A 57671-nucleotide genomic window follows, 5' to 3' on the forward strand; every position below is an offset into this window, starting at 1 on the left:
TTCCATGACCGGGGAGGGGGCGGGCAGGGGCTGGAAAGACCACCGGGAGGCACCGGTCGGCCTTGCCACATCGCCAGCGATGGTATCACCGAGGTCTTGATTTTTAAGCCAAATGTCAGAAACAAAACGTTAGCCGAACGTTAGCTGCTTAGTCGCTGGGCGTGACCACGCCGGCGCCGGTCCCCGCCTCGTTCCGCGCCGCCGGAAGGGACGCCCCGCGGCAGAGCGCCGAACCGTATATGCCGCGACGGTTCGCCCGACAGTCGGCGGGCGCCGCAAAGAAAAACGCCGCGGTCCCGAAGAACCGCGGCGTTGGCCTGCCATCCGAGCACGGCGGCCTGGCCGCCGGCGCGCGTCCGCCAGGATCAATCAGCCCAGGTCGACCAACTGCGTATGCTCCACCACCGGCGGGGCGACGAAATACGGGCTGACCAGCTCGCGCCATTTGGCGAAGTCTTCCGAGCCGCGGAAATCCACCGTGTGGTTCTCCAGCGTGGCCCATTCGACGAACAGCCGATAGCGGTTGGGAAACTCCACCGAGCGCTGCAGCGCCACGCCGTGGCAGCCCTTGGCGCGCAGGAATAGCGGCTTGGCCTTGGATACGCCGGCTTCGAAGTCGGCGTTCGTGCCGTCCTTGATGTCGATCTGCGCTATTTCGAGATACATCGTGGCTCCTTGCCGATACGGCCGGCGTATCAGCGTTTGATATGTTCCAGCGCCACCGGATTGGTCGCGCCGGTTTCCGTCAGCGTGCGCGTGGCGTGGACCGACGCGTAGATCCAGAGGATCTTCATGGGCTGCGTGTCCGACATATTACGGAAGCGGTGCGACACATTGGGCGGAATCCATGTCGTGTCCATGGGTTGCAGCCGGTGTTCTTCGCCATTGATGTCGAGGATGGCGTCGCCTTCCAGCAGCATGACGCTTTCTTCGCAGTTGTGGCTGTGGAAGGGGATCTTGGTGCCGGGCGCGAATTCCGTAATGCCGTTGATGAAGGCGGTGGCGCCATCGCCGGCCGTCACCAGCGGGATGGTGCGCGCGCCGCCGCCGCGTTCATAGGCGGTCAGTTCCGACGGGCGGAAGATTCCCGGCTTCGGGGTGCCGTTCTGCGTGGTATTGCTGGTGGTCATGTTTGGACTCCTCTAACAACCTGGCGGGCGCGGTGTTCAGCGCGCCGGACCGGTCCAGACCGATTTGATATTGGTGAATTCCTTCAGGCCGTAGCTGCTCAGTTCGCGGCCATAGCCTGATTGCTTGATGCCGCCGAAGGGCAGGCGCGGGTCCGACGCGACGGTGCCGTTGATGAACACGGCGGCGGCTTCGATTTCGCGGGCCAGGATATCGGCGCGGGCCAGATCGCCCGTCCACAGCGCCGCGCCCAGGCCGAAGACCGTGTCGTTGGCGATGCGGATCGCATCGTCGACATCCTTGCAGCGAATGATAGCCGCGGCGGGGCCGAAGGTCTCGTCACGGCCGGCAACCATGTCGGGCGTAACGCGGTCCAGGACCGTGGGCTCGAAGAAGTAGCCCTTGCCTGCGCGCGGCGCACCGCCGACGAGCAGGCGCGCGCCCGCGGCCACCGTTGCCTGCACCTGCTGGTGCAGGTCCACGCGCAGATTGTCGCGCGCCATCGGCCCGACCTCCACGCCGGTATCGCGCGGATCGCCGACCTTGAGCGCACGGGTGTGCGTGACGAAGGCCTCGACGAAGGCGTCCGCCACCTGGTTCTCGACGATGAAACGCTTGGCCGAAATGCAGCTCTGGCCGGTATTGTGGAAACGCGCCTTGACGGCCGTACGCGCGGCCAGATCGATGTCGGCATCGGCCAGCACGATGAAGGGATCGGACCCGCCCAGTTCCAGCACCTGTTTTTTCAGCGCGGCCCCGGCCTGCGATGCGATGGTGCGGCCGACGGGCGTCGAGCCGGTGAAGGTGACGGCGGCGATGCGGTCGTCGGCGATCAGGTCCCCCACGCGCGATGAATTCACCAGCAGCGTGGAAAACACGCCCCTGGGCGCATCGGCCAGGTCGAATACCTTGGCCAGCGCCAGCGCGCACTGCGGCACATTGTTGGCGTGCTTGAGCACCGCCGTGTTGCCCGCCAGCAGGGCCGGCGCGGCAAAACGCATGACCTGCCAGAACGGGTAATTCCACGGCATGACCGCCAGCACCGTGCCCAGCGGATCGAAGACGACCTTGCTGTGCGTGGCATTGCTGGCCACGATTTCGGGTGCCAGCAGGCGCTCGGCTTCGTTGGCGTAGTACTCGCAGTTGATCGCGCACTTTTCGACTTCGGCGACCGCCTCGTTGATGGGCTTGCCCATTTCCGCGGTGATCAGCGCCGCGTATTCGGCCTTGCCGGCGCGCAGCACGGCCGCCAGGCGGCGCAGCAGGTCCTGGCGCTGGGCCAGGCTGGTGCGGCGCCAGTCGCGCTGGGCGGACCGGGCACGCGTCAGCGTGGCTTCGATGGTCGCGGCGTCATGCTCGCCGAACGTGGCGAGCGTGGACTCGTCGAAGGGATTGATGGAATGAATCATGTATCTCTTCTTGGCACCGGCGTGCCCTTACTCCGCCTGGATGTTGTTGTCCCGAATCAGCTTGCCGTACACGGCGTAGCCTTCCGCGGTGCGCTTGCCCAGTTCTTCCGGCGACGACCCCACCGGATTAGCGCCCTGCGAAGCCAGCCTGGCCCGAACCTCGGGCTTGGCCAGCACTTGCTTGATCGTGGCGTTCAGTTTCTCGATCACCGCGGGCGGCGTCTTGGCGGGCGCGACGATGACGAACCACGACGAAAAAACGAAGCCGGGCGAACCCGATTCGGAAATCGTGGGCGCGTTGGGATATTCAGCCAGGCGCTTTTCGGAGGAAATCCCCAGCAGATCCACGCGCTTGCTGTCGATCAGGCTCTTGGACGTCGCCAGCGCCTGGAAGGCGACCTTGGCTTCGCCGCCCGCCACGCCCAGCGCCGCCGGCGTCGCGCCACGGTAAGGGACGTGCACCATATTCAACTTGTTCTCGGAGGCGAACAGCGCCATGGCGATGTGCTGCGGGCTGCCGATGCCGCCGGAAGCGTATTCGATGCGCCCGGGCGCCGCCTTGGCCGCGGCGATGAGGTCGCCGGCATTCTTGTAGAGGCCCGGCGTGCCGATCAGGCTCCATTCGAAGGTGGTCACCAGGGACACCGGCGCGAAGTCCTTCAACGGATTCCACGGCGTTTTCGACAGGTTGGGCACCATGGTGAGGATGCTGTCGTTGAAGGCGCCGATGGTATAGCCGTCCGGATTGGCGGTGGCCACGCGGTTCGCGCCGATCGCGCCCGCCGCGCCCGGCAGATTCTCCACGACGATGGACTGGTTCAGGATCTTGCCCATTTCCTGGGCCACCAGCCGCGCCACGTTGTCCACCGCGCTGGCGGTCGCCAGCGGGATGATCATGGTGATGGGGCGTTCCGGGTATTCCGCGCGGGCCTGCTGGGCCACGCCGCCCGCCAGACAGAGCACGGCGGCCACTTGCGCGGCCAGCCGACATTTATTCCATGCCTTCACAGTGTTCTCCTCGATGCTGGTTATGCCTTGTAACCTTGCCCGCGACACTCTAGGCAGGCGGCTCGCCCATGTCCAATGGCGATTTTCTATTTATTGCATCGAAAGCCGCCATAATTCGTTACGCTTACGCCTGCCCGCCGCAACCCGGCGCGGGGCGGGCCGCCTAGGGGCCGGTTGCCGATATGACGAATAAATCCGGAATCAAGCTACGCCAGCTGGAGTATTTCCTGGCCATCGCGGACACGCTGCATTTTTCGAAAGCGGCGGAAAAGCTGTTCGTGACGCAGTCGACCTTGTCCCATCAGCTGGCCGAACTGGAGGCCCATCTGGGCAAGGCGCTGTTCGACCGGTCCGGCAAACACATCCGGCTGACCCAGGAAGGCCAGGTTTTTCATGCCTATGCCCGGCGCACGCTGGACGAGCTGGCGGCGGGCTGCGCGGCCGTGGAAGAACTGGACGCCCTGCGGCGCGGCCATTTGAGAATCGGCGCCAGCCAGTCCTTCATGCGCAAGCTGCTGCCGCCGGTCGTCGCCGAGTTCATGCGTACCTACCCGGACGTCCGCCTGACCGTCACCGAGATGATGGCGCCCATGATCGAAGCCCAATTGGCCGCCGGCGATCTGCATCTGGGCATCGCCTTCATCCCGGCGCGCCTGGAAGAAACCGATGTCGAATCGCTGTTCACCGAGCGCCTGATGCTGGTGGTGGGCATGGGGCATCGCCTGGCGGCGCGCAAGCGGGTGCGGCTGTCCGACCTGGCGCGGGAGCCGCTGGTGCTGATGACCCGTGACTACTACACGCGCTCGCTGGTCGACCAGTATTTCGACCAGCGCGGGCTGGCGCCGAATATCGTCTGCGAGACCAATGCGCTAAGCCTGATGATGGACCTGGCCGCGGATTCCCAGGCGGCCACGCTGCTGCCGGAAAGCTCCATCGACCCGTCGGGTCGTGTGGCGGTGATTCCGGTCTATGAACCGGTGCCCATACGCGTGACGGCGCTGCTCTGGTCCAAGCGCCATCATCGGACGACGGCGGCCGCGACCTTCGCGCAGTTGCTGCGCCAGCGACTGCATGCCGCCGATCCGGCATTGCGGCGGGCCATGGCGGCCGTTACGCAATGAAGCACCCTGGGAGCGTCCGCCCTGGCGGCCTATCTACAATACAGGCTTCGGCCATGGAGGCGCAGTCCTCGGCCCGTCCCAGGAGATACCCCGATGCCGCTTCTTTCCTTGACCCGTTGCACCGTATTGGCGATCGCCGCAGCCGGCCTGGCGGGATGCTCGACGACGACGGGACAGGCGCAAGCGCAGGGGCCTGGCGCGGCGCAGGCCGCGACGACATCGGATTCGCTGGCGCAGACGCATTGGCGGCTGGTTCGCTGGCAATCGCCGGACGGATCGGACTACCCGCTGCAGTTGAACCAGATCTACCCGCCCTTGAGCATAGGTTTCATGGCCAGGAACCGCGACTACCGGGTTTCCGGCTTTTCCGGCTGCAATGAGTTCGCCGGCACCTATCAGTTGCAGGGCGGCAAGCTGAGGATTACGCTGCCGTCCACCCGTACACTGCGCTGCAGCACGCCGGAACTGGGCGAGGCCGAGCGTGCCTATCTGTCGGCGCTGGCGCACATCAGCTCGTTCACCTTGGATAGCGGCGGCGCCCCGCACCAGATGACCTTTACCGTACGCAACGGCGATGTCCTGACGTTCCTGCGCGGCCAGGATATACCGGCGCGTTGACCCAGGAGTTTTTCCCATGTTTTTTCCCCGCATGCGCCGCATCGCCTGCTTTTTTTCGTCGGCGGCCGCGCTGGCCGCATTGGCCGCGCTCACGGCCTGCGCCCGTCCCTTGCAGCCGGACCTGGCGCAGGCGCGCTACCAGCCTGCCTATGCTTCCGATTTCCTGGCCCAGACCAATTGGGTGCTGGCGCGCTGGACCCGCGCCGGCGGTACGCTGCGCACCATTCCGCACAACGATGGCCGCGAGCGGCCCATCACCATGGGTTTCGTCCATGAAGGTCCCCAGCTGCGCGTGGCGGGGTTCGCCGGCTGCAACAACTACAGCAGCGACTACACGGTGGCCAACGGCAATCTGATCATCAGGACGGCGCCGGTGGCGACCCGCATGGCGTGCGCGCGTCCGGAGCTGAACCAGGTCGAACAGGATTTCCTGGCGTCGCTCACGCGCATCCGGGCCACGTCGGTCGACAACATGGGCGATCCACGCCGGCTGTCGCTGTCCTTGGATAACGGCGAGGTCCTGGATTTCGCGCGTGCCGATGCGGGGCGTTGAGCGATTCATGTCCAAGATCGTCAATATCGCGGCCTACAAGTTCGTTACGCTGGACGACGCCCCGGCGCTGCGGGAACGGATACGGGAATGCGCCGCGGCGCAGGAGCTGAAAGGCACGGTGCTGCTGGCGCAGGAAGGCATCAACCTGTTCCTGTCGGGCGGCGAAGCCGCCATCGCTGCTTTCCTGGGATGGCTGCGGGCGGACGCCCGCTTCGCGGATCTGGAAGCCAAATACAGTTATTCCGACGATGTGCCTTTCCGCCGCCTGCTGGTCAAGGTCAAGCGGGAAATTATCCGCATGGACCACCCCGCCATCCGTCCCGAAGCCGGGCGCGCGCCCGGTGTGGACGCCCGCACGCTCGCGCGCTGGCTGGCGCAGGGTAGCGACGATGCGGGGCGGCCCATCGTCATGCTGGATACACGCAATGCTTTCGAAGTCGATGCCGGCACCTTCGACGGCGCGGTGGATTGGCGCATCGAGCGCTTCACCCAGTTTCCGGCCGCGCTGCGCGCGCATCGCGCCGAACTGGAAGGCAAGACCGTGGTCAGCTTCTGCACCGGCGGCATACGCTGCGAAAAAGCCGCGCTGTACATGGCGGAGGAAGGCGTGCGCGATGTTTACCAGCTGGAAGGCGGCATCCTGAAGTATTTCGAGGAAACCGGCGGACCGGGTTTCAAGGGCAGCTGTTTCGTGTTCGATGAACGCGAGCTGCTCGGGCCCGACCTGGCCCCGGCGGCCTCCACCGCTTCTTGCTGAGGGCGATCATGTCGTCAGCGCCTTTGGGCATCATGGCCGCCTTGCATGACGAGATCGCCGGCTTGCTCGCGCATATGGGGCCGGGCGCGGCTTGCCGGCGCATAGGCATGCGCGATTACTACGTCGGCGAGCTCTACGGCCAGCCTTGCGTCGTGGTGCTCGCGCGTATCGGCAAGGTCGCCGCCGCGGCGACGGCCGTCGCCCTGATCCGCGAATTCGACGTGCGCGCGGTGCTGTTCACGGGCCTGGCCGGCGGCGTCGCGCCGGGTGTGAACGTCGGCGACGTGGTGATTGCCGACGCCTTGCTGCACCACGATCTGGATGCGCGCCCCTTGTTCCCGCGGTACGAGGTGCCGCTGCTGGGCGTCAGCCGGCTGCCCACCGACCCACGCATGAATGGCGTGCTGGCGCAGTGCGCCGCCGATTACCTGGCCCTGGCGCTGGGACGCGATGTGGACGCCGCCACGCGCGACCTGTTCGCCATAGGCGCGCCCATGCTGCATCGCGGGCTGATCGCCAGCGGCGACCGGTTCATCAGCGATGCCGACACCACCGCCGACGTGTTGAATGCGTTGCCGGACACGCTATGCGTGGAAATGGAAGGCGCGGCCGTGGCCCAGGTGTGCCACGAGTACGAGATCCCCTGCGCGGTGCTGCGCACGATCTCGGACCGCGCCGACGCCGCCGCGCCGGTCGATTTCGCGGGCTTTCTGACGCATATCGCCAGCCATTATTCGAGCGGCATCGTCAGCCGGTTTATCGAGGCTTATACGGACTGACGTGCCGGCGTCATTCAGCTGACGCGCATTCCGGGCTGCGCGCCCGAGCCCGGCTCCAGGACATAGATCCCGGGATGGGTCGATTCGTCGGCATGGCTGGCGGCCAGCACCATGCCTTCCGATATGCCGAACTTCATCTTGCGCGGCGCCAGATTGGCCACCATGACGGTCAGCTTGCCGATCAGGTCCTGCGGCTTGTAGGCGGACTTGATGCCGGAAAACACATTGCGGTGACGGCCTTCGCCGACATCCAGCGTCAGGCGCAGCAACTTGCTGGAGCCTTCCACCTCCTCGCAGTTCACGATGCGGGCCACGCGCAGGTCGATCTTGGCGAAGTCATCGATGGCGATCGTGCCGGCGATCGGCTCGCCGCCGGGCGCCGGACCGTCGCTTGCCTTCTCGCCCGCCTGTCCCGCGCCGGATTCGGCCGGCGCATCCACCAGGGCGTCCAGCATGCCGGGATCGACGCGCTGCATCAGATGCTTGAACGGCGCGATGCTTAGCGGCAGCATGGCCGCGTCCTGCCAGACGAATGCGGCGGGCTGGCCGAACAGCTCGCGCGCCACACGGTCGGCCAGTGCCGGCAGCACCGGCGCCAGCATCACCGACAGCGCCTTGAAGCCGGCCAGCGCGCGCGAGCAGATGTCCTGCAGCGTCGCTTTCTGTTCCTCGCTTGCCGTGGCGATGCCCTTGGCCATGACCCAGGGCTGCGCCGCGTCGAAAGCCTGGTTGATGCGATCCGCATACGCCATGATGTCGCGGATGGCGCGCCCGTATTCACGGGCTTCCAGCGCGGCCTGTACCGTGGCGGCCTGTTCCGCCAGCTCAGCGGACAGGGCCTGCGTATCGCCCTGATAGGCCAGCGCGCCGCCGAAGTGGCGGGTGATGAAGTTCGCCGCGCGGCTGGCGATATTCACGTATTTGCCGATGAGATCGCTGTTCACGCGCGCGATGAAATCTTCCGCGGTGAAATCGACGTCCTCGACCTTGGCGTTCAGCTTGGCGGCGATGTAATAGCGCAGCCATTCCGGGTCCATGCCCACGTCCAGATAGCGCAGCGGGGAAATGCCGGTGCCGCGGCTCTTGGACATCTTCTCGCCGCTGACCGTAATGAATCCATGCACGTTCAGCGCGTCGGGCGTCTTGCGTCCGGCGAACTTGAGCATCGCCGGCCAGAACAAGGCGTGGAAGTAGATGATGTCCTTGCCGATGAAGTGGACCTGTTCGGTCGGCCCCGCCGGATCCAGCAGCGCGTCAAAGTCCAGCCCCTGCTTGTCGCAATAAGCCTTGAGCGAGGCCAGATAGCCCACGGGGGCGTCCAGCCATACATAAAAGTACTTGCCCGGCGCGTCCGGGATTTCGATGCCGAAGTACGGGGCTTCGCGCGAAATATCCCAATCGCCCAGCTTGGCCTCGGCGTCGTCGGCGCCCAGCCATTCGCGGGTTTTCGCCAGCACTTCGGGCTGCAGCCGCCGCGCGCCGACGGCGTTGGTGCCGGCCGTCCAGTCGCGCAGGAAGGCCACGCAGCGCGGGTCCGACAGCTTGAAAAAGAAATGTTCCGAGCTCTTCAGTACCGGCGTGGCCTTGGTCAGGGTCGAATAGGGGTTGATCAGCTCGGTGGGCGCGTAGACCGCGCCGCACACCTCGCAGGAATCGCCATACTGGTCCTTGGAATGACAGACCGGGCATTCGCCCTTGATATAGCGATCGGCCAGGAACATGCCCTTGACCGGGTCGTAGAACTGCTCGATGGTGCGGGTTTCGATCAGGCCCTGGGCCTTGAGCGCCCGGTAGATCTCCTGCGACAGCGCGACGTTTTCCGGCGTATCGGTGGAATGCCAGTGATCGAAGCGGATATGGAAGCCGTTCAGGTAGCGCGGCCGCTCGGCGGCGTAGCGCGCCACCAGGTCGCGCGGCGTAATGCCTTCGCTTTCGGCCTTCAGCATGATGGGCGCGCCGTGGGCATCGTCGGCCCCGACGAAATGCACCGTGTGCCCGGCCATGCGCATGGCCCTGACCCAGATATCGGCCTGGATGTATTCCATGATGTGGCCAATGTGAAAAGAACCATTGGCGTAGGGCAGGGCGGTGGTGACGAACAGGGTGCGTGACATAACCGAAGGGCGAAGTAAGAAACCGGACCCGGCATTTTAGAGCCAGTTCCGATGGCCGCCCCCGGAATGCGGTCAGCCGCACGCGGAACGCATCCACGCGGCAGCGTCGATGCGTCGAGCGGGTATGGGAAAGGACGGCCGCCAGGCAGCGCGGCCGTGGACGCCAGCGCCGTGGCGGCGCTTAGCGGACTTCGCGCACTTCGACGTCGATGACGTCCGGGCGTACGCCCTGGAAGGGGCTGGCGGCGGGGCCACGGGAGGCGTTGCGCTGATGCCAGTAGGCTTTTACGCCGAACGGGCGGCCACGAACCCTGGCGACCACGTACAGGATGCCGACCGCGATGGCGGTGGAAACCATGAAGACCAGGGCCATGACACCGCCGATAAGGGCAAGCACCGTGAAGGCAAGGGCGCGAACGAAGCGTGTAAGAGCGTTGTCCATGCTAGAAATGACGCATAAGGCGGCGAAAAGTTCCTGCGGATTCCGCTATCCTTGCAACAATGCAGGAGCGATATAGGCCGCACGGTGCTGAAAAAACAGGCTGATACCGGGGCAGGCTCGCCAAAACCCGGCAATGCCTGTGGGAATATAGTGACATGAGTTTGACGATCCAACAAATAAAGGCGGTCCTGGAAGGTGTAACGGACCCGCTGACCGGCGCCAGCATCGGAAAATATGTAAAAGAGCGCGACATCCACGTGGATACCCATCCGCCGTCGGTTGCCGTAGAGCTGGGCTATCCGGCCCGCACCCAGCAACAGGCCTTGCGGCAGGCGGTCATCGACGCCCTGGCCGCGGCTGGGGCGCCCGGCGCACAGGTATCGGTTACCTGGAAAATCGCCGCGCATGCGGTGCAACGGGGCCTCAAGCCGCTGCCGAACGTCGCCAACATCATCGCGGTGGCTTCGGGCAAGGGCGGCGTCGGCAAAAGCACCACCGCCGTCAACCTGGCGCTGGCCCTGGCGGCCGAAGGCGCGCAGGTGGGCGTGCTGGACGCGGATATCTATGGTCCCAGCGTGCCCACCATGCTGGGCATTTCCGGGCGGCCGGTCAGCCATGACAACAAATCCATGGAGCCCTTGCAGGGCCATGGGCTGCAGGCCAATTCCATCGGCTTCCTGATCGACGCCGATTCGCCCGCCATCTGGCGCGGTCCCATGGTCACGCAGGCGCTGGAACAACTGCTGCGCCAGACCAACTGGCGCGCGCTCGATTATCTGATCATCGATATGCCTCCGGGCACCGGCGATATCGCCCTGACCCTGGCGCAGAAGGTGCCCGTGGTGGGCGCCGTCATCGTCACCACGCCGCAGGACATCGCGCTGCTGGACGCCCGCAAGGGATTGCGCATGTTCGAGAAGGTGGAAGTGCCCATCCTGGGCGTAGTGGAAAACATGTCCATGCACATCTGCAGCAATTGCGGCCATGCCGAAGCCATCTTTGGCGAAGGCGGCGGCAAGCGCATGGCGGAGCAATACGGCGTGGCCTGGCTGGGCGGTCTGCCGCTGACCATCGACATTCGCGAACAGACGGACGCGGGCAATCCCACGGTGGTGGCCGATCCTGGCAGCGAAGCGGCCGGCTTGTACCGCGACATCGCCCGCCGCGTCGCGGCGGCGGTGGCCGGGCTGCCGCGCGATATGGCGGGCAAGTTCCCGAACGTCGTCGTCCAGCAACCCTGACGCATGCGGTGGCTTGCGGGCATTCTGCTTGGCGTCCTCATGGCGCTGTCCGGAACCGCCCTTGCCAAGCCCGAAGTGGTCATCGACCCCGGCACGGTGGACCCGTCATCGATCAAGGCGGTTCGTGACGCGGTCGAGGTGATCGCCAGGCTGGCGTCGGACCAGGACGGCGGCGAGGCCGACCGCCTGCGTCGCCGGGCGCGCGACGCGGCCTTGGCGGCGCTGGCGACCCAGGGCTATTTCCAGGCCAAGGTTACGTTGAAGACCGGTAGCGAGGTCAATGGCGGTACCTGGCATATCGCCATCGACGCCGGCGTGCGGGCCAAGGTCGTGGCGGTCGATCTTTCCTTCACCGGCCGCATCACCCAGCCGCGCTATGCGGGCCGCATCGCGGTGCTGCGCAAGAACTGGTCGCTGCCGGCGGGACGCCCCTTCGTCAACGAAGACTGGAACAAGGCCAAGTCTTCCCTGCTGAATGACGTCAGCAACCACGATTTCCTGCTGGCGCGGATCGCCGCGTCATCGGCGGACGTGCAGCCGGAGCAGGGCGAGGTGCGCCTGAAGGTGGTCATCGACAGCGGTCCGGCGGTACGCATGGGCATGCTGGAAATCCAGGGCCTGGAGCGCGTGCCGGCCTCGCTGGTGCGGCGCTATGTGCGCTACAAGCAAGGCGAGGCCTACGACCAGGACAAGCTGAACAACTGGCAGCAGGCCTTGCAGGGCACCTCGTTTTTCCGCGGCGCCTTCGTGTCCATGGTCCGGCCGGACGGGACGCGTGAAACGCCGCCCGAGCAGAATCCCGCCACATCCACGCCGCAAGGCGACCCCAGCGTGGCGGCTGGCAGCCAGCCGGCCAAGGCAGGGGACAGCGAGGGTGAGCTCACGTTGCCGGTGCAGGTGCGCCTGGTGGAGGCGCCACCCAAGCGCTTTTCCGCGTCGCTGGGCGTGGACAGCGATGTCGGGGTGGGCGTGGAGGCCTTGTATCGCCAGCAGGTGGTATTCGGCCAGCCGCTGACCATGGAGTCCGGCTTCGGCGTGAACCGCCTGCGTCAGCGCGTCTATACGGACTTCTATCTGCCTCCCGACGGCCGCGGCAACAAGGACAGCATAGGCGTGCTGGCCGAGCATTCCGACATCCAGGGGCAGGAAGTGACGCGCTTCGCGCTGGGCGCCACGCGGTTGCAGGAGCGCCACGGTTCCGGCAACGTGGACTATGAAACCCGTTGGGGTTTGCTGGCGGCGCACGACAGCGTGCGCATCGAGGGCGCCAGCGACTACGACCTGCCCAGCCTGACCGGCACCGTCGAATGGTTGCGGCGTGACGTCGACGATAAATACAACCCGCGCGACGGCAACCTGGTTTCGCTGGGCGGCGGCCTGGGCGTCACGCTGGACACCGGCAGGCCTTACAGCCGCGCCAGGGCGCGCGCGCAGCGCTGGTGGCCGGTGGGCGAGCGCGATGTGTTCACGGTGCGGGGCGAGATCGGCAAGGTATGGTCGGACAGTACGCGCGTTCCGCCGGACTTCGGCTTTCGCACCGGCGGCGCGCGCAGCATACGGGGCTATCCCTATCTGAGCATAGGCGCGGATCGCGGGGACGCCGTGGTGGATGCGCCGACCTTGCTGGTGGGCAGCGTCGAGTACGACCATTACTTCGACGAACGCTGGGGCGTGGGGTTTTTCGTTGACGCAGGCGACGCGGCGCAGTCGTTCGGCCAGATGCGCATGGCGGTCGGTTATGGCGTCGGCGCGCGGGTGCGCACGCCCGCCGGGCCGTTGTTCCTGGATGTCGCGTATGGCCAGCGCGACCATTCGCTGCGGCTGGCGTTTTCGCTGGGGATCGCGTTTTGAAGATCCTGGCCAGGCTGCTGCGCAATGTGCTGGTGTGGTGGATACCCACGCTGTTGCTCTTTTTATGCGCGGCGGTCGCGGCGGTGGTGTGGCTGGCGGGCAGCCAGGCGGGCGCGCAATGGCTGGCGCGTACCGCGCTGCCGTATGCGGGCGGCCAGGCGGAGGATGTCAGCGGCTCGGTGTGGCGGGGCTTGCGTATCGGTCATCTTGTCATCGACACCGCGGGCGTGTCGGTCGATGCGCGTGACGTGTCGCTGCGGGTGGCATGGCCGGAATTGCTGCGGCGGCGCCTGCATGTTCACGAATTGGCCGCCGCCAGCTTGAATGTGGATATAGGTCCGGCTTCGGGCGCTGAGCCGGCGGCGGCCGGACCGTCGGACCAGCCGGTCTCGATCCCGCTGGATGTCGTAGTGGAGCGCCTGGCTCTGGGTGAATTCACGTTGCGGCAGGACGGCGTGCCCTTGCCTGTCGCCCTGGGCGGCCTGCAGGCGGCATTGCACGCGGGGGCAGGCGGCGCGCAATTGCGGATCGATAGCCTGCATGTCGGCCATGCCGTGGCTGACATGGATGTCCAGGGCCAGGCCGACCTGAAACAGTTGGCCGCGCCCTGGCCCCTGGCCGCGCAGCTGCATGTGGCCGCCCATGGGCGCGGGCCGGATTCGCCTGTGTGCGTGGGACGGTTGGTCGCGGACATGACGCCCGCGCCCGCCAAGCCCGCGGCCGCAAAGCTGCCGCCTGCCGAGCCTTCGTCCAAACCGGCGGCTTCGAATGCGGCGAATTCGAAGCCGGCGGCAGCGCTCCCCGACCCTTGCCTGATCGACGCGGATATCGGCGCCGACGGCTCGCTTGACGGCATGTCGGTCACCGTCGCGGCGCAGGGCGCGGGCGCGGTGCTGTCCGCGCGGGCGCAACTGGCGCCGCGCGATGTCCTGCCCGTACGGTCGGCCGACGCGTCGCTGCGACTGCCCGACGGTACTTCCGCGGCCGTCACCCTGACGGCGGGGCCGGGCGGCGATGCCGCGCAGGGGCTGCGCCTGCAGGGCACCATCACCGCCGACCGGCTGGACCTGGCTCGCCTGTCCGGCAATGCCGTGCCGCCGGCGGTGCTCACTACCCACGGCGGTTTCAATGTCCTGCTGACGGAAGGCTACGTGCTGCGCGACGGCCAGCTGGATCTGGCCATAGACCAGGGCAGCCGCTGGAACCGGCAGCCCTTGCAGGGCACCGCGCGCGGCCGCGTGACGACGGCGGCCAATGACAGTCCGTCGGCGGACTGGACCACGGCCCTGGCGGACGTGCGCGTGCAAGGCCTGGCGGTGGATCTGCGGCTGGGTCCCAACCGGCTGCAGGCCCGTGGCGACATCAGTCCAAGCGCCGGCGCCATCACGATCGATGCCGGCGCGCCCGCGCTGGCCGCCTTCTGGCCCGGCCTGGAAGGTGCCGCCAACCTGCAGGCCAGGCTGACCGGCACGCCGGCCCGGCACCGGCTGGAACTGCGCGGCGGTTACACGCCCGCCCGCTCGCGGCCCGGCATATTGGGCAGTGCGCCCATGCAGGCGGCCCTGGATGTCAGCGGCGGCTACGGTACCGGCCAGGGCACCGACGCCGCCGCGCGCGAGCCGGGATGGCGCGGCACGGTTTCCCGGCTCATCTTCACCCATGCGGGCTTCGAAGTGTCGGCGCCCGGACCGGTGACCGTGGCCTGGCTGCCGCGCGCCAACGCGCCCTTGTGGCAATGGCAGGCCGGTGCGGCGCGCATCGAACTGAAATTGCCGGGCGGCGACCATTTCGTGCTGGACCACGCCGGCTCGCGCGGCGGCCCCGGCCGCTGGGAAACGGCGGGCCGCGTGGATGACCTGGTCCTGACACCGGCCATGGCGCGCCGCATCCAGCGGGCGCTGGGCCGGGACGAGCCGGGGCAGCAGGCGCCGGATCGGCCCCAGCGCGTCAATGCGCGCGTCCCCGCCAGCCAGCGGCGCATCGCCGTGGATGTGTCCTGGGACCTGCGCTATGCGGGCGCCCTGACCGGCAAGGCCCGCGTGGCGCGCCGGTCCGGCGATCTGCTGATTCCCGGCGATCCGCCTATCCCGTTGGGCTTGCGCGATCTGGTCCTGGATCTGAACGCCACCTCGGCGGGCGGACGCAACAGCCGCGTCGATGCCACGTTGCGGGTGGATACGGCAAGCATGGGTTCGCTGCGCGGTACCGGCACTGTCATGCTGGCGGCGACGCCCGACGGCGGCATAGGCCTGGCGCCGCGCCAGCCGATGCGGGCATCGCTGGACGCGGACATCTCCGACCTGAAATGGGTGGAGCTGTTCACCGGCGACAGTACCGATATCGGCGGCGCGCTGAAGGCCAGCATCCAGGCGCAGGGCATGCCGGACGGCGCCTGGACGGCCAGCGGCACGGTGCGCGGCACGGGGCTGCGCTATGTGCGCATCGACGACGGCGTGCGGATGGTCGACGGCACGCTCTCCGCGCGCTTGCAGGAAGACCGGCTGATCGTCGAATCGCTGCGCTTTCCCGCGGTCCTGCGGGTACTGCCTACCGAGGCGCGCACGCGCGACTGGGTGACACGCGATCCGGACGCCAAAAATGGCTACATCGATGCGAGCGGAAGCTGGCGGCTGGCCGACGCGGCCGGGCAGGTGCACGTCGTCCTGCGCCGGTTCCCCGTCATACAGCGCGCGGACCGTTTCGCCATGATGTCCGGCGCCATCGACATCGACGCCGCCCTGCCGCGCCTTTCTATCCGGGGCAACGTCAAGGCGGACGCCGGCTGGGCCAGCCTGGAAGTCCTTAGCGAAGTGCCGTCGCTGGACGGCGATGTCGTCGTCCACCGGCCGGGCGCCGACAATCCCGCGCCTTCCACGCCGCTGCAGACCGATATGGATCTGAACGTGGACCTGGGTTCGCGGTTTTACCTGACGGGCATGGGCCTGGACGCCGCGCTGGGCGGCTCCATCCGCATCCGCTATGTCGACCATCGCCTGTCGGGCACGGGCGCGCTGCGCACGCGGGCGGGCCGTATCGACGCCTATGGCCAGCGGCTGCAGCTGCGGCGCGGGACGGTGACCTTCCAGGGCGCCCTGGACAACCCCCTGCTGGATATCGAGGCGCTGCGCACGGGCGAGCAGGTGGAAGCCGGCGTGCGCGTCAGCGGCACGGCGCAGCGGCCGCGCATCGACCTGATTTCCTACCCGGATGTCAGCGACGAGGAAAAACTCTCCTGGCTGGTGCTGGGCCGCGCGCCAGACGCCAGCGGCAACGATACGGCGCTGCTGGTATCGCTGGGAACGGCGCTGCTGGGCAACGGCGAACCCTTCTATAAGAAATTCGGCCTGGACGATGTGACGGTGCGCAATGGGACGCTGGGCGGATCCAACAGCCTGCTGCCCGACCAGACCGTGGCGGGCAATGTGAACCAGGACGCCAGCCAGACCCTGGCGACGCAATTCGTCGTGGCAAGCAAGAACTTCGCGGACGGCGTAACGCTCAGCGTCGAGCAGGCGCTGGCCGGTTCGGAAACGGTGGGACGACTGAGCTACCGCCTGTCGCGGCGCTGGTCGGTGGATCTGAAGGGCGGGTCGGTCAACGGCCTGGAACTGGTATATCGGACATTTCTGGGCGATTGACCAGCCGGGCCGGAAGGGCCATGGGGGCTAAAATACCGCCCACTTCAAATCGAGGCTTTCTTTCCATGAGCATCAAAAGCGACCTGTGGATCCGGCGCGCCGCGGCCAACGGCATGATCGAACCTTTCGAGCCCGGCCAGGTGCGCGAGTCGAACGGCGGCCGTATCGTCAGCTACGGCACCAGCAGCTACGGCTACGACGTACGCTGCGCCAACGAATTCAAGATATTCACGAATATCAATTCCACCATCGTGGATCCGAAGAATTTCGATGAAAAGTCCTTCGTCGATTTCACGGGCGATGTCTGCATCATTCCGCCGAATTCGTTCGCCCTGGCGCGCACCGTGGAGTATTTCCGGATTCCGCGCAGTGTCCTGACGATCTGCCTGGGCAAGAGCACCTACGCGCGCTGCGGCATCATCGTCAATGTCACGCCGCTCGAACCCGAATGGGAAGGCCACGTCACGCTGGAGTTCTCGAACACCACGCCGCTGCCGGCCAAGATCTATGCGGGCGAAGGCTGCGCCCAGATGCTGTTCCTGGAAAGCGACGAAGTCTGCGAAACCTCGTATCGCGATCGCGGCGGCAAATACCAGGGGCAGCTGGGCGTCACGCTGCCCAAGACCTGACACGCGACCGGCCGGTTTCCCGGCGGGCCGTGCTGCGTGGTCCCGCCGCCCGGCCTCCCCGGCGAGTTTTACTTCCCGAGCCTTACTTCGCTTGATACTTATCCAGGATGGCCTTGCCGTCCGCACCCGTGCTGGCCTGCCAATCGGCCACCGCACCGGATGCCGCCGCGCGCAGCGCCTGCTGGACCGGCGCAGGTACGCTGGATTCGATCGTCACGCCGTTCTTGCGCATGTTGGCGCGGTTTTCCTCCAGCCGGCCCTCCATGCGCTTCCACTGCTCCGCTTCGGTGGCGGCCGCCGCCCGGTCCACGGCCTGGCGGCCGTCGGCGTCCAGCGCCCGATAGGCATCCAGGTTCATCGTCGCGATCGACAGGGGCATCGCGTAGTTCACTTCGGTGAAGTAAGTAAGGTACTGCCAGAGTTTGCGACCGGCGCCGCCGTCACCCGATGAGAGTACGGCGTTCACTTCGCCGGACGCCAGACGCGGCATGGCGTCGGCGAAGGATATGTTTACCGCCTTCGCGCCCGCCCGTGTCATGGTGGCCTGGGAGACGTCGTCGTACGTGCGGATGGAAAGCGCCTGCAGGTCCGCCACTGTTTTGATGGGCGCCTTGGACCAGATGCCGGACGGCGGCCACGGCGTGGTGTAAAGCAGTTTCTGGCCGTGCGCGGCCAGGAATCGCTCATACACGGGCCGCGCCGCGTCGCGCAGCGCGCGGGCCTTGTCCAGGGAATCGGCCAGGAAGGGCAGCGAGGACACGCCGAAGATCGGATATTTATTGGCCAGGCCGCCCGCGAAGGCATCCGCGGCGTCGACCTTGCGCGCCTGGACGGCGTCCACCATGTCGGCGGATTTGAACCCCTTGGAGGCATCGAAACTCGTTTCGACGACGATGTTTCCGTGGGACTTTTCTTTGACCTGCGCGGCGAAGGTCGACACGCCCAGTCCGGGCATGGAGGTGGCCGGATACTCCGTGGTCATTTGCAGGGTCGTGGCGGCTTGCGCCGACACCGTGGTCAGCATGGCCGCGGCGAGCAGGGCGGCGAGGTGGGCAAGGCGGGCGGCGGAAGGCCGGGAAAGTGCGGGCATGGAGGTTCCTGGAAGTTGCGATGGAAGCCGCGCGCGCCATCCTGTGCGCACCGCGGCGCAGCCGTAGCCTGCCACGACGCCGAGGTAAACGGACTTCGGCCTTACCCTAGGATGCCGCGCGCACCCGGCTGCCGATGCCGCCTGGCGCGCTGCCCGCGACCTGCAATCCGCGGTCGACAGCGTGCAAGCGGCCCGGTGTCAGCCGTCCGACCCGCGCGGCGCCCTTTCGTAGTAGATGTCCCAGGCGTCCTGGCTGGTCTCCACGAAACCATGCCGCCGATAGAAGCGGTTCGATGCGCTATCGCGCAAGGCGCCGACCCGCACGGGCAGTCCGAGCGCATCGGCCCGCTCGAACACCCGCCGCAGCACCGCGGCGCCCACGCCCGCGCCCTGATGGCCCGGTGCGATGTACAGGTGATCCAGCTTGAGCGCGCCGTCATCCCGCCGGAGTGTGTAAAAACCGATCCGCTGCCCGTCCCGCAGGATCGCCAGCGTGTCCCGCGGCGCGTACGTCGCGCGCAGCCGCTGCCGCGCCCGCTCGGGATCGAAGCGCCCGATCTGTTCAAGGCTGTCACGCATGGCGGCGACGCGCAGGTCCGCCAGGGCATCGAAGTCCCCTTCGTCGACAGCGGCATATGCCAGGCCGCGCGTCTCCAGGGCCAGCGTCATCAGGTGCTCGTCGTAATACGCGCCATCGACCCACAGGGCCTCGATTTCACGGCCATAAATTGCGAAGCCCAGGCGCCGATACAGGGCCAGCGCGGCCTGATTGCCGACAGTGACGGATAAATTGATGCGCCGAACGCCGTCCATGCCACGCGCCAGCTCGATCGCGGCCCGGATCAGGCGGGAGGCCACGCCGGCGCCACGATGGCCCGGCGCGACGTAGACCGACACCAGCGACGCCTTGTGGGCTTCCTTGCGCCCGGCGGCGCGTCGCACGCAGGCCATGCCGACCAGGTTTTCCCCGTCGAAGGCGCCGATGCCGCCTCCGCCCGCCGGATCCGCCGGTGCGATCCAGCCCGCGATGATGTCCAGCGTATAGCGACGCTCGTCTTCCAGATGGGCGCCGAAGGCGGTCGGCGATTCCTGCAAGGCATGCAGCCGCAAAGACTGGAAGGCGGCCGCATCCTGGGCGGCGAGACGGCGGACAAGGAGGGCGGGTGGCGCTATCGGCATGGTGCTCAACTGTAACGCACGGCCGGGTACGCAGGATGCTTCCCCGGCCGGGTCCGCCGGCCCATGCGGCGGCGCAACGCTCGTGTCGCGTGTCCGCAGTACACTCGCGTCGGCTTTTGGCCCTACCCCGCAGGAGTCCCCCCGCATGAAATTCCGCTTTCCCATTGTCATCATCGACGAAGACTACCGTTCCGAGAACGCCTCGGGGCTGGGCATACGCGCGCTCGCGGCGGCGATCGAGGCTGAAGGCGTGGAGGTGCTTGGCGTCACCAGCTATGGCGACCTGAGCTCGTTCGCCCAGCAGCAAAGCCGGGCCAGCGCCTTCATCCTGTCGATCGACGACGAGGAGTTCGACGTCGATTCGCCGGAGGACGTGGCCAGCGCCATCAAGAACCTGCGGACCTTCATCGGCGAACTGCGGTTTCGCAATGCGGACATCCCGATCTACCTGTACGGCGAAACCCGCACCTCGCAGCACATTCCCAACGACATCCTGCGCGAGCTGCACGGTTTCATCCACATGTTCGAGGACACGCCGGAGTTCGTGGCCCGCCACATCATCCGCGAAGCGCGCGCCTATGTGGACAGCCTGCCGCCGCCGTTCTTCCGCGAGCTGGTCAAGTACGCGCAGGATGGTTCATATTCCTGGCATTGCCCTGGCCATTCCGGCGGCGTGGCCTTCCTGAAAAGCCCGGTGGGCCAGATGTTCCACCAGTTCTTCGGCGAAAACATGCTGCGCGCCGACGTCTGCAACGCGGTGGACGAACTGGGCCAGCTGCTGGATCACACCGGCCCCGTCGCGGAATCGGAGCTCAACGCCGCGCGTATTTTCCACGCCGACCATTGCTACTTCGTCACCAACGGCACGTCGACTTCCAACAAGGTGGTGTGGCACGCCAACGTGGCGGCCGGCGACGTGGTGGTGGTCGACCGCAATTGCCACAAGTCCATCCTGCACGCCATCACGATGACGGGCGCGATCCCGGTGTTCCTGCGGCCCACGCGCAACCACCTGGGCATCATCGGGCCGATTCCCATCGAGGAATTCGAACCCGAAAGCATCATGAAGAAGATCGAGGCCAATCCGTTCGCGCGCGAAGCGAAGGACAAGCGGCCCCGCATCCTGACGCTGACCCAAAGCACCTACGACGGCGTCATCTACAACGTCGAGATGATCAAGGAAAAGCTGGGCGACTACGTCGACACGCTGCATTTCGACGAAGCCTGGCTGCCGCACGCGGCCTTCCACGAGTTCTACCAGGATATGCATGCGATCGGGCAAGGGCGCCCGCGCAGCGAATCGGCGATGGTCTTCGCCACGCACTCCACGCACAAACTGCTGGCCGGCATTTCGCAGGCCTCGCAGATCATCGTGCAGGAGTCCAAGACCCGCAAGCTGGATCGCAATATCTTCAACGAAGCCTACCTGATGCATACGTCGACCTCGCCGCAGTACGCGATCATCGCGTCCTGCGACGTGGCGGCCGCGATGATGGAGCCCCCGGGCGGCACCGCCCTGGTCGAGGAAAGCATCCGCGAAGCCATGGATTTCCGCCGTGCGATGCGCAAGGTGGAATCCGAGTTCGGCCGCAACGACTGGTGGTTCAAGGTCTGGGGGCCGAACCGGCTGGTGCCCGACGGGATCGGCAACCGCGACGACTGGCTGCTGGAATCGGGCGACCATTGGCATGGCTTCGGCGATATCGCCGACGGCTTCAACATGCTGGATCCGATCAAGGCCACCATCATCACCCCGGGCCTGGATATTTCGGGCAGCTTCGGCGAAACCGGCATTCCGGCGGCGCTGGTCTCCAAATACCTGACCGAGCACGGCGTGGTGGTGGAAAAAACCGGCCTGTATTCGTTCTTCATCCTGTTCACCATCGGCATCACCAAGGGCCGCTGGAATACGCTGCTGACCGCCCTGCAGCAGTTCAAGGACGACTACGACCGCAACCAGCCGATGTGGCGCATCCTGCCCGAATTCTGCCGCGACCATCGGCAGTACGAGCGCATCGGCCTGCGCGATCTGTGCCAGCAGATCCACGAGGCTTATCGCGAAAGCGACGTGGCGCGCCTGACGACCGAGATGTACCTGAGCGATATGGTGCCGGCGCTCAAGCCTTCCGACGCCTTCGCGCGCATGGCGCACCGCCAGGTGGAACGCGTGGCGATCGAAGAGCTCGAGGGACGGGTTACCGGCGTGCTGCTGACGCCTTACCCCCCCGGCATCCCGCTGCTGATTCCGGGCGAACGCTTCAACCGCACCATCGTGCAATACCTGCAGTTCGCGCGCAAATTCAACGAACGCTTTCCCGGCTTTGAAACCGACATCCACGGCCTGGCGGAGGACGTCGATGCCGACGGCCAGGTGCGTTACTACGTCGACTGCCTGAAGGAAGACCAGGACCAGTAAGGCGCGCGCATGTTCGACGTCGCCATCATCGGCGCCGGCGCGGCGGGCATGATGTGCGCCGCCGTCGCCGGCCAGCGCGGCCTGCGGGTCGTGCTGATCGACCACGCCGACCGGCTGGCGGAGAAAATCCGCATATCCGGCGGCGGCTGCTGCAATTTCACCAATACGGGCACGGGGCCGGCGAATTTCCTGTCGGAGAACCCGCATTTCTGCCGCTCCGCGCTGGCCGGCTATGGTCCGCGCGATTTCCTGGACCTGTTGCGCCGCCATCGGGTGGCCTGGCACGAGAAGCACCGCGGGCAGTTGTTCTGCGACGATTCCAGCGAGTCCATCATCGACGTCCTGCGCGCGGAGTGCGACGCCGGCCAGGTGCAGTGGCGCATGCCCTGCACGGTGGCGGAAATCGCCCGCGTCGCCGATGCGGGCTTTGAACTGCGCACCACCGGCCATGGCGTGCTGCGCGCCGCCAAACTGGTGCTGGCCACCGGCGGCATGGCGATACCGCAATTGGGCGCCACCGATTACGCCTTGAAAGTGGCCCGGCAGTTCGGCCTGAAAGTGGTGGAGCCACGGCCGGCCCTGGTGCCGCTGACCTTCGATGCCGCCCAGTGGGCGCCCTTCGCCTCTTTGTCGGGCGTGGCGTTGGAGGCCGGCGTGCGCAGCGGGCAGGGCGAATTCCTGGAAGACATCCTGTTCACTCACCGGGGCCTGTCGGGGCCCGGCATCCTGCAGATCTCCAGTTACTGGAATCCCGGAGCACCCATTACGCTGGACCTGGCCAGCGGGCGCGATCTGGCGCGCGAGCTGATCGAGGCCAAATCCGGCGGGCGCCAGCAGTTGGGGACGGCGCTCGCGGCGCTCTGGCCGCGCCGACTGGCCGAACAGTGGCTGCATGGCGTCGTGGACGGGCGCGGCCAGCCGCTGGCGGGCGCGCGCCTGGCCGATATTCCGGACAGGATCCTGCGCGAACTGGCGCGGAATATCCACGGCTGGACCCTGACCCCCGGCGGCACCGCCGGCTACAAGAAGGCGGAAGTCATGCGCGGCGGCGTCGACACCCGCGGCCTGGACCAGAAGAGCATGCAGGCGCGCGGCGTGCCCGGCCTGCACTTCATCGGGGAGGCCGTCGACGTGACGGGCTGGCTGGGCGGCTACAACTTCCAGTGGGCCTGGGCCTCCGGCGTCGCTTGCGGCCGGGCGCTCTGACCGGGGCTGGACGTCCAGGCCTGGCGTGCCGAGGCCCGCGCCGCGCGACTCGCGCTGTCCGAATCCCTTCCGCATGAGCGGATTCTTCTGGATCCGGCCAATCTGGTGCCGTTTCGTACCGCTCGCCCTTGTTCCCTCGGCACGCGTAGTGGAAACTGAACGCCAGCTGTCCGGCGCGGCGCGTTTTTTGCTCTCTGGGCGACCACGCGGGTCGCCACCCAGACCACCACGCGTGCCATGCGAGCAAAGAAGATGCGCACGCCACGCGCATCACGGGAAAAGGGACGCAACATGAACACGCACATACGTTCGCTGGCCGGCGCCGGCGCCGGCAAGGCCTTGATGGTCGTCGTGCCGCTGCTGGCCGCGATCGGTGCCTGGGCGATATGGCTGTCCCTGGAAGACAGCCATCCGCAGATCGCCAACGCCTGGCTGGGCGGGCTGATCGCGGCGGGGGCGACGGCGGCCGGTACCTTGCCGGTCATGTTTTCCCAGCGCCTGTCCGAGCGGGTGCAGGACACCATGTTCGGTTTCGGCGCCGGCGTGATGCTGGCGGCCAGCGCGTTTTCGCTGGTGGCCCCGGGGATCCAGGCCGCGCGCGACCTCGGCGCCGGCCCATGGGGCGCCGGCATGACGGTGGGCGCGGCTATCCTGCTGGGCGGCGCGGCCTTGCTGTGGCTGGAGCGCTGCGTACCGCACGAGCATTTCATCAAGGGCCGGGAAGGACATGACGCCCGCATGCTCAAGCGCACCTGGCTGTTCATTTTCGCGGTCATGCTGCACAACCTGCCGGAGGGCCTGGCCATCGGCGTGGGCTTCGGCGGCACCGATCCCATGCGCGCCGGCGCGCTGGCCACCGGCATCGCGATCCAGGACGTGCCGGAAGGCCTGGTCGTCGCGGTCGCCCTGCTGGCGGCGGGCTATGGCCGGGCATTCGCCGTGACCCTGGGCATGGTGTCCGGGCTGATCGAGCCGATCGGCGCGCTGGCCGGCGCCGCGGTGATGGCCTGGTCAACGGTACTGTTGCCCTGGGGCCTGGGTTTCGCCGCCGGCGCCATGCTGTTCGTCATCAGCCACGAGATCATCCCGGAATCGCATCGCAAGGGGCACGAGGTCTATGCCACGGGCGGCCTGATGCTGGGCTTCGTGCTGATGATGCTGCTGGACACCGCCCTGGCCTGAGTTGTATTCTTCGCCACGCTGTCACGCATCGTGCGGGAGAGAGCGGCACGCCCCCCGGCGCGCCGCCGCCGAAGGCGCAATTCGCCCGGAATCGCTCAGGCAACCCATACCGCAGCATGCCTTGCCCGGACCGCGCCGCATTCGGCGCCCGGACGAACACAGCGCTCTGGAGAGAGCCGGCCGTCCGTTACACGCGATGCGCCCGGACGCCGAAGGTGCAAACCCGCCATCCACATGCGCGGGGCAACTCTCAGGCAAAAGGACAGAGGGGCGGAAACACGGCCGGTCTTGGGCGCTTTCCGCATCCAGGCCGGTATCCGCCGCCCTAACGGTACCCTGATGGCCCACTATCGGCCCCCTACCGCCGCTGTCCGGAGCTTTTTGCCATGTCGCACCCCCTGAAGAACACCCCCCTGGCGCAAGCCCATATCGATGCCGGCGCGCGCATGGTCGACTTCGGCGGCTGGAACATGCCGCTGGCGTATGGCTCGCAGCTGGAAGAGCACCACGCCGTCCGGCAGGATGCCGGCATGTTCGACGTGTCGCACATGCTCAACGTCGACGTCACGGGCGCCGACGCCATGGCCTTCCTGCGCCGCCTGATCGCCAATGACGTCTCCAAGCTGACGGCCACGCCCGGCAAGGCGCTGTACAGCTGCATGCTGAATCCCGAGGGCGGCGTGATCGACGACCTGATCGTCTATTTCTTCGCCGCCGACCGCTGGCGCGTGGTGGTCAACGCCGCCACCGCCGACAAGGACGTCGCCTGGATGCAGCGCATCGCCATTGCCGCCCGGCTATCCGTCTCCATCGCGCCGCGCCGGGATCTGTCCATGGTGGCCGTACAGGGGCCGAATGCGCGTGCCAAGGTCTGGGCCGCGCGTCCGGCCTGGAAGGCTGATACGGAAAGCCTGACGCCGTTCACCGCCGCGCGCTTCGAACCCGACACCCTGGTGGCGCGCACCGGCTACACCGGCGAGGACGGCTTCGAGATCGTGCTGCCCTCCACGGAAGTGGTCGCCTTGTGGAACGACCTGGCCGCGCAGGGCGTGCGTCCCTGCGGCCTGGGCGCGCGCGACACGCTGCGCCTGGAAGCCGGCATGAATCTGTACGGCCAGGACATGGACGAAGTCACCCAGCCCGCGCAGGCCGGGCTGACCTGGACCGTCTCATTGAAGGATCCGGCGCGCGCCTTCATCGGCCGCGCGGCCATCGAGGAGTTCGCCACGCCGGCCGCTTTCCTGGGCCTGAAGCTGAACGAACGCGGCGTGATGCGTGCCCATATGGCGGTGCGCACGTCGCATGGCGATGGCGAAATCACCAGCGGCACGATGTCGCCGACGCTGGGCGTGTCGATCGCCTTCGCGCGCATGCCGGTGGGCGTCAATCCCGGCGATACCGTCGAAGTGGACATCCGCGGCAAGTGGGTGCCGGCGACCGTGTGCAAATTGCCCTTCGTCCGCAACGGCAAAGCCATCGAACAACCGTAAACTGGCGATGCCCATGCCGGCGCGTACCGCATGGGCGGGGCGCGCATTACCTCTCTATTCATCCTTGCCACGATTTTTGAATTCTTAGGAGCTCCTTCCATGAGCCTGCCCACCGATCGCAAGTACACCGAATCGCATGAATGGGTGAAAGCCGAAGGCGACGTCTTCGTCGTCGGCATCACCGACCAGGCCCAGGAACAACTGGGTGATCTCGTTTTCGTCGGCGACGTCAAGGTTGGCGCCAAGCTGGCCGCCGGCGATACGGCCGGCGTGGTGGAGTCGGTCAAGGCCGCATCGGACATCTATGCGCCGGTGGCGGGCGAGGTCGTCGCCTTCAACGACGCGCTGGAAGCCGATCCCGCGCAGATCAACAGCGGCGCCTACACCGCCTGGATTTTCAAGATCAAGCCGGACAACTCCGCCGATCTGGACAAGCTGCTGGACGCCGCCGGCTACGAAGCCCTGTAAGGCCACTTTCAAGAGATACCATGTCGCGCCCCCTCGACACGCACACCGATTTCATTCCCCGCCATATTGGTCCTTCCGATGCCGACCAGGCCGCCATGCTGCGCGCGCTGGGCGCGGACAGCCTGGAAGACCTGATCAGCCAGGTCGTGCCGCCCGCCATACGCACCCAGGCGCCGCTGGCGCTGCCGCCGGCGCGCAGCGAGCCGGACGTGCTGGCCGAACTGCGCGACATCGCGCGCGGCAACCAGGTCTACCGCAGCTATATCGGCCAGGGCTATTACGGCACGCATACGCCCAACGTCATCCTGCGCAATATCCTGGAGAATCCCGCCTGGTACACGGCGTATACGCCTTACCAGCCGGAAATCTCGCAGGGCCGCCTGGAAGCGCTGCTGAACTACCAGACCATGGTGGCGGACCTGACCGGTCTGGACATTGCCAATGCGTCGCTGCTGGATGAAGGCACGGCCGCCGCGGAAGCCATGACGCTGGCCCGCCGCGGCGCGAAGTCGTCCAGCAATGTGTTCTTCGTTTCCAGCCACTGCCATCCGCAGACCATCGAGGTCGTGCGCACCCGCGCGGAAGGCCTGGATATCGAAATCGTCGTTGGCGATGAAACCGCCGGGCTGCCCGATTGCTTCGGCGTGCTGGTGCAATACCCGCGCAGCCTGGGCGGCGTGGACGACTATCGCGCCCTGGCCGAAACCGCCCACGCGCGCGGCGCCGTGGTGGCATGCGCCACCGACCTGCTGGCGCTGGCCCTGCTGGCCCCGCCGGGGGCCTGGGGCGCGGACATCGCCGTGGGTTCGGCGCAGCGCTTCGGCGTGCCCTTCGGTTTCGGCGGCCCGCACGCGGGCTTCATGGCCTGCAAGGACGCCTACAAGCGCAATATGCCGGGCCGCCTGGTCGGCGTGTCCAAGGATGCGCAGGGCAACAACGCGCTGCGCCTGGCGCTGCAGACGCGCGAACAGCACATCCGCCGCGAAAAGGCCACGTCCAACATCTGCACGGCGCAGGTGCTGCTGGCTGTGATGGCGGGCATGTACGCCGTCTGGCACGGCCCGGCCGGCATCCGCCGCATCGCCCAGCGCGTGCAGCGCGCCACCGCCATCCTGCGCGCGGCCTTGAGCGACCTGGGCGCCAAGGTCGTCAACGAGACTTTCTTCGATACGCTGCACGTGCGCACGGGTTCCGCCACCGCGGCGGTCCTGGCGGCCGCGGACGCGGTGCGCATCAATATGCGCGCGGTGGATGGCGAGCACGTCGCGGTATCGCTGGACGAGACCGTCACCGACGCCGATCTGACGCAGCTGGCGGGCGTGTTCGCCAGCGGGCTGGGCAAGACTGCTGCCGCGATCGATATCGACGCGCTGGACCCGCGCGCCGGCGCCGGCATCCCGGCCTCCCTGGCGCGCCAGGGCGAAATCCTGGCGCATCCGGTCTTTTCCAGCGTGCAGTCCGAAACCGATATGCTGCGCTACCTGCGCAAGCTGGCGGACAAGGATCTGGCGCTGGACCGTAGCATGATCCCGCTGGGCTCGTGCACCATGAAGCTGAACGCGACGGCCGAGATGATTCCCATCACCTGGCCGGAATTCGCGCACATCCATCCCTTCGCGCCCGCGGCGCAGACCGCCGGCTATCGCCAGCTGATCGACAAGCTGTCGGCCGCGCTGTGCGAGATCACCGGCTACGACGCCGTCAGCCTGCAGCCGAATTCGGGCGCCCAGGGCGAGTACGCCGGCCTGCTGGCGATCCGCGCCTACCATGAGGCGAATGGCCAGCATCAGCGCAACGTCTGCCTGATTCCGTCGTCGGCGCACGGCACCAATCCCGCGTCGGCGCAACTGGCCGGCATGCAGGTGGTCGTCGTGGCCTCCGACGCCAACGGCAACGTGGACGTCGCGGATCTGCGCGCCAAGGTGGCGCAGGTGGGCGATCGCCTGGCGGCGCTGATGATCACCTATCCGTCGACGCATGGCGTGTTCGAAGAGGCCGTCACGGAGATCTGCGACATCGTGCATCAGGCCGGCGGCCAGGTGTATATGGACGGCGCCAACATGAACGCCATGGTGGGGCTCGCCAAGCCCGGCAAGTTCGGTTCCGACGTGTCGCACCTGAACCTGCACAAGACCTTCTGCATTCCGCACGGCGGCGGCGGTCCGGGCGTGGGGCCGGTGGCGGTGCGCGGGCATCTGGCGCCCTATCTGCCCGGCGTGGTGGATGCGGCCGGCAAGCTGCCGGAAGGCGCCAAGGTCGGGCCGGTGTCGGCGGCGCCGTTCGGCTCGGCGGGCATCCTGCCGATTCCCTACATCTACATCGCGCTGATGGGGGCGGAGGGCTTGCTGCGGGCGACCGAAGTGGCCATCCTGAACGCCAACTACATCGCCCATCGCCTGCGCGAGCATTATCCCGTGCTGTATTGCGGCCGCAATGGCCGGGTCGCGCACGAGTGCATCCTGGATGTGCGGCCGCTGAAGGACAGCAGCGGCGTGTCGGCGGAAGACATCGCCAAGCGCCTCATCGACTACGGTTTCCATGCGCCCACCATGAGCTTCCCGGTCGCGGGCACGCTGATGGTGGAGCCCACGGAATCGGAAGGCCTGGCCGAACTGGATCGCTTCGTCGACGCCATGATCGCGATACGCCAGGAAATCGCGCTGATCGAGCGCGGCGAGCGGGATCGGGACGATAACGTGCTGAAGAACGCCCCGCATACCGCCGCCACCTTGATGGCCGACGAATGGCATCACGACTACACGCGGCGCGAGGCCGCCTATCCGCTGGAGTCGCTGAAGGACGGCAAGTACTGGCCGCCGGTGGCGCGCGTGGATAACGCCTATGGCGATCGCAACCTGGTGTGTTCGTGCCTGCCTGTCGAGGCGTATGCCTGAAGCGAAAAGGCCCGGCGCTCGCGCGCCGGGCCTTCTTATCGCCAGATAGTCCCCCATGTGCGGGTCCCGCGCCTTGCCGCCCGGGCCCGCTGCTGCCACCGCCACGCGCAGCGCGGCGGTGGGTAGCAATAACTACTTCGCCACCGGCATGGTGAATTCCGCGCCCTTGGCAATGCTGTCCGGCCAGCGCTGCATCACGCTCTTGTAGCGCGTATAGAAGCGCACGCCTTCCTCGCCATAGGCGTGGTGGTCGCCGAACAGCGACCGCTTCCAGCCGCCGAAGGAATGCCAGGCCATCGGCACCGGAATCGGCACATTGATGCCCACCATCCCTACCTGGATCTGCCGCGCGAAGGCCCGCGCCACGCCGCCATCGGACGTGAAGCAGGACACGCCGTTGGCGAACTCGTGCTCGTTGATCAGCTTCACCGCCGAGGCGAAGTCCGGCACGCGCACCACGCACAGCACCGGGCCGAAGATCTCCTCGCGGTAGATGTTCATCGTCGGCTTGACGTGATCGAACAGCGTGCCGCCCAGGAAGAAACCCTTCTCGCTGCCCGGCACGGAAATATCCCGCCCGTCCACCACCATTTGCGCGCCCGCGGCGATGCCGTCTTCGATATAGCCGCGCACCTTGTTGCGATGCTGCGCGGTGACCAGCGGGCCCATCTCGGCCTGCGGGTCCATGCCGTCCAGCACCTTCAATGCACGCACGCGCGGCGCCAGGCGTTCCACCAGCGTGTCGGCCACGCTGCCCACCGCCACGGCCACCGAGATGGCCATGCAGCGTTCGCCGGCGGAGCCGTAGGCCGCGCCCATCAGCGCATCCGTGACCTGCTCCAGGTCGGCGTCCGGCATCACCACCAGATGGTTCTTGGCCCCGCCCAGTGCCTGCACGCGCTTGCCGCGCGCCGTGCCGTGCGCGTAGATGTATTCGGCGATCGGCGTCGAACCGACGAAGGACAGCGCCTGCACGTCCGGATGGGCGATCAGCGCGTCCACGGCCTGCTTGTCGCCATGCACTACATTGAACACGCCGGGGGGCAGCCCCGCTTCGGTCAGCAGTTCGGCCAGCCGCACCGATGCCGATGGGTCGCGCTCCGACGGCTTCAGCACAAAGGTGTTGCCGCAGGCGATCGCCACGGGGAACATCCAGGCCGGCACCATCATCGGAAAGTTGAACGGCGTAATGCCGGCCACCACGCCCAGGGACTGGCGCATGCTCCAGTTATCGATGCCGCCGCCGATCTGTTCGGTGTACTGGCCCTTCAACAGGTGCGGAATGCCGCAGGCGAATTCGACCACCTCGATGCCGCGCGTGACTTCGCCCTTGGCGTCGGAGAACACCTTGCCGTGTTCGCGCGTGATCAGTTCGGCGAGCTCGTCCTGATGCTGGTCCAGCAGCGCCTTGAAGTTGAACAGGATGCGGGCGCGCTTCAGCGGCGCCGTTTCCGACCAGGCGGGAAACGCCTCGCGCGCCGCGGCTACCGCCAGGTTCACGTCTTCCACGCTGGCCAGCGGCACGCGGGCGGCGATTTCGCCACGCGCCGGATTGAAGACATCGCCGTTGCGGCCGCTGCGGCCGTCGAAGTGCTGGCCGTTGATGTAATGGGGAATGGTCGTCATGGTCAGGCGATTTCCTTCAGCACCGAGCCGATGGTCTGGAAAATCTGCTCGATCTGTTTCTCGTCGATGATCAGGGGCGGCGATACCGCCATGATGTCGCCGGTGTAGCGCACCAGCAGGCCGGTGTCGAAGCAGCGCTGGAAGGCCTCGGCCGCGCGGGCGCCCGGCGCGCCGGGCCGCGGCGCCAGTTCGATGCCGGCCACCAGGCCGATGTTGCGTACGTCGATGACGTGCTGCGTGCCTTTCAGGCCGTGCGCGGCCCGTTCGAACGCCGGTGCCATTTCGCGGGCGCGGGCGAACAGATTGTCGCGGCGGTAGATGTCCAGGGTCGCCAGTACGGCCGCGCAGGCCAGCGGGTGGGCCGAATAGGTATAGCCGTGGAAGAACTCGATGCCGGCCGGGCCGCTTTCCACGATAGCGTCATGCACGTCGCGCCGGACCGCCACCGCGCCGCACGGCACCGCGGCATTGCTGATGCCCTTGGCCATGGTGATCAGGTCGGGCGTGACGCCGAAGAATTCGCTGGCGGTGGCGGCGCCCACGCGGCCGTAGCCGGTGATGACTTCGTCGAAAATCAGCAGGATGCCGTGCTTGCTGGTGATCTCGCGCAGGCGTTCCAGGTAGCCCTTGGGCGGGACCAGCACGCCGGTGGAGCCCGCCATGGGTTCGACGATGACCGCGGCGACGGTCGACGGATCGTGCAGCGCAAGGATGCGTTCCAGTTCATCGGCCAGGTGGGCGCCCCAGTTGGGCTGGCCCTTGGAAAAGGCGTTCTGCTCCAGGTTGTGCGTGTGGGGCAGGTGATCGATGGCTGGCAGCAGGGCGCCCGAGAAAGTCTTGCGGTTGGGCGAGATGCCGCCCACCGAAATACCGCCGAAGCCCACGCCGTGGTAGCCGCGCTCGCGGCCGATCAGGCGGGTGCGCTGGCCTTCGCCACGCGCGCGATGATAGGCCAACGCGATTTTCAGCGCGGTGTCGACCGACTCGGAACCGGAGTTGGTAAAGAAGATGCGGTCCAGGCCCTGCGGCATCAGCCCGGCGACGGCGCTGGCCGCCTGGAATGCCAGGGGATGGCCCAATTGGAAGCCGGGCGCGTAGTCCAGGGTGCCCACCTGCCGTGCGACGGCCTCTGTGATTTCCTCGCGGCAGTGGCCGGCGTTCACGCACCACAGGCCGGACGTGCCGTCCAGGATCTGGCGGCCGTCCAGCGACGTGTAGTACATGCCTTTGGCGGAGGCCAGCATGCGCGGATTGGTTTTGAATTGCCGGTTGGCCGTAAACGGCATCCAAAGGTGGGACAGATCGGTAGACGTGTGCGGCGCGTTCATGATGGCTCCGGGATGGGAATAGGGCGACAGCCGGACCGGCGGTGCGGTGCTGTCCGCCGGACGGGAGTCCGGCAGCCCGACGTTGCGGGAATCAGCTGGCATTCTCGGCTTACCGCCGCGCCCTGCAAATACACAATCCGTGCAAAAATGATCGACCGTACAGGTGAATTCTGGACAACTGTACAGGTTCCTACATGGCCGATCTTCCCCTCGATTTCCGACCTCTGCGCGACCGTGCGCAGGCGCCCACGCTGGTGCAGCAACTGATCGATGCCGTCGTGCACGCCATCGAGGCGCGCGCGCTGGCGCCCGGCATGTCGCTGCCGTCGGTGCGCGAATTCGCGCGCGCCTACGATGTCAGCACCTTTACAGTTGCCAGCGCCTACGCCCGCCTGGTCGCGCAGGGCTGGCTGCAGGCGCGGCCCGGCTCGGGATACCGGGTGGCGGCGCGGGCGCCCGCGGCGGCGCCGGCGCCGGTGCCCGTACCCCGGCCGTGGCAGCCGCCGACGCCTGGCGCCGAATGGCTGCTGTCCGATGTATTCGCCGACCACTCCATTCCGGTCAAGTCGGGCTGCGGCTGGCTGCCGGGTGAATGGCTGAACGAAACCGGCCTGCATCTGGGACTGCGCCACGTCGCGCGCTTGCCGGGCGCGCGCATCGCCGGCTATGGGCATCCCTACGGCTACGTGCCGCTGCGCGAGGCCATCGCCACGCACGCCGCATCGTTGGGCATGCCCGTCGATACCGAGCAGGTGCTGTTAACCCAGGGTGTGACGCATGGGTTGGATATCGCCATACGCACACTGCTGCGCCCCGGCGACGCAGTGATTGTCGAACAGCCTTGCTACGCCAACCTGCTGGCGCTGCTGCGGCTGGCCGGGCTGCGTGCCGTGGCGGTGCCGCGCACGGTCGACGGCCTGGATATCGCCGAGCTGGAGCGCGCGGCGCAGGCGCACCGTCCGCGCGCGATGATCGTCAATACCGTGCTGCAGAACCCCACCGGCACCAGCCTGACCATGGCCAACGCCTACCAGGTGCTGCGCATCGCCGAACAGCATGACTGCTGGGTCATCGAGGACGACATCTCGCGCGAACTGGCGCCGGGCGTCGCGCCGGTGCTGGGCGCGCTGGACGGGCTGCGTCGCGTGATTTACCTGAGCGGCTATTCCAAGGTCATCAGTCCATCCGTGCGCGTGGGCTATGCCGTTGCCCATCCGGACGTCGTGCGGGACATGGCCCGCACCAAGATGGCGGTGGGGCTGACCTCCCCCGAAATCATGGAGCGGGTGGTGCACGAAGCCTTGCGCGATAGCCGCTATCGTGCGCATGTGGCGGGGCTGCGGGAGCGCTTGGCGCTGGCGCATGTGACGGTCGCCCGCTGCCTGGCCGAACACGGCATGCAGGTGCACGCCGAACCGCGCGCCGGGCTGTTCCTGTGGGCCCGCCTGCCGGTCGACGCCGGCGACTTCGGCGCCAACGCCCTGGCCGAACGGGCCTTGCGCGACGGCATCTGGCTGGCGCCGGGCTCCTACTTCGACGCCGAACAGCGCGACGTGCCCTGGATCAGGCTCAACGTGGCGTACTCGGACGACGCCAGGCTGTGGCGATTCATGCGCGACGAAGCGCTGCGCGCCCGCCGCGCTTGAGGATAATCACCGCTCGCCTTGCTTGATGTGCCACGGACGCGTTGTGGCTGGGCGTCGTAAGAGCCTTTCTTCGATAGGCGCGGGCGTGGCGCTCAGGCTCGCTCGTACACGACGAAGTCGTATTCGTAGCCGTTTTCGGCCGGCTGCGGCTGGCGCGATACCTCGCGCCAGCGGAATGCCGGCAGGTGCGGAAACCAGGCATCGCCGTCGATATCCGCCTTGATCTCGGTGGCGATGACGCGGTCCGCATGGTCGAGCACCGCGCCGAAGATCTGCGCGCCACCGATGATGAACACTTCGTCCGTATCGCCGCTCGCGCGCAGCGCGGCATCGATATCCGGCACGATGATCGCGCCGTCGGCGGAATAGCCCGGCGTGCGGCTGATGACGATATTGCTGCGGCCCGGCAGCGGCCGGCCCAGCGATTCCCAGGTCTTGCGGCCCATGACGATGGGGTGGCCCAGCGTCGTGCGCTTGAAATGCGCCAGGTCTCCCGGCAGCTTCCACGGCAAGCCGTTATCACGTCCGATCACCCGGTTGGCCGCGTACGCCACCACCAGGGTCAACCGCGGCCGCTCGTGCGCGGAACCGGAAACGCTTGCTGATTTCCCATGGGCGGATTCGCCCATGGGACGGCCCGGCGCGCTCATACCGCCACCGCCCCTTTGATATGCGGGTGGCTCTGGTAGCCGACCACTTCCAGGTCTTCGTATTCGTACTCGAAGATCGACGCCGGCTTGCGCTTGATATTCAACCTGGGATACGGATACGGCTGGCGCGACAGCTGCAGTTCGACCTGTTCGAAGTGATTGCTGTAGATATGGCAATCGCCGCCCGTCCAGATGAAGTCGCCGACATCCAGGTCGCACTGCTGGGCCACCAGATGCGTCAGCAAGGCATAGCTCGCGATGTTGAACGGCACACCCAGGAAAATATCGGCGCTGCGCTGGTAAAGCTGGCAGGACAACTTGCCGTCGGCCACGTAGAACTGGATCAGCGCGTGGCAGGGCGGCAGGGCCATGCGCGGAATGTCGGCGACATTCCAGGCCGAAACGATCAGCCGGCGCGAGTCCGGGTTGCGGCGGATCTGATCCAGCAATTGCGTAATCTGGTCGATGTGGCCGCCGTTGGGCGTGGGCCACGAACGCCATTGCACGCCGTAGACCGGTCCCAGGTTGCCATCCGCATCCGCCCACTCGTCCCAGATCGTGACGCCGCGCTCCTGCAGCCAGCGGACATTGCTGTCGCCGCGCAGGAACCACAGCAGCTCGATGAAGATGCTTTTGGTATGCAGCTTCTTGGTCGTTACCAGCGGAAAGCCCTGCGACAGGTCGAACCGCATCTGGTAGCCGAACACCGAGCGCGTACCGGTGCCGGTACGGTCGGTCTTGGTGACGCCGTGTTCGTAGACATGGCGCATGAAATCTTCGTATTGGCGCATGGCGTTCCGCTGCCGGTCAGTTCGGGTTCGTGCTTGCGCTCGCGGCTTCGGGCGCGCCGGCCTCCACCACGTCCACGGAAAACGTAAGTTCCGCCGTTTTCGCCAGCATCGCCGACGCCGAGCAGTATTTCTCGTGGGACAGCTGCACGGCCCGCTCCACCGCGGCGCGCGGCAGTTTGTGCCCCGTCACGGTGAAGGCGAAATGGATGCGGGTGAATACCTTGGGGTCGGTCTCGGCCCGGTCCGCTTCCAGCTTGACGCTGCATCCCGTCACGGCGTGGCGGCCGCGCTTGAGGATCAGCACCACGTCATAGGCCGTGCAGCCGCCGGTGCCGGCCAATACCATTTCCATGGGGCGCAATGCCAGGTCATGCCCGCCGCCGTCCACGGCGCCGTCCATGACCGCGACATGACCGCTACCCGAAGTGGCCACGAACATCATGCCAGACGGGCCGCCCCAATCGATCGTGCATTCCATGTCGAAATCCTGATTCGTCATCGCAAACGGGGATCATAGCCCGATCCGGGCGCGCTCTTTGCAGTCCTTACAATGGGAATGTCCGAGTCCAAGGAGTCTTTCATGTCGTATCCGCAGCAGCCTTCTTCCGCAATTCCGCCGCTGGCCCGCCGCAAGAGTCCGCTGGACGCCCTGCTGGGTGAGGCGGATCGCGCCCTGCGGGTGCTGGCTGGCGTCTCCAGCGCCGGACGACCGTATCCGGCCGGCCCGGAAACCTCCGAAACGCTCAGTCCGGCCGAACGCCGGCATGCGGCCGGGCTCATGCGGGTGAATCACGTCGGTGAAATCTGCGCCCAGGCCTTGTACCGGGGCCAGGCGCTGGGCTGCTCGGACGCGGCTACCCGCCAGATGTTCCACCAGGCCGCCACGGAAGAGGTCGACCATCTGGCCTGGTGCGAGCGGCGCCTGGGCGAGCTGCGCAGCCGCCCCAGTTTCCTGAACCCGTTCTGGTATGCCGGGTCGTTCGGCCTGGGCCTGCTGGCCAGCCGGGCCGGGGTGCGCCGCAATCTGGGTTTCATGGCGGAAACCGAACGCCAGGTGGAAGCCCACCTGGACAGCCATCTCAAAAGCCTCCCCGCGCAGGACCACCGTTCCCGCCAAGTGGTGGATCAGATGAAGCAGGATGAGATCAATCATCGCGTCAGCGCGGAACGGGCCGGCGCGGCGCCGCTGCCCTGGCCGGTGCGAGGCGCCATGCGGGCGCTTTCGCGGGTGATGACCGGCACCGCCTATTGGCTGTAGACGCGGCTCGCCGCCGGCGGGACCGGGCCGCGCGCTGTCCGCCGGCCCTGGCCTTTTCGGCCCGCTGCATACTGTTACAGGGTTAACCCCGTCCGACGTTCGCCCGACTCGGGCGGGGCGGCATGGCCGTTGCTACTCCCCGTCGGCGCGCCGTCGCCAGTGCGCCGGGCGGTCGGGCGAATTAATGCGATGCACAAAAGCAACAGTTTGCGGCCCGTTGAATTGCCCCAAAAAATCTTCTTGCATCGCACAAAAAGTTTGGCTATGATTTGTCCATCGGATGTCGAAACGCAGTCGGTGCGGTGAAAACCCCGACAGCAGACAGAGTACCTGGGAGGGTACTCCAGGGTTAACCCTCTGCGACATGCCACGGTTGTCTCCTCCACCCTCCTCCTTTGGTGGATTTAGCCCGAGATCGTCAGATCTCGGGCTTTTTTTTATCCAGATTTCGCCGCCGCGACCAAGATGGTCGCATCGACGCGCCGTATCGGCCGGGCAGGCCGGCCCCATCCACTAAAATCGTCCTATCTATAGCGGCAGGAAATCCGTCATGTTGGGTATACGGGATGTGAAGTTGGCCATCGTCGGTCTGGGCTACGTCGGCTTGCCCCTGGCCGTGGAGTTCGGCAAGAAGCGTCCCGTACTGGGCTTCGACATCAACACGGATCGCATCGAAGAACTACGGCGCGGAAGCGATCACACGCTGGAAGTCGAACCCGGGGAACTCGCCGCGGCCACGCAGCTGTCGTTCACCGCGGACGCCGCGCAGCTGGCCCAGGCGAACGTCTACATCGTCACGGTACCCACGCCTATCGATGCCTACAAGCAGCCCGACCTGACGCCGCTGCGCAAGGCCAGCGAAACCATCGGCCGCGTGCTCAAGCGCGGCGATATCGTCATCTACGAATCCACGGTCTATCCCGGCGCCACGGAAGAAGAATGCGTGCCGGTGCTGGAACGGGTTTCCGGGCTGGTGTTCAACCGCGATTTCTATGCGGGCTACAGCCCCGAGCGAATCAATCCGGGCGACAAGACACATCGCGTCAACACCATCAAGAAGGTCACCGCCGGCTCGACGCCGGAAGTCGCCGGCCTGGTCGATGCCCTGTATGGGGAAATCGTCACGGCGGGCACCCACAAGGCCGCGTCGATCCGGGTGGCCGAAGCGGCCAAGGTCATCGAGAATACCCAGCGTGACGTCAACATCGCGCTGATCAACGAACTCGCCCTGATCTTCAACAAAATGGGCATCGATACCGAAGCGGTGCTGCAGGCGGCGGGCACCAAATGGAATTTCCTGCCTTTCCGCCCGGGCCTGGTGGGCGGCCACTGCATCGGCGTCGATCCTTATTACCTGACGCACAAGGCGCAAAGCCTGGGCTACCACCCCGAGATCATCCTGGCGGGCCGGCGCTTGAACGACGCCATGGGCAGCTACGTGGTATCGCAGCTGGTCAAGGCCATGACCAAGCGGCGCATCCATGTGCAGGGCGCCCGGGTTCTGGTCATGGGCCTGGCCTTCAAGGAAAATTGCCCGGACCTGCGCAATACGCGGATCGTGGACATCGTGCGCGAGCTGAGTGAATACGGGGTCGAGGTCGACGTCTACGATCCCTGGGTCGATCCGGCGGAGGCGCGCGCGGAATACGGCATCGACCCCGTCGCCGCGCCGCGGGACGGATGCTATGACGGCATCGTTCTTGCGGTAGCTCATCGGCAGTTCGCCGAGCTGGGTGCCGCGCGTATCCGCGCCTATGGCAAGCCCGAGCACGTGCTGTACGACCTGAAGTATGTGCTGCAGCCCGAAGAATCGGACCTGCGTCTGTAATCCCGGTTTCGTAATCCGAGTTTGGTCATCCACGTTTGAAAAGGGCAAAGCATGTCGCAACGCTATCAACAAATCACCGAAGATCTGCGCAAGTCGCCCCGCGCCTGGCTCGTGACCGGCTGCGCCGGATTCATCGGCTCGAATATCGTGGAAACGCTGCTGAAACTGGACCAGACGGTGGTCGGGCTGGATAACTTCGCCACGGGGCATCAGCACAATCTGGACGAAGTCATGGAGCTGGTGTCGGCCGAACAATGGGGCCGCTTCACCTTCATCGAAGGCGACATCCGTGATCTGGAGACCTGCCGCAAGGCCGTCGCCGACGTGGACTTCGTGCTGCATCAGGCGGCGCTGGGTTCGGTGCCGCGCTCCATCCAGGATCCCATCGCCACCAATTCGGTGAACATCGATGGCTTTCTGAACGTGCTGGTCGCGGCGCGCGATGCCGGCGTGCAGGGCTTCGTCTACGCGGCTTCCAGTTCCACCTATGGCGACCATCCGGCCTTGCCGAAGGTGGAATCCGCCATCGGCAATCCGCTGTCGCCCTACGCGGTGACCAAGTACGTCAATGAGCTGTATGCCGACGTGTTCGCCCGGACCTATGGCTTCGGCGGCGTGGGGCTGCGCTACTTCAACGTGTTCGGCAAGCGGCAGGATCCCAACGGGGCTTATGCCGCCGTCATTCCGAAGTGGATCGGCGCGATGATCCGCGGCGAAGACGTGGTGATCAACGGCGATGGCGAAACCAGCCGCGACTTCTGCTTCGTGGAGAACGCCGTGCAGGCCAATCTGCTGGCGGCGCTGGCGCAGCCGGAGGGGAAGCACCAGGTCTACAACGTTGCCTTCAATGCCCGCACCAGCCTGAACGACCTGTTCGCGCACCTGAAGCGGCTGCTGGCCAAGCATGGCGTGCAATACGACAAGGCGCCCATCTACGGCGATTTCCGTCTCGGCGACGTGCGGCATTCGCAGGCCGATATCGCCAAGGCCTACGACCAGCTGGGCTACACGCCCATGCACGACATCATCGAGGGCCTGGAAGTGGCCATGCCCTGGTACACGCAGTTCCTGCGCTAGGGGGAATGCGCGGTTTCCGCCGGTGCGGCGCGTCCGGTCGGGCGCGCCGCACCGGCGGAAACCGCCCAGCAAGAAAGCCGCCAACAGGGGCGGCTTTTTTTCGAGCGACGCCAGGAATGCCTGGGGCATTGCCTGGCGTTTCTTTAGAACGGCAGCTTCACGTCCGGCTTCAGCGCCTGCAACTGCTTGCGGAAGTCGTCCTGGATGCGCGCCAGCGCGGCGTCGTTGTCCGCCTCGAAGCGCAACACCACGACCGGCGTCGTGTTCGACGGCCGGGCCAGGCCGAAGCCGTCGGGGTATTCGGCCCGCACGCCATCGATGGTGACCACATCGATCGCACCGTCGAACTTGCCTTTTTCCTGCAGGGCCTTGACCAGTTCGAAGGGCTCGCCTTCCTGCATTTCCAGCTTGAGTTCGGGCGTGGACATGGCCTTGGGCAGGGCTTCCAGCACGGCCGACGGGTTGGCGTCGCGCGATACGATTTCCAGCAGGCGCGCGCCGGTGTACAGGCCGTCGTCGAAGCCGTACCAGCGCTCCTTGAAGAAGGTATGGCCGCTCATTTCGCCGGCCAGCGGGGCGCCCGTTTCTGCCAGCTTGGCCTTGACCAGCGAATGGCCGGTCTGCCACATCAGCGGCTGTCCGCCGGCTTCCTTGACGGCCAGGCCGACGTGGCGGCTGCACTTGACGTCGTAGATGATCATGGCGCCCGGATTGCGGGACAGGACGTCGCGCGCGTACAGGATCAGCTGGCGGTCGGGCCAGATGATCTCGCCGGACTTGGTGACCACGCCCAGGCGGTCGCCGTCGCCGTCGAAGGCCAGGCCGATCTCGCAATCGGTGGTCTTCAGGCAGTGGATCAGGTCTTCCAGGTTGTGCGGGTCGGCCGGGTCCGGGTGGTGGTTGGGGAAGTTGCCGTCCACCTCGCAGAATAGTTCGGTCACCTCGCAGCCCATTTCGCGGAACAGCCTGGGCGCGATGGCGCCGGCCACGCCGTTGCCGCAGTCGATGGCGATCTTCATCGGGCGGGCCAGCTTGACGTCGCCGACGATGCGCTCGATGTAGCGGCCGACAATGTCCATGGTGCGGCGGCGGCCGGGGGTGACGCCGGCGGGCGCCTGGCCGCCGGCGGCGTCCATGGCCACGCGCAGGTTCTGGATGTCCTGGCCGTACAGCGCGGCGCCGCCCATCATCATCTTGAAGCCGTTGTACTTCGGCGGATTATGGCTGCCGGTGACGGCCACGCCCGAGCCGGTTTTTTCGGTATAGGCGCCGAAATACACCAGGGGCGTGGGCACCTGGCCGATGTCCAGGGTGCTGATGCCGCCGGCGTTCAGGCCTTCCTGCAGCGCCAGGGCCAGTTCTTCGCTGCTGAGACGGCCGTCGCGGCCGATCACGAGTTCCGGAATGTTCTTCTCGCGCGCCACGGCCGCCAGGGCCAGGCCGAGTTCGCGCGCGAAGCGCGTGTTCAGCAGGTCGGGCACGGTGCCGCGTATGTCGTACGCCTTGAAGATAGAAGCCGGGAAAGACGACGCATTACCCACGGTGGTTCCTTTGTGGTCAGTGATTCGGTAGACACGGAAGGGCGATTATCCCCGATAAGCGGGGCCGGACCGCTCAGGGCGCATGGCCTAGTGACTATGCCCTAGTGCGGGGGCCGGCGCGGCGGTTGGCGGGCCGGCCTTCCATGGGAGCGGCATCGCGGCATCGCGCGGCCTGGCCGCCAGGGGCCCGGCGGGATGGTGCATGCCGGATGGAATTGTGGCATGGACGCCGGGACGCCGAATGTGTCCGATCTCGACAATCCTGACCGGGTGTTGCCGGCATCGCTTCAGTCCTACAATAGCCCCTCCCGCCCGGCTGCGTATCGGGCGTTCTACACATACGGTGGACGATGACTTTCCTTGCCGAACTTCAAGCCCTGCTGGGCGCCGATCATGTGTTGACCGGCGCTGATACCGACTCCTACACGCTGGACTGGCGCGGACGGTATCGGGGCCGCGCGCTGGCGGTGGCGCGCCCGGACTCGGCCGACGCGGTGGCGGCCGTGGTGCGCCTGTGCGGCCGCCATGGGGTGCCGCTGGTGCCGCAGGGCGGCAATACCGGGCTTTGCGGTGGCGCCACGCCGGCGGACGACGGCAAGGCGGTGCTGCTGTCGCTGGCGCGCATGAATCGCGTCCGGGCCATCGATACCGACAACGACACCATTACCGTCGAAGCGGGTTGCATCCTGCAGGCCGTGCAGCAGGCCGCCGAGCAGGCCGGTCGGCTGTTCCCCCTGAGCCTGGCGGCGGAGGGCAGCTGCACCATAGGCGGCAACCTGGCCACCAATGCCGGCGGTACGCAGGTACTGCGCTACGGCAATACGCGCGACCTCACCCTGGGCCTGGAAGTCGTGACGCCGGACGGCGAGGTCTGGCACGGCCTGCGCGGCCTGCGCAAGGACAATACGGGCTACGACCTGCGCGATCTGTACATCGGCAGCGAAGGTACGCTGGGCATCATCACCGCCGCCACGCTGAAGTTGTTCCCGCTGCCGGTCGCCCGCTGCACCGCCTTGCTGGCGGTGCCCGACGTGGAGTCCGCCGTGCAATTGCTGGGCCGTGCGCGCCAGGGCTTCGGCGCGGCGCTTACGGGTTTCGAATTGATGGCGGGCAACTGTCTGCAAGCCGTGGTGCGGCTGTTCCCGCAGCAGCGCCTGCCGTTCAGCGACGAATCCGCGCGGTCTCCCTGGTTCGCGCTGCTGGAACTGTCGGATAGCGAAAGCGAAGCGCACGCCCGCGAGCGTTTCGAAACCGTGCTGGGCGAGGCCATCGAAGCCGGCCTGGCAAGCGACGCCGCCATCGCGGAAAACATCACGCAGAGCAAGGCGCTGTGGCATCTGCGCGAAAGCATCCCGCTGGCCGAGGCGGAACTGGGCAAATCCATCAAGCACGACGTGTCGGTGCCGATTTCGCGCATCGCGGATTTCGTGCGGACGACCAACGCGCTGCTGCAGGAACGCTTCCCGGGCATCGGCCACGTCATCTTCGGCCACCTGGGCGACGGCAATCTGCACTACAACGTTACCCGCGCGCCCGGCCAGGAAGAAGCCGCGCTGCTGGCGCTGCAGCCGCAGGTCTACGGCGTCGTGCATGACAGCGTCCATGCGCACGGCGGCTCCATCAGCGCCGAGCACGGCGTCGGCCAGCTCAAGATAGACGAGCTGCCGCGCTACAAGGATCCCATCGAATTGGCGCTGATGCGCCGTATCAAGAAGGCGCTGGACCCTGCCGGCATCATGAATCCCGGCAAGGTCGTGCGCGCCTGACCGGACCGGGACCCGCCCATGGCAGCCGCGCCCTTATCCGCCGCGCATCACCGTGTATTGATTGTTGAAGATGACGCCACCATCGCGGGCAATCTATACAGCTTCCTGGAAGCCCGCGGCTTCGTACCCGACGCGGCCTACGACGGCCGCGCGGCCCTGTCCATGTTGACGTCGCAGCATTTCGACGCGGTGATCCTGGACGTGGGACTGCCGGGCATGGACGGCTACAACGTGCTGCGCGCCATGCGGACGGAGCACATGCTGTCCGTGCCCGTGCTGATGCTGACGGCGCGCGACGAACTGGCCGACAAGCTCGCCGGGTTTTCACATGGCGCGGACGACTACCTGACCAAGCCTTTCGCGTTGGCGGAGGTCGAGGCCCGGCTGCACGCGCTGATCCAGCGTGCCAGCGGCGCGGTCGGCACGCCGGTCAGGCGCTGGGGGCCGTTGAGCTACGACAGCCGCACGCGCGCCGTATCCGTCAATGGACAGCCCGTGCACCTGACGCGCAAGTCCTGCATGATCCTGGACGCCTTGCTGCGCGATCCCGGTCGCGTGGTGCCTCGTCCCGAGCTGGAGACGCTGCTATGGGGTAGCGAGCCGCCGTCGTCGGACGCGCTGCGCAGCCAGGTGCACCTGTTGCGCAAGGCCCTGACCGATGCCGGCTTCGACGGCATCGAGACCGTGCATGGCACGGGCTGGCGGCTGGTGGACGTCGCGGACGGCGCGGCATGAAGAGCGGCGGTACGCTGACCCAGCGGGTCGTGTGGGCGCTGACGGGCACGGTGTCGATCTTCGTGTCGGTGCTGGTGGTCCTGGCCTATCTGACCTTCGACCAGATGGAAGACGATCTGGTCAACGATATCCTGACCACTGAAACACAGCGGCTTATCGAGCGGATCAGGAGCGGCCAGGAAACGCTGACTGAGCTGGGCTCGCACGAAGTCGGCGGCGCCATGCGCGCCTGGGTGCAGCAGCCGGGCGTGCCCAACCCCGCGATACCCAAGGAAGTCGACAACCTTGCCGTGGGCCTGCACTTGCTGGAACCGGGTACGGAGACCTGGCATGTGGTGGTGGCCAATGTCGATGCGCAACGGCGTTTGATCGTGCTGTACGACGCCACGGACAACGAAGACCGTGTATTCGACTTCGGCCTGATCGTGCTGGGGCTGGGGGTGATATGCATCGTGGCGGCCTATGGCGTCGCCCGCAAGGTCGCCTACCTGGCCGTGGGCTCCATGCTGACCCTGACCGATCGCCTGTCCACCTGGGCACCCGGATCGCCCGACCTTGCCGTGGAGCGCAACGACGAGGTGGGACGCCTGGTGGAAGCCTTCAACCGTGTGCAGAACCAGGTGGACCGGTCGCTGGCGCGCGAACGGGAATTCGCGGCCAATCTGAGCCATGAGGTACGCACGCCGCTGGCGGCCATCCGCAGCGATGGCGAGCTGATGTTGCTGGCGCCCGCGGTGACGCCCGACCAGCAGACCCGCCTGACCCGCATCGTGAAGAACGTCGATAGCGTTGCGGCCGCCCTGGAAAGCGCGCGGGCCATGGCGCGCGACGAACGGCGCGCGCCCGAACCCGTGGATCTGGCCGAATTGCTGGCCGCGGCCTGGCAGGGCCTGGAAGCCAATGCCGAACAGGCAGGGCTGGACCTGGATCACCAGGTGCCGGCCGGTACGGTGCGCGAGCTGGATCGCTATGCCCTGCTGACGGTGCTGCGCAATCTGATCCGCAACGCCATCGAACACGCCGCGCCGGCCACGCTGACAGTCCGGGCGATCGGTTCCCAGTCCAACGCCGGTCTGGAAATACGCGACAACGGCAAGGGCATCAAGCCGGATGACCTGCCTTTCGTGTTCGACCGCTATTACAGCGTGCGCCGCCGCGACGCCAACGGCGAGGTGGACGAGGCCCGGGCGGCCGTGGAACTGGACCGCGGCTTGGGACTGGCCATCGCCAAGCGGGTCTGCGATATGCAAGGGTGGAGCCTGACCGTGGAATCGTGGGTCGGCGTGCCCGCTCACGGGACGTGCTTCACGCTGCGTTTCAACGGTACCGAAGAGATTTGACAAATATTCGATACCCCCTCGGGTAGTGTGCCGGGGTCTTTTTCCCTGGCTCGCCCATGCGTTTCCATGTTGCCGCGTCCGCCAAGGCCGCCGTTCGTCTCGATACCTATCTGCTGACCCATGTGTTCGGTATCACCCTGCTCCTGGCCTTGCTGGCCGAAGCGGTCAATCGTTCGGGGCTGGACCTGGCCTTGTCCCGCTACTTCTACGACGCGGCGGCCGGTACCTTTCCGTGGCGCGCGTCGCGCGCGCTGGAGATACTGGGGCACCGTGTCGTCCTGGTGCTGCCTATCGGCGTCGCCGTCGCCGCGACCGCGGCGGCGATCGCCAGCCATTGGTTCCCGGCGCTGCGTCCGTGGCGCGGGCCTTTATGGGGCATCGCCGCGACCTGCCTGCTGGGACAGGTCATCATTTCGCAACTGAAGCACTACACCGCGCTGCCGCGCCCTTATGCCCTGAGCATGTTCGGCGGCTATGCCAACTATCCTGCCCACTTCTGGGCGTCCAGCCGTCGTGAAGGCGGCGGCGCGCTACCCAGCAATCATGCGGGCGCGGGCTATGCGATGCTATCGCTGTACTTTGCCGGATGGGCGGTGCGTCGCCCCGAATGGCGCTGGGGCGGCCTGGCCATCGGCGTGGCCGCCGGACTGGTGTTTTCGCTGGTACGCGTCATGCAAGGAGCCCATTTCCTCAGCCAGACCCTCTGGGCCGCCTGCGTGATGTGGGGCCTGGCCAGCATCGTGTTCGGTCCGCTGCTCGTGCGCCCGCGGTCGGCGCTAGCCGTTGCCCAGCAGAACGCCCGGTAGCCATAGCGAAAACGCCGGTACGTAGGTGACCAGCGCCAGCGCGGCCAGCAGCGCGCCATAGAATGGCCAGATGGTGCGCATTACCGTGCCCACCGAGACTTCGCCGATGGCGCAGCCGACGAACTGCGTGGTGCCCACCGGCGGCGTATTCAGGCCCAGCGCGCAGTTCAGCAGCATCACCATGCCGAACTGCACCGGCCCCATGCCGTATTGCATGCATATGGGCAGGAAGATAGGCGTGCAGATCAATATCGTGGCGGCCATGTCCAGGAAGGTCCCGAGCAGGAACAGCACGATATTGACCATCAGGAAGATGGCCCACGGGCTGGTGGAGATCGACGCCAGCAGGTCGCCGGTTTTTTCGGCTACGCCGTAGAAGCTGATCAGGTAGCCGAAGGTGGCGGATATGCCGATCAGCAACAGCACGACACCGGTCGTCTTGACCGCCTTGGCGGCCGCGCGCACGAACTGCGTCCATGTCAGCGTGCGGTACACCAGGATAGTCAGGGCCAGCGCGTAGACCACCGCCACCGCGGCCGATTCGGTCGCGGTGAATACGCCGCTGAGGATGCCGGCGATGATGACGACGACCACGAACAATCCCGGCGCCGCCGCCACCAGCGAGCGCAACACAATGCGCCAGCCGGGGAATTCGCCGGCCGCATAGCCGCGATGGCGCGCGACGAAGTAGGCCGCCGCCAGATTGCATACCGTCAGGATCAGCGCCGGCAGCAGACCGGCCGCGATCAGGGCGGCGATCGATACCTTGCCGCCCGCCGCCAGCGTATAGATGATGATGTTGTGGCTGGTCGGCATGAGCGCGCCCACCAGCGCGGCATGCGTGGTGACGTTGACCGCGTAGTCGGCGTGATAGCCTTCGCGCTTCATCATCGGGATCATGACCGAGCCCATGGCGGAGACGTCCGCCACCGGCGAGCCCGACACGCCGCCGAACAGCGTGCACGCCACCACATTGGACATGCCCAGTCCGCCGCGCACGTGGCCGACCAGCGACCGCGCGAAATTGACGATGCGGTCGGCGATGCCGCCGTACAGCATCAATTCGCCGGTGAAGATGAAAAAGGGGATGGCCAGGAACGAAAAGGCGTTCATTCCCGACGTCATCTGCTGGAAAGCCACGGCGATGGGCAGGTCTTCGTAAAGGATGGCCGCGATGGAGGACAGGCCGATGGCGAAGGCCACCGGCACGCCTATCACCAGGAAACCCAGGAAGGAGACGGAAAGCAGCGTCAGCGCCATGCGGGGATGACCTCTTGATTGCGCAGCAGCGCGACGATGTGTTCCACCGAGAACAAGGCGATGAGGCCGCCGGACAGGGTGGCGGGCAGGTACTTCCAACCCTCCGAAATACCCAGGTTCGGCATCATGTAATCCGCGACGGATTCGGCCAGGATGGCGCAGTTCCAGGCCATCATCGCGCCGAACAGGCAGACCAGGGCATGGATGAAGATCTCCATGCGCCGCTTGCCTGCCGGCGGCAAGGCTTCCAGCAGGGACTCGAAGCCGATATGCCCCGCGTCGCGCACGCCTACCGCGGCGCCCAGCATGGTCACGTACAGCACCAGCAGCATGGCGATGCTTTCCGCCCAGGTGGGCGTGCGGTTCAGCACATGGCGGCCGAATATCTGGAAAGCTACCGCCGCGATCAGGCAGGTCAGCCCGGCAACGCTGACCCACATGCAGATGCGGGCCAGCAGCCGGCAGCAGCGTGTGTAGGTATCCAGCAGCCGGTGCCCGCCGGGCCGGTCGGGGGCCGCCGTGGTTCGTTCCCGCGAACTCGCCAGCATGGCGTCCTCACTGCACCGCTAGGATGCGCTGTACCAGGTCTTTCATTTCCGGCGTGGTGACGAAGCGTTCGTATACCGGCTTCATCGCCGCCTGGAAGGACGCCTTATCGACCTCGATGATCTGCGCACCGGCCTTTTCGACGATCGCGCGGGATTTGGTCTCGCGCTCTTCCCACAGCTTGCGCATGTAGGGCACCGACTCCCTGGCCGCGTCGCGCAGGATTTTCTGGTCTTCCGGCGGCAGCTTGTCCCACTGGCGCTTGGAGAAGATCAGGATCTCCGGCGTCATGCTGTGCTCGGTCAGCTCGTAGTACCTGGCGACTTCGTAGTGATGCGCGCTTTCGTAGCTGGGGAAGTTGTTTTCCGCCGCATCCACCAGTCCGGTCTTCAGCGAGGTATAGACCTCGCCCATGGCCATGGGGGTGGCGTTCGCGCCCATGGCCTCGACCATGGCGACCGACAGGTCGGATTGCTGGACGCGGATCTTCAGACCCTTGGCGTCGGCCAGGGTCCTGATCGGCTTGTTGCGCGTGTACATGGAGCGCGAGCCGCTGTCGTACCAGGCGAGGCCGACGAAGCCGGCGCCTTCGCAGGCCTTCAGCAACTGCTCGCCGATGTCGCCGTCCAGCACCTTGTGCAGATGGTCGACGGAGCGGAACAGGAAAGGCAGCGAGGGCACGCGTGTATTCGGGCAGATATTGTGCATGGCCGCGCTGCTGACGCGCGCCATGGTCAGCGCGCCCAGCTTGACCTGCTCGATGGAGTCGTTCTCCGATCCCAGCTTGCCGCCGGAAAAGACGCGGATGGTCATTTTGCCGTTGGAGCGTTGCTTGACCAGGTCCGCCATGTGGCGCACGGCCAGCACGGTGGGATAGTCGTCGGGATGGATGTCGGCCGAGCGGAATTCCGCCGCGTGCACGGTCAGGGCCGGGGCGAGCAGCGCGGCCAGGGCGAGGGCGCTTTTGGCGACGGCCGCGCCGACGGGGTGGAAGGCGGTGCGTGCCGGGCGGATGGGCCCGCGCGGCAGCAGCGGCGTGGTGTGCGGCATCGTTGTCTACCTCCATGGAGTGCCGCGGGCCGCGCTTGTGGCGCGATACGCGGCGAGCCTGTTATCGGGCTTTTTTTGTGGCGCTTGGTGCTGCTGGTTCTGACTGCAGGTGTGCTCTGTTGGTCGCGGCTCCTCAGAACGGGCCGGCCTTCACGAAGGCGCCGCCCTGATAGCGGGCGGCGGGATCGTCTGGCGATAGCGGGGCCTGGGCTTCGGCCTTGGCGCGGAAGGGCTCCGACGTATCCTTGGGCTGGAAGCCCAGATGCGCGGCGCGCGAGTTGTCCCACCAGCTGTCGCGGTTCGCCGACGCGCCGTACACGATGGTATGGCCGACGTGCGGCGTGAACAGCGACTGCGCGATCAGATGGGTCAGGTCGTCGTAGCTGAGCCAGGTCACCAGCATGCGCCTGTCCTTGGCTTCCGGAAACGACGAGCCGATGCGCAGGCACACCGTTTCGATGCCGTAGCGGTCGAAGTAGAAGCGCGAGAGGTTTTCGCCGAAGGCCTTGCTGATGCCGTAATAGCCGTCGGGCCGCACCGGTACGTCCGCATCGATGACCTGGCCCTGGCGGTAGAAGCCGATGACGTGATTGGAGCTGGCGAAGACCACGCGCTTGACGCCATGCTTGCGCGCCGCTTCGTACAGGTTGTAGACGCCCTGGATGTTGGCGGGCAGGATTTCGTCGAAAGGACGTTCGACGGACACGCCGCCCATGTGGACGATGGCGTCCACGCCCGCGACCATGCCGTCGACGAAACCCGCGTCGGCCAGGTTGCCAAGGGTGATTTCCTCGCCCGGCTGCGCGGGACCCAGGTCGGCGATGTCGGAAAGCCGCAGCACGTCGGCGTAGGGTTTCAGGCGTCCGCGCAGGACTTTGCCCAGGCCGCCGGCCGCGCCGGTCAGCAGCAGGGTGGAGACGCGTTGCGTCGGGGAAGATGCGGGAATAGCCGGAAGGCTCACGACGTTGTCTCCGTACTGGCGAGGCCGGTATTTACACCGCGCCGGATTGGGTGCTCAAATCGGCGGCTTATAGGTCATCGTACAACGCGTGGGCAGTATAATGACGGCCCGAAATACCCGTCAAGCGCCCGTCAAGCGGAGCCGGCGACCAGGGAAAAATACTATGACGACCACGTCCATGTCCGCCGAACTCCCCATGCGCCGCCGCCCTCGCAGCCTGGCGCAGGAACTGGTCGACAGCCTGTCCAAGCAGATCCGCGGCGGGGAAATCCGCCCCGGCGATAAGCTGCCCACCGAATCGGAGATCATGCGCACCTTCGGTGTCAGCCGTACGGTCGTGCGCGAAGCGCTGTCGCGGCTGCAGGCGTCGGGGCTCGTCGAAACCCATCATGGGGTGGGCACGTATGCGCTGAAGCCGAATACAGGCGGCGACTTTCGCGTCGATCCGGCTGACATCGCGACCGTGCGGGACATCCTGGTCATCCTGGAATTGCGCATCTGCCTGGAAACCGAAGCCGCCGGCCTGGCGGCCTTGCGGCGCACGGACGAGCAGCTGGCACAGATGCGCGAGGCCCTGGATCAGTTCCGCGCCGCCCTCGATCCCGGCGGCGATACCGTTACGCCGGACTTCCGCTTCCATCTGTTGATATCCCAGGCGACCGGCAACAAGTATTTTGCCGATCTGCTATCGCACCTGGGCGCCGCGATCATTCCGCGCACGCGCATCAATTCGGCCAAGTTGGGCGATGAGGACCGCGAACCCTACCTGGCGCGCGTGAATCGCGAGCACGAGGACATCTTCGAGGCCATACGGCGCCAGGATCCCGATTCGGCGCGCGCCGCCATGCGGACCCATCTGAGCAACAGCCGGGAACGGCTGCGCCGCGCGCAGGAGCGCTGAGGGCCGGCCGCGTGGACGGCTTTTGTCGTCAGACGTATGATGACGAGCCCTTATGCCAGCGCCGGCAGCACCCGTCCCACCGCGGCGCCCCACGACAGACGCGGATAGCCCGGCTTGACGCATTCGGCGCTGATCGCGACTTCGTCGCCATCCTGCAGAAAGGTACGCGTCTCGCCCCAGGGCAGGGTGATGGGCGTCTTGCCGCCCTGGCTCAATTCCAGCAGTGATCCCGCCTGGTCCGGCTCCGGACCGGACAGCGTGCCCGTGCCCAGCATGTCACCCGGCTGAAGATTGCAGCCGTTCACCGTATGGTGCGCGACCAGTTGGCCGATGCTCCAGTAGGCATCGCGGAAATTGCTACGCGCCAGCGTGGCGCGCGCGGCGCCTTGTTCGCGCGATTGCGCCGTGCCCAGTTCGGTGCGCAGGCGCACGTCGAAGGCCCCGCTGGCGCTGTTGTGCGCGGACGAAAGATAAGGCAGCGGCTGCGGCTCGCCCTCGCCGCGCCGGAAGGGCACGCGGAACGGCGCCAGCGCTTCCAGCGTGACGATCCACGGCGAAATCGTGCTGGCGAAGTTCTTCGACAGGAAAGGCCCCAGCGGCTGGTACTCCCATGCCTGCAGATCGCGCGCGGACCAGTCGTTCAGGATCGTCAGTCCGAAGATATGGGCCTCGGCGTCGTCCAGGGCGATGCGCCGGCCCAGCGCGTTGCCGGTGCCGATGAAAACGCCCAGCTCCACTTCATAGTCCAGCCGCGCGCAAGGCCCGAAGCCCGGCGTGCCGCCTTCCTGCGCCGGCCGCGTCTGGCCCACCGGACGATGGAAGTGCTGGCCTACCCCGATGCTGGAGGCGCGTCCGTGATAGCCGATGGGCACCCATTTGTAATTGGGCAGCAGCGGGTTGTCGGGGCGGAACTGCCGGCCCACCGCGGTGGCGTGGTGGACCGAGATATAGAAATCCGTGTAGTCGCCGATGCGCGCCGGCACCGAAAACTCGGCATCCGCCTGGGCCACGAGCAGGGGGGCGATGCGATCCCGCAATGGTGAACCTTCGCGCAGCGCGCGGGACAGGGCCAGGCGCAAGGCCGACCAGGAACTGGCATCCAGCGCCATCAAGGCATTCAGGTCCGTGCCCTGGCATGCCGCCAGGGCGCGCGCGGCGTCGCCGGTGAACGGTTGCGCCTGAGCCAGCGCGGCCAGATCCAATATCTGGTCGCCGATGCCGACGCCCGGTCGCCAGGCTTGCGTCGAACCGGCGCGCCGGAAGACGCAATAGGGCAGGTTTTGTACCGGGAAACCCAGCGCATCGTCGTTGGCGCTATGCAGCCAGCCGCGCAGCGCGGGATCGTGGGTTTCGTTGAGCTCGGTCATGAATGTCGTATCCGGATAGGAGGGCGAAGCCCGTTGATTCGAAGGCCGCGACCGCGGAGCGTTGGAACGCGTCGGTCGCGTCGCGTCGCGTCGCGCGTTTGTCCTTTGGGAAAGGCGCGGCGTTCCACGCCGCGCCATGCAATTCCGCGCCCGCCGCTACGGCCGCGCCGGGTCGAAATGCTTGCGCAGTCCTTGCCAGCAGGCATCGTAGTCGGCCTGCAGTTCCGGCCAGGCCAGCGCCGCTTCGGTCGGACGGATCACGCGCCGCGTTTCAAACATGAAGGCCATCGTATCGCGGATGTAATGCGGCTTCGATGTGTCGGCATTGGAGGCCTTCTCGAAGGTCTCCGCGTCGGGGCCATGCCCGCTCATGCGATTGTGCAGGCTGGCTCCGCCCGGCACGAAACCTTCCGCCTTGGCATCGTAGACACCCTGGATCAGACCCATGAATTCGCTCGCCACATTGCGATGGAACCAGGGCGGCCGGAAGGTATCCTCCATGGCCAGAATGCGCGGCGGGAAAATCGCGAAGTCCATATTCGCCGTGCCCACCGTATCCGTCGGCGAGGTCAGCACCGTGAAAATGGACGGGTCCGGATGATCAAAGCTGATCGACCCGATGGTGTTGAAGCGGCGCAGATCGTATTTATACGGCGCATGATTGCCATGCCAGGCCACCACGTCCAGGGGCGAATGCCCCAACGGCGCGCGCCAGAAGCGCCCTTCGAACTTGGCCACCAGCTCGAAATCGCCCTCGATGTCTTCGTACCAGGCGACCGGCGTTTCGAAATCGCGCAGGTTGGCCAGTCCGTTCGAGCCTATGGGGCCTTTTTCCGGCGGCCGCAGCGGCGCGCCGAAATTTTCCAGCAGATAGCCGCGCGCCGTGCCGTCCGGCAGGGTGACGCGAAACCGCGTGCCGCGCGGGATGACGGCGATTTCCAGCGGCGCGACATCCATGCGGCCCAGCTCGGTATCCACCCGCAGACGTCCGGCCTGCGGCACGATCAGCAGTTCGCCGTCGGCGTCGTAGAAATAGCGGCCGCGCATCGGCGCATTGGCCGTGTACACATGGATGCCCACGCCGTTGTCCTCGTCGGGACCGCCGTTGCCGCCGATGGTCGCGATGCCGTCGATGAAGTCGGTCGGTGCTTGCGGGATCGGCCGCGCGCTCCATCGCAGGCGGTTCGGCGAAACCGCCTGCGCGCCGAAGCGGCTGGCCCAGCCGCCCGCCTGCGTGCATGCTTCGAAGGCGCCCTGTTGCGCGGACGGCCGGATGCGGTACAGCCAGGCGTGGCGGTTTTCCGCGCGCGGCGCGGTGAACGCCATGCCGGAAAACTGTTCGGCGTACAGGCCGTAGGGGCACCGGGTGGGCGAATTCCGGCCCACCGGCAGCGCGCCAGGCAGGGCTTCGGTGGCGAAGGTATTGCCGAAGCCGGTCATGTAGCGCGGGGCCGCATCATTGGCGGCAGCGGGCTGCGAGCTCATGGGATGTCTCCGTTGGTCTATGGGCAAGGTGCGCCGGGCGGGCGCGGCGACGCAATCCGACGCGGCCCTACGGCGATTTTCCCCCGACCCCTGGTGTCTCCGCTAGGTGAATGGAAAAATATAGACCATAAATTTCATGAATATCAGGGGATAATAGGCGGCATGCCCGACCTGCGCGCCCTGGACCTGAACCTGTTGATCGTCTTCCAGTACCTCATGGAAGACCGCAACCTGTCGGCCGTCGCGCGGCGCCTCGGCATTACGCAACCGGCGGCCAGCAATGCGCTGCGCCGGCTGCGCGCCACCTTCGACGACGCGCTGTTCGTACGCACGGCCCAAGGCATGTTGCCCACGCCGTACGCGCAACATTTGGGCGGCGCGGTGGCGGAGGCGCTGAGCACCCTGGCACACGCGCTGGAAGCCCCGCCGCGCTTCGATCCGTCGGCCAGTACGCGGCGCTTCCGCGTGGCGATGACGGACGTGGGAGAGATCCACTTCATGCCCGCCCTGATGGAGCATTGCGCCCGCCAGGCGCCGGGCGTACGGGTGGAATCGGTGCGCCTGCAAGGGGCCGACTTGCAGCGCGAAATGGATGCGGGCCGGGTCGATGTGGCGCTGGGCGCCTTTCATGGATTGGCCGGCGGTCTGCTGCAGCGGATGCTGTTTCGCCAGGGCTATGCGACGCTGTTCCGGCGCGATCATCCCACCGCCCACGAAGGCATGGGCCTGAAGGCCTTCCGCGCCGAACGGCATTTGCTGGTGTCGCATGCCGCGCCTTATGGGCAGGTGAACCAGGCCCTGGAAAAGGCCGGCCTGGCGCTGGCGTCCCATTTCAGCGTGCCGCACTTCGCCGCGGTGCCCTATATCGTCAGCGCGACCGATCTGCTGGCCACGGTCCCGCGCAAGCTGGCCGACAGCGCGGCGTCGCGTTTCGGCCTGGGCATCCTGACGCCGCCGATCCGCGTGCCCGCTTTGCAAAGCAATCTATATTGGCATGCGCGTTTTCAACGGGACGGTGGCAACCAGTGGCTGCGCGCCTTGATCGTCGACACGTTCGCGCAGCGCTAGGGCCCGGTTGCGCATCCAGCGTGCGGGCAGCGCCGCTTTTCCTGGTGTCGGGACCCGGGGCGCGGGTTCAGGCGCGCTGGCACTTGACGCAATAGTAGGTAGCCCGCTGGCCCTGCACGATGCGGCGGATCGGCGTCCCGCAAACTCGGCACGGCTGCCCGGCGCGCTCGTAGACGGCGGCGTGGATGTCGAAATAGCTGCCGGGTTCTCCCCCTGCGCCGACATAGTCGCGCAGCGTGCTACCGCCGGAATTCAGGGCATCGGTCAGCGTCTGGCGGATCGCCTGCGCCAGGCGCTCGCAGCGCGCCGGCGACAGCCGCCGTCCCGGCGCGGCGGGATGTATACCCGCGCGATACAGGCTTTCGGATGCGTAGATATTGCCTACGCCGACCACGGCTTCGCCGGCCAGCAGCAGCTGCTTGACCGGCGCCGCCCGGCCGCGGAAGTGGTCATACAGCCATTGCCCGCCGAAGCGCTCGTCGAAAGGTTCTATGCCTAGCCGCGCAAGCAAAGGGTGGAACTCAACCGGCCCGGCATCCATGGGATGCCACAGCACCGCACCAAAACGGCGCGGGTCATGCAGGCGCAGCGTCGCGTGTTCGAATATCCATTCCACGTGGTCATGGCGGCGGGGGGCTTCCCCTTCCATCACGCGCCTGAGCGATCCCGACATACCCAGGTGCACGATTTGCGTACCATGGTCGAAACGCAGCAACAGGTATTTACCGCGACGGCCGCATTCCAGGACCGTGCGGCCGGACAGGGTGTCGGAAAGATCGGCCGGGACAGGCCAGCGCAGGCGAGGTTCTCTTACGACAAGCTGGACAAGCCGCCGGCCCGTCATGACAGTCGCGATTCCCCGCCGAGTGGTCTCGACTTCGGGCAGTTCAGGCATCAGCCAGTGTAAGATGATCAGTTGCGTGTACAGATTGTGCCATTTATCGGACGGGACGCGTGAAGTCGTCGCATATGCATATCAAATATGGGTTCGCCGCGCTGATGCTGGCGCTGGCCGGCGCGTATTCCTTGCCGGCTCCGGCCGCGGAAAGGCATACCGCCGATGCCATCGCTCCGCGCGTGCAGCGGGCGCCACGCCAGGAACCCGATGTCATCCGCCTGCGTGAAGGCCAACTGCCTTACGTGCGTCTGACCTCCGGCATCCTGTACCGGATCCTGGCTTCGGAAATCGCCGCCCAGCGCGGCATGTACGGCACGGCCGCCTCGACCATGCTAAGCCTGGCCAACGACGTCGCCGACCCGCGCGTGGCGCGCCGCGCGCTGGAGTTCTACCTGGCCGGCGGCAACCTGAAAGGCGCGCTGGAAGCCGCGCGCGTCTGGTCGCGCCTGGCGCCGAACGACCCCGAAGCCGGCACCACCGAACTGGCCCTGGCCGCCGCCAATGGGCAGACCGCCGGCTTGGGCGAAGCGCTGCGCAAGCGCATCGACGCGGCGCCGGACAAGACCGCCGCGATCGCCCAATCCCTGGCGGTCCTGGGCCGCATCAACGATCGCAAGACCGCGCTGGCCATCCTGGATCAGGCCCTGAGTCCATCCGTGCGCAAGCTGCCCGCGGCGCATCTGGCGCTGGCCGACGTGGCGCAGGCCGCCGGCGACAACGCCCGCGCGCTGCAGGAAGCGCAGTTGGCGCAGCAGGCCGATCCCAAGTCGGAAGCCGCCGCGCAACGCGTCCTCGAATACGGGATGAGAGTGGACCCGCGCCAGGCCACCGCCGACGCGCGCGCTTTCATCGCCAGGCATCCCGATGCGCGGCGCCTGCGGCTGATGCTGGCCAGCCAGCTGTCCGACATGGGCGACTACGACGGAGCGCTGGCGGAATTGCGCGCCATGTCGCGCCGCTCGCCCGAGGACTTCGACCTCATGTTCATGCAGGCGCAGCTGGCCTACAAGGCCGGCCATCTGGATGACGCGCGCGGCTTCCTCGAACAGTATCTGGATGTGCAGAACCAGCGCCAGCGCGCGCTGATCCCCGGCACGTCGGACGCCCCCGGCGCGGCCGCCGATGCGCGCATCCTGCTGGCTCGCATCGCCGAAGACCAGGGCAGGTACAACGACGCCATCGCCGAACTCGGCAAGATCGACGACCCGGCGATGCGCTACCAGGCGCGCATGCGGCAGGCCACCTTGCGCGCCAAGCAGGGCGACATCGATGCCGCCCTGAAAATGGTCGACCAGGCCAACCCGCAGGATGAGGAAGAACGCGTCCTTGGGGTGCTGACCAAGGCGCAGATCCTGCGTGACGCCAATCGTACCGACCAGGCGGTGGCCTTGCTGTCGGGCGCCGACAAGGCGATCCCGGACACCGTGGAGATCAAGTACGAATTGGCGATGCTGTACGAACGCCAGGACAAGATCGCCGACCTGGAGCGCCTGCTGCGCCAGGTGATCGCGCTCGACCCGGACCATGCGCACGCCTACAACGCGCTCGGCTATACCCTGGCCGACCACAATATGCGTCTGCCGGAAGCACTGGAATTGATCACCCAGGCCCTGGACCTGGCGCCGGACGATCCCTACATCATGGACAGCATGGGCTGGGTGAAGTACCGGATGGGCGATAACGACGCCGCGCTGACCTACCTGCAGCGCGCTTATTCGCGCCGGCCCGAACCGGAGATCGGCACCCACCTGGGCGAAGTCCTGTGGGCGCAGGGGCGCAAGGACGAGGCGCGCGCCATCTTCGCCGCCGCCGCTCGCAAGGACCCCGGCAACAAGACGCTGCGCGACACCATCAAGCGCCTGGGAGTCACGCTGTGATGTTGTCGCGCTGGCGCGCCGTCATGATGGCGGCGCTCTGCCTGATATTGACCGCCTGCGTGACGCCCGGCCGCATCGCCGGCAGCGGCGGCGCGGGGGAGTTTTCCCGCGTCGGCCGCTTCGCCTTGACGGTCACCCAGGACGACGGCAAGCAGGACGCGCTGCAGGGGGGCTTTTCCTGGCTGGACGACGGCCGCCGCTACGTTCTGGACCTGACCAACCCGCTGGGCGCGACGCAGGCGCGCGTGGAAGGCCAGCCGGGTATGGCCGTGCTCACGAAATCCGACGGCACCCGCTTGCGGGCCACGGATCCCGACGAACTGGTGGCCGATGCGCTGGGCAGCAGCATTCCCGTGTCGGGACTGCGCGACTGGCTGCGCGGGCGGCTGCCCCAGCAGCCGCCGGCGGCGCAGGTGCGGCGCGACGACTCGCAGCGCCCGCTGTCTTTCGATCAAGGGGGGTGGCAGGCCAGGCTGTCGCGCTATGACGACCTGGGGCCGCAGGTACTGGTGCTGGAACGACGCGAACCGGATCGCCGCATCCTGCTGCGACTGGTCGTCAATCCTTCCTGAGCCATGAATCTGTACGATGTCCCGGCGCCCGCCAAACTGAACCTGTTCCTGCACATCGTCGGCCGTCGTGCCGATGGCTAT

General features: G+C 66.7%; 48 protein-coding genes, 1 pseudogene and 2 riboswitches (1 of these 51 running past the window's edge). Of the genes and pseudogenes, 28 read left to right on the top strand and 21 right to left on the bottom strand.

Going from position 1 to position 57671, the window contains the following annotated elements; genetic code table 11:
* Positions 1-369: 369 nt before the first annotated feature.
* Genes ACNA0R_RS17555 through ACNA0R_RS17570 form a run of 4 tightly spaced genes read right to left on the bottom strand, consistent with a single transcriptional unit; the run spans position 370 to position 3545 of the window.
* Positions 370-666, bottom strand: a complete 297-nt coding sequence (locus ACNA0R_RS17555) for an antibiotic biosynthesis monooxygenase family protein (protein ID WP_415827333.1) — start codon at positions 664-666, stop codon at positions 370-372.
* Positions 667-695: 29 nt separating this feature from the next.
* Positions 696-1130, bottom strand: a complete 435-nt coding sequence (locus tag ACNA0R_RS17560) for a cupin domain-containing protein (RefSeq protein ID WP_415827334.1) — start codon at positions 1128-1130, stop codon at positions 696-698.
* A 36-nt stretch (positions 1131-1166) separates the two neighbouring features.
* Positions 1167-2537 (bottom strand): NAD-dependent succinate-semialdehyde dehydrogenase, encoded by a 1371-nt coding sequence (locus ACNA0R_RS17565; RefSeq protein ID WP_415827335.1) that lies wholly within the window; start codon positions 2535-2537, stop codon positions 1167-1169.
* A gap of 27 nt (positions 2538-2564) precedes the next feature.
* Positions 2565-3545 (bottom strand): Bug family tripartite tricarboxylate transporter substrate binding protein, encoded by a 981-nt coding sequence (locus ACNA0R_RS17570; RefSeq protein ID WP_415827336.1) that lies wholly within the window; start codon positions 3543-3545, stop codon positions 2565-2567.
* 182 nt (positions 3546-3727) lie between these two features.
* Here ACNA0R_RS17570 and ACNA0R_RS17575 point away from each other — a divergent pair, with 182 nt between their 5' ends.
* From ACNA0R_RS17575 to ACNA0R_RS17595, 5 genes are all read left to right on the top strand, one after another.
* Complete coding sequence (locus ACNA0R_RS17575) at positions 3728-4666, top strand: LysR substrate-binding domain-containing protein (protein ID WP_415827337.1); 939 nt, start codon at positions 3728-3730, stop codon at positions 4664-4666.
* Between the two features lie 93 nt (positions 4667-4759).
* On the top strand, positions 4760-5284 hold the full coding sequence (locus tag ACNA0R_RS17580; RefSeq protein ID WP_415827338.1) for an META domain-containing protein: 525 nt from the start codon (positions 4760-4762) through the stop codon (positions 5282-5284).
* A 16-nt stretch (positions 5285-5300) separates the two neighbouring features.
* Positions 5301-5837, top strand: a complete 537-nt coding sequence (locus tag ACNA0R_RS17585; protein WP_415827339.1) for an META domain-containing protein — start codon at positions 5301-5303, stop codon at positions 5835-5837.
* 7 nt (positions 5838-5844) lie between these two features.
* Positions 5845-6594 carry a sulfurtransferase gene (locus tag ACNA0R_RS17590; RefSeq protein WP_415827340.1) on the top strand — a complete coding sequence of 250 codons (750 nt, stop codon included), beginning with the start codon at positions 5845-5847 and terminating at the stop codon, positions 6592-6594.
* Positions 6595-6602: 8 nt separating this feature from the next.
* The gene (locus ACNA0R_RS17595) at positions 6603-7373 is read left to right on the top strand and encodes a 5'-methylthioadenosine/adenosylhomocysteine nucleosidase (RefSeq protein WP_415827341.1); all 771 of its coding nucleotides are present in this window, start codon (positions 6603-6605) and stop codon (positions 7371-7373) included.
* Positions 7374-7387: 14 nt separating this feature from the next.
* Here ACNA0R_RS17595 and metG read toward each other — a convergent pair whose 3' ends face one another.
* Together metG and ACNA0R_RS17605 are read right to left on the bottom strand one after the other, a co-directional pair.
* Entirely contained in the window at positions 7388-9487 is a 2100-nt protein-coding gene (metG, locus tag ACNA0R_RS17600) for a methionine--tRNA ligase (RefSeq protein WP_415827342.1), read from the bottom strand.
* Positions 9488-9668: 181 nt separating this feature from the next.
* Complete coding sequence (locus ACNA0R_RS17605; protein ID WP_415827343.1) at positions 9669-9929, bottom strand: hypothetical protein; 261 nt, start codon at positions 9927-9929, stop codon at positions 9669-9671.
* 155 nt (positions 9930-10084) lie between these two features.
* Here ACNA0R_RS17605 and apbC point away from each other — a divergent pair, with 155 nt between their 5' ends.
* The 4 genes from apbC (at position 10085) to dcd (ending at position 17288) form a co-directional block, all read left to right on the top strand.
* Complete coding sequence (gene apbC, locus ACNA0R_RS17610) at positions 10085-11170, top strand: iron-sulfur cluster carrier protein ApbC (protein ID WP_415827344.1); 1086 nt, start codon at positions 10085-10087, stop codon at positions 11168-11170.
* 3 nt (positions 11171-11173) lie between these two features.
* Entirely contained in the window at positions 11174-13021 is a 1848-nt protein-coding gene (locus ACNA0R_RS17615) for an autotransporter assembly complex protein TamA (RefSeq protein ID WP_415827345.1), read from the top strand.
* Positions 13018-16659 (top strand): translocation/assembly module TamB domain-containing protein, encoded by a 3642-nt coding sequence (locus ACNA0R_RS17620; protein WP_415827346.1) that lies wholly within the window; start codon positions 13018-13020, stop codon positions 16657-16659. The genes ACNA0R_RS17615 and ACNA0R_RS17620 overlap by 4 nt, the downstream gene beginning before the upstream one ends.
* Positions 16660-16724: 65 nt before the next feature.
* Complete coding sequence (gene dcd / locus ACNA0R_RS17625) at positions 16725-17288, top strand: dCTP deaminase (protein WP_415827347.1); 564 nt, start codon at positions 16725-16727, stop codon at positions 17286-17288.
* Between the two features lie 82 nt (positions 17289-17370).
* On the opposite strand, the gene ACNA0R_RS17630 is transcribed toward dcd, so the two are convergent.
* Positions 17371-18378, bottom strand: a complete 1008-nt coding sequence (locus tag ACNA0R_RS17630) for a TRAP transporter substrate-binding protein (RefSeq protein WP_415827348.1) — start codon at positions 18376-18378, stop codon at positions 17371-17373.
* A gap of 198 nt (positions 18379-18576) precedes the next feature.
* The gene (locus ACNA0R_RS17635; protein ID WP_415827349.1) at positions 18577-19557 is read right to left on the bottom strand and encodes a GNAT family N-acetyltransferase; all 981 of its coding nucleotides are present in this window, start codon (positions 19555-19557) and stop codon (positions 18577-18579) included.
* Between the two features lie 145 nt (positions 19558-19702).
* Between ACNA0R_RS17635 and ACNA0R_RS17640 the strand changes: the two genes are divergently transcribed.
* The 6 genes from ACNA0R_RS17640 (at position 19703) to gcvP (ending at position 29213) form a co-directional block, all read left to right on the top strand.
* A complete protein-coding gene (locus ACNA0R_RS17640) occupies positions 19703-21973 on the top strand; it encodes an Orn/Lys/Arg family decarboxylase (protein ID WP_415827350.1) in 2271 nt (756 codons plus the stop codon).
* A 9-nt stretch (positions 21974-21982) separates the two neighbouring features.
* Positions 21983-23179: a BaiN/RdsA family NAD(P)/FAD-dependent oxidoreductase gene (locus ACNA0R_RS17645; RefSeq protein WP_415827351.1), complete on the top strand. Its 1197-nt coding sequence runs from the start codon at positions 21983-21985 to the stop codon at positions 23177-23179.
* A 291-nt stretch (positions 23180-23470) separates the two neighbouring features.
* Positions 23471-24361: a ZIP family metal transporter gene (locus tag ACNA0R_RS17650; RefSeq protein ID WP_415827352.1), complete on the top strand. Its 891-nt coding sequence runs from the start codon at positions 23471-23473 to the stop codon at positions 24359-24361.
* Between the two features lie 23 nt (positions 24362-24384).
* A riboswitch (glycine riboswitch) is annotated at positions 24385-24483 on the top strand.
* Between the two features lie 34 nt (positions 24484-24517).
* A riboswitch (glycine riboswitch) is annotated at positions 24518-24637 on the top strand.
* Positions 24638-24747: 110 nt separating this feature from the next.
* Positions 24748-25851 carry a glycine cleavage system aminomethyltransferase GcvT gene (gene gcvT, locus ACNA0R_RS17655; RefSeq protein ID WP_415827353.1) on the top strand — a complete coding sequence of 368 codons (1104 nt, stop codon included), beginning with the start codon at positions 24748-24750 and terminating at the stop codon, positions 25849-25851.
* 99 nt (positions 25852-25950) lie between these two features.
* The gene (gene gcvH, locus ACNA0R_RS17660) at positions 25951-26319 is read left to right on the top strand and encodes a glycine cleavage system protein GcvH (protein ID WP_415827354.1); all 369 of its coding nucleotides are present in this window, start codon (positions 25951-25953) and stop codon (positions 26317-26319) included.
* 20 nt (positions 26320-26339) lie between these two features.
* Complete coding sequence (gene gcvP / locus ACNA0R_RS17665; protein WP_415827355.1) at positions 26340-29213, top strand: aminomethyl-transferring glycine dehydrogenase; 2874 nt, start codon at positions 26340-26342, stop codon at positions 29211-29213.
* Positions 29214-29345: 132 nt separating this feature from the next.
* Here gcvP and ACNA0R_RS17670 read toward each other — a convergent pair whose 3' ends face one another.
* Positions 29346-30839, bottom strand: a complete 1494-nt coding sequence (locus tag ACNA0R_RS17670; protein ID WP_415827356.1) for a CoA-acylating methylmalonate-semialdehyde dehydrogenase — start codon at positions 30837-30839, stop codon at positions 29346-29348.
* Between the two features lie 2 nt (positions 30840-30841).
* A complete protein-coding gene (aptA, locus tag ACNA0R_RS17675) occupies positions 30842-32167 on the bottom strand; it encodes an omega-aminotransferase AptA (RefSeq protein ID WP_415827357.1) in 1326 nt (441 codons plus the stop codon).
* A 194-nt stretch (positions 32168-32361) separates the two neighbouring features.
* Between aptA and ACNA0R_RS17680 the strand changes: the two genes are divergently transcribed.
* A complete protein-coding gene (locus tag ACNA0R_RS17680; protein WP_415827358.1) occupies positions 32362-33813 on the top strand; it encodes an aminotransferase-like domain-containing protein in 1452 nt (483 codons plus the stop codon).
* A 92-nt stretch (positions 33814-33905) separates the two neighbouring features.
* Here the strand turns inward: ACNA0R_RS17680 and ACNA0R_RS17685 are convergent, their stop codons facing one another.
* Genes ACNA0R_RS17685 through ACNA0R_RS17695 form a run of 3 tightly spaced genes read right to left on the bottom strand, consistent with a single transcriptional unit; the run spans position 33906 to position 35732 of the window.
* Positions 33906-34442 (bottom strand): dihydrofolate reductase, encoded by a 537-nt coding sequence (locus tag ACNA0R_RS17685; protein WP_415827563.1) that lies wholly within the window; start codon positions 34440-34442, stop codon positions 33906-33908.
* Between the two features lie 17 nt (positions 34443-34459).
* Positions 34460-35254 carry a thymidylate synthase gene (locus ACNA0R_RS17690; RefSeq protein ID WP_415827360.1) on the bottom strand — a complete coding sequence of 265 codons (795 nt, stop codon included), beginning with the start codon at positions 35252-35254 and terminating at the stop codon, positions 34460-34462.
* Between the two features lie 16 nt (positions 35255-35270).
* Complete coding sequence (locus ACNA0R_RS17695; RefSeq protein WP_415827361.1) at positions 35271-35732, bottom strand: OsmC family protein; 462 nt, start codon at positions 35730-35732, stop codon at positions 35271-35273.
* Positions 35733-35834: 102 nt separating this feature from the next.
* Here ACNA0R_RS17695 and coq7 point away from each other — a divergent pair, with 102 nt between their 5' ends.
* From coq7 to ACNA0R_RS17710, 3 genes are all read left to right on the top strand, one after another.
* On the top strand, positions 35835-36512 hold the full coding sequence (gene coq7 / locus ACNA0R_RS17700) for a 2-polyprenyl-3-methyl-6-methoxy-1,4-benzoquinone monooxygenase (protein ID WP_415827362.1): 678 nt from the start codon (positions 35835-35837) through the stop codon (positions 36510-36512).
* Positions 36513-37062: 550 nt separating this feature from the next.
* On the top strand, positions 37063-38340 hold the full coding sequence (gene tviB, locus ACNA0R_RS17705) for a Vi polysaccharide biosynthesis UDP-N-acetylglucosamine C-6 dehydrogenase TviB (protein WP_415827363.1): 1278 nt from the start codon (positions 37063-37065) through the stop codon (positions 38338-38340).
* A 51-nt stretch (positions 38341-38391) separates the two neighbouring features.
* Positions 38392-39417, top strand: coding sequence for an SDR family oxidoreductase (locus tag ACNA0R_RS17710; protein ID WP_415827364.1), 1026 nt, complete (start codon positions 38392-38394; stop codon positions 39415-39417).
* 143 nt (positions 39418-39560) lie between these two features.
* Here ACNA0R_RS17710 and ACNA0R_RS17715 read toward each other — a convergent pair whose 3' ends face one another.
* Positions 39561-40958, bottom strand: a complete 1398-nt coding sequence (locus ACNA0R_RS17715; RefSeq protein ID WP_415827365.1) for a phosphomannomutase/phosphoglucomutase — start codon at positions 40956-40958, stop codon at positions 39561-39563.
* Between the two features lie 350 nt (positions 40959-41308).
* Between ACNA0R_RS17715 and ACNA0R_RS17720 the strand changes: the two genes are divergently transcribed.
* From ACNA0R_RS17720 to ACNA0R_RS17735, 4 genes are read left to right on the top strand one after another with little or no spacing between them, the layout of a single operon-like run.
* Positions 41309-42724 (top strand): FAD-binding oxidoreductase, encoded by a 1416-nt coding sequence (locus tag ACNA0R_RS17720; RefSeq protein WP_415827366.1) that lies wholly within the window; start codon positions 41309-41311, stop codon positions 42722-42724.
* An 18-nt stretch (positions 42725-42742) separates the two neighbouring features.
* A complete protein-coding gene (locus ACNA0R_RS17725; protein WP_415827367.1) occupies positions 42743-43459 on the top strand; it encodes a response regulator transcription factor in 717 nt (238 codons plus the stop codon).
* On the top strand, positions 43456-44799 hold the full coding sequence (locus ACNA0R_RS17730) for a sensor histidine kinase (RefSeq protein WP_415827368.1): 1344 nt from the start codon (positions 43456-43458) through the stop codon (positions 44797-44799). The genes ACNA0R_RS17725 and ACNA0R_RS17730 overlap by 4 nt, the downstream gene beginning before the upstream one ends.
* 56 nt (positions 44800-44855) lie before the next feature.
* Positions 44856-45605 (top strand): phosphatase PAP2 family protein, encoded by a 750-nt coding sequence (locus ACNA0R_RS17735; protein ID WP_415827369.1) that lies wholly within the window; start codon positions 44856-44858, stop codon positions 45603-45605.
* Here the strand turns inward: ACNA0R_RS17735 and ACNA0R_RS17740 are convergent.
* From ACNA0R_RS17740 to ACNA0R_RS17755, 4 genes are all read right to left on the bottom strand, one after another.
* Positions 45576-46865 (bottom strand): TRAP transporter large permease, encoded by a 1290-nt coding sequence (locus ACNA0R_RS17740; RefSeq protein ID WP_415827370.1) that lies wholly within the window; start codon positions 46863-46865, stop codon positions 45576-45578. The two genes, ACNA0R_RS17735 and ACNA0R_RS17740, sit on opposite strands and share 30 nt — an antisense overlap.
* The gene (locus ACNA0R_RS17745; protein WP_415827371.1) at positions 46856-47413 is read right to left on the bottom strand and encodes a TRAP transporter small permease; all 558 of its coding nucleotides are present in this window, start codon (positions 47411-47413) and stop codon (positions 46856-46858) included. Before ACNA0R_RS17745 ends, ACNA0R_RS17740 begins: the two co-directional genes overlap by 10 nt.
* Positions 47414-47420: 7 nt before the next feature.
* Entirely contained in the window at positions 47421-48461 is a 1041-nt protein-coding gene (locus tag ACNA0R_RS17750; RefSeq protein ID WP_415827372.1) for a TRAP transporter substrate-binding protein, read from the bottom strand.
* Positions 48462-48594: 133 nt separating this feature from the next.
* Positions 48595-49422, bottom strand: coding sequence for an NAD-dependent epimerase/dehydratase family protein (locus ACNA0R_RS17755; RefSeq protein WP_415827373.1), 828 nt, complete (start codon positions 49420-49422; stop codon positions 48595-48597).
* Between the two features lie 163 nt (positions 49423-49585).
* On the opposite strand from ACNA0R_RS17755, the gene ACNA0R_RS17760 reads away from it, so the two are divergent.
* Positions 49586-50323, top strand: a complete 738-nt coding sequence (locus ACNA0R_RS17760; protein ID WP_415827374.1) for a FadR/GntR family transcriptional regulator — start codon at positions 49586-49588, stop codon at positions 50321-50323.
* 50 nt (positions 50324-50373) lie between these two features.
* Here ACNA0R_RS17760 and fahA read toward each other — a convergent pair whose 3' ends face one another.
* Complete coding sequence (gene fahA, locus ACNA0R_RS17765; protein ID WP_415827375.1) at positions 50374-51690, bottom strand: fumarylacetoacetase; 1317 nt, start codon at positions 51688-51690, stop codon at positions 50374-50376.
* A 156-nt stretch (positions 51691-51846) separates the two neighbouring features.
* Positions 51847-53175 (bottom strand): homogentisate 1,2-dioxygenase, encoded by a 1329-nt coding sequence (gene hmgA, locus ACNA0R_RS17770; RefSeq protein ID WP_415827376.1) that lies wholly within the window; start codon positions 53173-53175, stop codon positions 51847-51849.
* A gap of 162 nt (positions 53176-53337) precedes the next feature.
* Between hmgA and ACNA0R_RS17775 the strand changes: the two genes are divergently transcribed.
* The gene (locus ACNA0R_RS17775; RefSeq protein ID WP_415827377.1) at positions 53338-54243 is read left to right on the top strand and encodes a LysR family transcriptional regulator; all 906 of its coding nucleotides are present in this window, start codon (positions 53338-53340) and stop codon (positions 54241-54243) included.
* A 67-nt stretch (positions 54244-54310) separates the two neighbouring features.
* On the opposite strand, the gene mutM is transcribed toward ACNA0R_RS17775, so the two are convergent.
* Positions 54311-55138 carry a bifunctional DNA-formamidopyrimidine glycosylase/DNA-(apurinic or apyrimidinic site) lyase gene (gene mutM, locus ACNA0R_RS17780; RefSeq protein WP_415827378.1) on the bottom strand — a complete coding sequence of 276 codons (828 nt, stop codon included), beginning with the start codon at positions 55136-55138 and terminating at the stop codon, positions 54311-54313.
* On the opposite strand from mutM, the pseudogene ACNA0R_RS17785 reads away from it, so the two are divergent.
* From ACNA0R_RS17785 to ispE, 3 genes and pseudogenes are all read left to right on the top strand, one after another.
* A pseudogene (locus tag ACNA0R_RS17785) lies at positions 55137-57018 on the top strand (tetratricopeptide repeat protein). The gene mutM and the pseudogene ACNA0R_RS17785 overlap by 2 nt on opposite strands.
* Positions 57018-57590: a lipoprotein insertase outer membrane protein LolB gene (lolB, locus tag ACNA0R_RS17790; RefSeq protein WP_415827564.1), complete on the top strand. Its 573-nt coding sequence runs from the start codon at positions 57018-57020 to the stop codon at positions 57588-57590. Before ACNA0R_RS17785 ends, lolB begins: the two are co-directional and overlap by 1 nt.
* 3 nt (positions 57591-57593) lie before the next feature.
* Positions 57594-57671, top strand: the beginning of a protein-coding gene (ispE, locus tag ACNA0R_RS17795) for a 4-(cytidine 5'-diphospho)-2-C-methyl-D-erythritol kinase (protein WP_415827379.1). Its footprint extends 849 nt past the window's final position; 78 of the gene's 927 nt are visible here — the first part of the coding sequence; its start codon is at positions 57594-57596; its stop codon lies beyond the right edge, outside the window.

Origin of the sequence: Bordetella sputigena, assembly GCF_965137885.1 — a bacterium.
GTDB lineage: Bacteria > Pseudomonadota > Gammaproteobacteria > Burkholderiales > Burkholderiaceae_B > Bordetella_C > Bordetella_C sputigena.

Bases quoted from the DNA above. Each gene is read 5' to 3' on its own strand.
- ACNA0R_RS17720 (WP_415827366.1), top strand. From the start codon at position 41,309: ATGACTTTCCTTGCCGAACTTCAAGCCCTGCTGGGCGCCGATCATGTG.
- gcvH (WP_415827354.1), top strand. From the start codon at position 25,951: ATGAGCCTGCCCACCGATCGCAAGTACACCGAATCGCATGAATGGGTG.
- ACNA0R_RS17710 (WP_415827364.1), top strand. From the start codon at position 38,392: ATGTCGCAACGCTATCAACAAATCACCGAAGATCTGCGCAAGTCGCCC.
- ACNA0R_RS17555 (WP_415827333.1), bottom strand. From the start codon at position 666: ATGTATCTCGAAATAGCGCAGATCGACATCAAGGACGGCACGAACGCC.
- ACNA0R_RS17560 (WP_415827334.1), bottom strand. From the start codon at position 1,130: ATGACCACCAGCAATACCACGCAGAACGGCACCCCGAAGCCGGGAATC.
- ACNA0R_RS17590 (WP_415827340.1), top strand. From the start codon at position 5,845: ATGTCCAAGATCGTCAATATCGCGGCCTACAAGTTCGTTACGCTGGAC.
- ACNA0R_RS17615 (WP_415827345.1), top strand. From the start codon at position 11,174: ATGCGGTGGCTTGCGGGCATTCTGCTTGGCGTCCTCATGGCGCTGTCC.
- ACNA0R_RS17645 (WP_415827351.1), top strand. From the start codon at position 21,983: ATGTTCGACGTCGCCATCATCGGCGCCGGCGCGGCGGGCATGATGTGC.
- dcd (WP_415827347.1), top strand. From the start codon at position 16,725: ATGAGCATCAAAAGCGACCTGTGGATCCGGCGCGCCGCGGCCAACGGC.
- ACNA0R_RS17690 (WP_415827360.1), bottom strand. From the start codon at position 35,254: ATGCGCCAATACGAAGATTTCATGCGCCATGTCTACGAACACGGCGTC.
- ACNA0R_RS17735 (WP_415827369.1), top strand. From the start codon at position 44,856: ATGCGTTTCCATGTTGCCGCGTCCGCCAAGGCCGCCGTTCGTCTCGAT.
- ACNA0R_RS17740 (WP_415827370.1), bottom strand. From the start codon at position 46,865: ATGGCGCTGACGCTGCTTTCCGTCTCCTTCCTGGGTTTCCTGGTGATA.
- ACNA0R_RS17635 (WP_415827349.1), bottom strand. From the start codon at position 19,557: ATGCCGATAGCGCCACCCGCCCTCCTTGTCCGCCGTCTCGCCGCCCAG.
- ACNA0R_RS17745 (WP_415827371.1), bottom strand. From the start codon at position 47,413: ATGCTGGCGAGTTCGCGGGAACGAACCACGGCGGCCCCCGACCGGCCC.
- gcvT (WP_415827353.1), top strand. From the start codon at position 24,748: ATGTCGCACCCCCTGAAGAACACCCCCCTGGCGCAAGCCCATATCGAT.
- ACNA0R_RS17565 (WP_415827335.1), bottom strand. From the start codon at position 2,537: ATGATTCATTCCATCAATCCCTTCGACGAGTCCACGCTCGCCACGTTC.
- apbC (WP_415827344.1), top strand. From the start codon at position 10,085: ATGAGTTTGACGATCCAACAAATAAAGGCGGTCCTGGAAGGTGTAACG.
- ACNA0R_RS17580 (WP_415827338.1), top strand. From the start codon at position 4,760: ATGCCGCTTCTTTCCTTGACCCGTTGCACCGTATTGGCGATCGCCGCA.
- ACNA0R_RS17730 (WP_415827368.1), top strand. From the start codon at position 43,456: ATGAAGAGCGGCGGTACGCTGACCCAGCGGGTCGTGTGGGCGCTGACG.
- gcvP (WP_415827355.1), top strand. From the start codon at position 26,340: ATGTCGCGCCCCCTCGACACGCACACCGATTTCATTCCCCGCCATATT.
- ACNA0R_RS17750 (WP_415827372.1), bottom strand. From the start codon at position 48,461: ATGCCGCACACCACGCCGCTGCTGCCGCGCGGGCCCATCCGCCCGGCA.
- ACNA0R_RS17670 (WP_415827356.1), bottom strand. From the start codon at position 30,839: ATGACGACCATTCCCCATTACATCAACGGCCAGCACTTCGACGGCCGC.
- ACNA0R_RS17685 (WP_415827563.1), bottom strand. From the start codon at position 34,442: ATGGGCGAATCCGCCCATGGGAAATCAGCAAGCGTTTCCGGTTCCGCG.
- hmgA (WP_415827376.1), bottom strand. From the start codon at position 53,175: ATGAGCTCGCAGCCCGCTGCCGCCAATGATGCGGCCCCGCGCTACATG.
- lolB (WP_415827564.1), top strand. From the start codon at position 57,018: ATGTTGTCGCGCTGGCGCGCCGTCATGATGGCGGCGCTCTGCCTGATA.
- ACNA0R_RS17630 (WP_415827348.1), bottom strand. From the start codon at position 18,378: ATGCCCGCACTTTCCCGGCCTTCCGCCGCCCGCCTTGCCCACCTCGCC.
- ACNA0R_RS17760 (WP_415827374.1), top strand. From the start codon at position 49,586: ATGACGACCACGTCCATGTCCGCCGAACTCCCCATGCGCCGCCGCCCT.
- ACNA0R_RS17575 (WP_415827337.1), top strand. From the start codon at position 3,728: ATGACGAATAAATCCGGAATCAAGCTACGCCAGCTGGAGTATTTCCTG.
- ACNA0R_RS17605 (WP_415827343.1), bottom strand. From the start codon at position 9,929: ATGGACAACGCTCTTACACGCTTCGTTCGCGCCCTTGCCTTCACGGTG.
- ACNA0R_RS17650 (WP_415827352.1), top strand. From the start codon at position 23,471: ATGAACACGCACATACGTTCGCTGGCCGGCGCCGGCGCCGGCAAGGCC.
- fahA (WP_415827375.1), bottom strand. From the start codon at position 51,690: ATGACCGAGCTCAACGAAACCCACGATCCCGCGCTGCGCGGCTGGCTG.
- mutM (WP_415827378.1), bottom strand. From the start codon at position 55,138: ATGCCTGAACTGCCCGAAGTCGAGACCACTCGGCGGGGAATCGCGACT.
- ACNA0R_RS17775 (WP_415827377.1), top strand. From the start codon at position 53,338: ATGCCCGACCTGCGCGCCCTGGACCTGAACCTGTTGATCGTCTTCCAG.
- metG (WP_415827342.1), bottom strand. From the start codon at position 9,487: ATGTCACGCACCCTGTTCGTCACCACCGCCCTGCCCTACGCCAATGGT.
- aptA (WP_415827357.1), bottom strand. From the start codon at position 32,167: ATGAACGCGCCGCACACGTCTACCGATCTGTCCCACCTTTGGATGCCG.
- ACNA0R_RS17640 (WP_415827350.1), top strand. From the start codon at position 19,703: ATGAAATTCCGCTTTCCCATTGTCATCATCGACGAAGACTACCGTTCC.
- ACNA0R_RS17595 (WP_415827341.1), top strand. From the start codon at position 6,603: ATGTCGTCAGCGCCTTTGGGCATCATGGCCGCCTTGCATGACGAGATC.
- ACNA0R_RS17725 (WP_415827367.1), top strand. From the start codon at position 42,743: ATGGCAGCCGCGCCCTTATCCGCCGCGCATCACCGTGTATTGATTGTT.
- ACNA0R_RS17695 (WP_415827361.1), bottom strand. From the start codon at position 35,732: ATGGAATGCACGATCGATTGGGGCGGCCCGTCTGGCATGATGTTCGTG.
- ACNA0R_RS17585 (WP_415827339.1), top strand. From the start codon at position 5,301: ATGTTTTTTCCCCGCATGCGCCGCATCGCCTGCTTTTTTTCGTCGGCG.
- tviB (WP_415827363.1), top strand. From the start codon at position 37,063: ATGTTGGGTATACGGGATGTGAAGTTGGCCATCGTCGGTCTGGGCTAC.
- coq7 (WP_415827362.1), top strand. From the start codon at position 35,835: ATGTCGTATCCGCAGCAGCCTTCTTCCGCAATTCCGCCGCTGGCCCGC.
- ACNA0R_RS17680 (WP_415827358.1), top strand. From the start codon at position 32,362: ATGGCCGATCTTCCCCTCGATTTCCGACCTCTGCGCGACCGTGCGCAG.